Source organism: Streptomyces sp. NPDC059850, assembly GCF_042731515.1.
Lineage (GTDB): Bacteria > Actinomycetota > Actinomycetes > Streptomycetales > Streptomycetaceae > Streptomyces.
Genome location: NZ_JBHWJI010000070.1, coordinates 1 through 45,778, shown reverse-complemented (window position 1 = coordinate 45,778; position 45,778 = coordinate 1). Strand labels below are relative to the sequence as shown.

45 protein-coding genes, 2 pseudogenes and 1 riboswitch are annotated in these 45,778 nt (G+C 71.7%); of the genes and pseudogenes, 19 read left to right on the top strand and 28 right to left on the bottom strand.

The window, feature by feature from the left end:
* Positions 1-106: 106 nt before the first annotated feature.
* Together ACFV9T_RS37395 and ACFV9T_RS37390 are read right to left on the bottom strand one after the other, a co-directional pair.
* Positions 107-766 (bottom strand): response regulator, encoded by a 660-nt coding sequence (locus ACFV9T_RS37395; protein ID WP_385446993.1) that lies wholly within the window; start codon positions 764-766, stop codon positions 107-109.
* Positions 767-768: 2 nt separating this feature from the next.
* A complete protein-coding gene (locus ACFV9T_RS37390) occupies positions 769-1,716 on the bottom strand; it encodes a HAMP domain-containing sensor histidine kinase (protein ID WP_385446992.1) in 948 nt (315 codons plus the stop codon).
* Between the two features lie 280 nt (positions 1,717-1,996).
* Between ACFV9T_RS37390 and ACFV9T_RS37385 the strand changes: the two genes are divergently transcribed.
* The 4 genes from ACFV9T_RS37385 (at position 1,997) to cobF (ending at position 4,988) form a co-directional block, all read left to right on the top strand.
* On the top strand, positions 1,997-2,428 hold the full coding sequence (locus ACFV9T_RS37385; protein WP_385446991.1) for a hypothetical protein: 432 nt from the start codon (positions 1,997-1,999) through the stop codon (positions 2,426-2,428).
* On the top strand, positions 2,415-3,647 hold the full coding sequence (locus tag ACFV9T_RS37380) for a cation:proton antiporter (RefSeq protein ID WP_385446990.1): 1,233 nt from the start codon (positions 2,415-2,417) through the stop codon (positions 3,645-3,647). The genes ACFV9T_RS37385 and ACFV9T_RS37380 overlap by 14 nt, the downstream gene beginning before the upstream one ends.
* Positions 3,648-3,727: 80 nt before the next feature.
* Positions 3,728-4,165, top strand: coding sequence for an FAD-dependent monooxygenase (locus tag ACFV9T_RS37375; protein ID WP_385447003.1), 438 nt, complete (start codon positions 3,728-3,730; stop codon positions 4,163-4,165).
* A 22-nt stretch (positions 4,166-4,187) separates the two neighbouring features.
* Complete coding sequence (gene cobF / locus ACFV9T_RS37370) at positions 4,188-4,988, top strand: precorrin-6A synthase (deacetylating) (RefSeq protein WP_385447001.1); 801 nt, start codon at positions 4,188-4,190, stop codon at positions 4,986-4,988.
* 58 nt (positions 4,989-5,046) lie between these two features.
* On the opposite strand, the gene ACFV9T_RS37365 is transcribed toward cobF, so the two are convergent.
* Complete coding sequence (locus tag ACFV9T_RS37365) at positions 5,047-5,847, bottom strand: inositol monophosphatase family protein (RefSeq protein ID WP_385446999.1); 801 nt, start codon at positions 5,845-5,847, stop codon at positions 5,047-5,049.
* Positions 5,848-5,874: 27 nt separating this feature from the next.
* Positions 5,875-6,543, bottom strand: coding sequence for a TetR/AcrR family transcriptional regulator (locus ACFV9T_RS37360; protein WP_385446989.1), 669 nt, complete (start codon positions 6,541-6,543; stop codon positions 5,875-5,877).
* A gap of 114 nt (positions 6,544-6,657) precedes the next feature.
* Here ACFV9T_RS37360 and ACFV9T_RS37355 point away from each other — a divergent pair, with 114 nt between their 5' ends.
* Together ACFV9T_RS37355 and ACFV9T_RS37350 are read left to right on the top strand one after the other, a co-directional pair.
* Positions 6,658-7,866, top strand: coding sequence for an FAD-dependent monooxygenase (locus tag ACFV9T_RS37355; RefSeq protein ID WP_385446988.1), 1,209 nt, complete (start codon positions 6,658-6,660; stop codon positions 7,864-7,866).
* 121 nt (positions 7,867-7,987) lie between these two features.
* Positions 7,988-8,425 (top strand): lipocalin-like domain-containing protein, encoded by a 438-nt coding sequence (locus tag ACFV9T_RS37350; protein WP_385446998.1) that lies wholly within the window; start codon positions 7,988-7,990, stop codon positions 8,423-8,425.
* Here ACFV9T_RS37350 and ACFV9T_RS37345 read toward each other — a convergent pair.
* Entirely contained in the window at positions 8,367-9,281 is a 915-nt protein-coding gene (locus ACFV9T_RS37345; protein ID WP_385446987.1) for a helix-turn-helix transcriptional regulator, read from the bottom strand. The two genes, ACFV9T_RS37350 and ACFV9T_RS37345, sit on opposite strands and share 59 nt — an antisense overlap.
* A 119-nt stretch (positions 9,282-9,400) precedes the next feature.
* Here ACFV9T_RS37345 and ACFV9T_RS37340 point away from each other — a divergent pair, with 119 nt between their 5' ends.
* The 3 genes from ACFV9T_RS37340 to ACFV9T_RS37330 all read left to right on the top strand — a co-directional run bounded on the left by ACFV9T_RS37340 (position 9,401) and on the right by ACFV9T_RS37330 (position 12,127).
* Positions 9,401-10,162, top strand: a complete 762-nt coding sequence (locus ACFV9T_RS37340; protein ID WP_385446986.1) for a nuclear transport factor 2 family protein — start codon at positions 9,401-9,403, stop codon at positions 10,160-10,162.
* Between the two features lie 142 nt (positions 10,163-10,304).
* Positions 10,305-11,240 (top strand): protein-ADP-ribose hydrolase, encoded by a 936-nt coding sequence (locus ACFV9T_RS37335; protein ID WP_385446985.1) that lies wholly within the window; start codon positions 10,305-10,307, stop codon positions 11,238-11,240.
* Positions 11,237-12,127 (top strand): NAD-dependent protein deacetylase of SIR2 family, encoded by an 891-nt coding sequence (locus ACFV9T_RS37330; protein WP_385446984.1) that lies wholly within the window; start codon positions 11,237-11,239, stop codon positions 12,125-12,127. The genes ACFV9T_RS37335 and ACFV9T_RS37330 overlap by 4 nt, the downstream gene beginning before the upstream one ends.
* Positions 12,128-12,233: 106 nt before the next feature.
* Here ACFV9T_RS37330 and ACFV9T_RS37325 read toward each other — a convergent pair whose 3' ends face one another.
* Genes ACFV9T_RS37325 through ACFV9T_RS37310 form a run of 4 tightly spaced genes read right to left on the bottom strand, consistent with a single transcriptional unit; the run spans position 12,234 to position 15,455 of the window.
* Positions 12,234-13,322, bottom strand: coding sequence for an ABC transporter ATP-binding protein (locus tag ACFV9T_RS37325; RefSeq protein WP_385446983.1), 1,089 nt, complete (start codon positions 13,320-13,322; stop codon positions 12,234-12,236).
* Positions 13,319-14,209: a molybdate ABC transporter permease subunit gene (gene modB, locus ACFV9T_RS37320; RefSeq protein WP_385446982.1), complete on the bottom strand. Its 891-nt coding sequence runs from the start codon at positions 14,207-14,209 to the stop codon at positions 13,319-13,321. Before modB ends, ACFV9T_RS37325 begins: the two co-directional genes overlap by 4 nt.
* Positions 14,206-15,033 carry a molybdate ABC transporter substrate-binding protein gene (gene modA, locus ACFV9T_RS37315; protein ID WP_385446981.1) on the bottom strand — a complete coding sequence of 276 codons (828 nt, stop codon included), beginning with the start codon at positions 15,031-15,033 and terminating at the stop codon, positions 14,206-14,208. Before modA ends, modB begins: the two co-directional genes overlap by 4 nt.
* 35 nt (positions 15,034-15,068) lie before the next feature.
* On the bottom strand, positions 15,069-15,455 hold the full coding sequence (locus ACFV9T_RS37310; protein ID WP_385446980.1) for a molybdopterin-binding protein: 387 nt from the start codon (positions 15,453-15,455) through the stop codon (positions 15,069-15,071).
* Positions 15,456-15,594: 139 nt separating this feature from the next.
* Here ACFV9T_RS37310 and ACFV9T_RS37305 point away from each other — a divergent pair, with 139 nt between their 5' ends.
* Genes ACFV9T_RS37305 through ACFV9T_RS37295 form a run of 3 tightly spaced genes read left to right on the top strand, consistent with a single transcriptional unit; the run spans position 15,595 to position 17,871 of the window.
* Positions 15,595-16,077 (top strand): molybdopterin-dependent oxidoreductase, encoded by a 483-nt coding sequence (locus ACFV9T_RS37305; protein ID WP_385446979.1) that lies wholly within the window; start codon positions 15,595-15,597, stop codon positions 16,075-16,077.
* A gap of 13 nt (positions 16,078-16,090) precedes the next feature.
* Positions 16,091-17,314 (top strand): methyltransferase domain-containing protein, encoded by a 1,224-nt coding sequence (locus ACFV9T_RS37300; RefSeq protein WP_385446978.1) that lies wholly within the window; start codon positions 16,091-16,093, stop codon positions 17,312-17,314.
* Positions 17,311-17,871, top strand: coding sequence for a TetR/AcrR family transcriptional regulator (locus ACFV9T_RS37295; protein ID WP_385446977.1), 561 nt, complete (start codon positions 17,311-17,313; stop codon positions 17,869-17,871). The genes ACFV9T_RS37300 and ACFV9T_RS37295 overlap by 4 nt, the downstream gene beginning before the upstream one ends.
* Before the next feature lie 195 nt (positions 17,872-18,066).
* Here the strand turns inward: ACFV9T_RS37295 and ACFV9T_RS37290 are convergent, their stop codons facing one another.
* From ACFV9T_RS37290 to ACFV9T_RS37215, 16 genes and pseudogenes are all read right to left on the bottom strand, one after another.
* Entirely contained in the window at positions 18,067-18,744 is a 678-nt protein-coding gene (locus ACFV9T_RS37290) for a pyridoxal 5'-phosphate synthase (protein ID WP_385446976.1), read from the bottom strand.
* A gap of 124 nt (positions 18,745-18,868) precedes the next feature.
* Positions 18,869-20,182: a tRNA uracil 4-sulfurtransferase ThiI gene (gene thiI, locus ACFV9T_RS37285; RefSeq protein ID WP_385446975.1), complete on the bottom strand. Its 1,314-nt coding sequence runs from the start codon at positions 20,180-20,182 to the stop codon at positions 18,869-18,871.
* 101 nt (positions 20,183-20,283) lie between these two features.
* Positions 20,284-20,934: pseudogene (locus tag ACFV9T_RS37280) on the bottom strand (ABC transporter ATP-binding protein); the annotation flags it as partial.
* On the bottom strand, positions 20,927-21,928 hold the full coding sequence (locus ACFV9T_RS37275) for an ABC transporter ATP-binding protein (RefSeq protein ID WP_385446974.1): 1,002 nt from the start codon (positions 21,926-21,928) through the stop codon (positions 20,927-20,929). The pseudogene ACFV9T_RS37280 and the gene ACFV9T_RS37275, both read right to left, overlap by 8 nt.
* Positions 21,925-22,806: an ABC transporter permease gene (locus ACFV9T_RS37270; protein WP_385446973.1), complete on the bottom strand. Its 882-nt coding sequence runs from the start codon at positions 22,804-22,806 to the stop codon at positions 21,925-21,927. Before ACFV9T_RS37270 ends, ACFV9T_RS37275 begins: the two co-directional genes overlap by 4 nt.
* Positions 22,796-23,764, bottom strand: a complete 969-nt coding sequence (locus ACFV9T_RS37265) for an ABC transporter permease (RefSeq protein ID WP_385446997.1) — start codon at positions 23,762-23,764, stop codon at positions 22,796-22,798. The genes ACFV9T_RS37270 and ACFV9T_RS37265 overlap by 11 nt, the downstream gene beginning before the upstream one ends.
* A gap of 20 nt (positions 23,765-23,784) precedes the next feature.
* Positions 23,785-25,371: an ABC transporter substrate-binding protein gene (locus tag ACFV9T_RS37260; RefSeq protein ID WP_385446972.1), complete on the bottom strand. Its 1,587-nt coding sequence runs from the start codon at positions 25,369-25,371 to the stop codon at positions 23,785-23,787.
* Between the two features lie 211 nt (positions 25,372-25,582).
* On the bottom strand, positions 25,583-26,059 hold the full coding sequence (locus tag ACFV9T_RS37255; RefSeq protein ID WP_385446996.1) for a GNAT family N-acetyltransferase: 477 nt from the start codon (positions 26,057-26,059) through the stop codon (positions 25,583-25,585).
* 119 nt (positions 26,060-26,178) lie between these two features.
* The gene (locus tag ACFV9T_RS37250; protein ID WP_385446971.1) at positions 26,179-27,399 is read right to left on the bottom strand and encodes a GTP-binding protein; all 1,221 of its coding nucleotides are present in this window, start codon (positions 27,397-27,399) and stop codon (positions 26,179-26,181) included.
* Positions 27,400-27,406: 7 nt separating this feature from the next.
* Complete coding sequence (gene rpmF / locus ACFV9T_RS37245; RefSeq protein ID WP_385446970.1) at positions 27,407-27,577, bottom strand: 50S ribosomal protein L32; 171 nt, start codon at positions 27,575-27,577, stop codon at positions 27,407-27,409.
* A gap of 71 nt (positions 27,578-27,648) precedes the next feature.
* Positions 27,649-28,351, bottom strand: a pseudogene (locus ACFV9T_RS37240) (ABC transporter ATP-binding protein).
* Positions 28,270-29,403, bottom strand: a complete 1,134-nt coding sequence (locus ACFV9T_RS37235) for a FecCD family ABC transporter permease (RefSeq protein ID WP_385446969.1) — start codon at positions 29,401-29,403, stop codon at positions 28,270-28,272. The pseudogene ACFV9T_RS37240 and the gene ACFV9T_RS37235 overlap by 82 nt, the downstream one beginning before the upstream one ends.
* 20 nt (positions 29,404-29,423) lie before the next feature.
* Positions 29,424-30,413, bottom strand: coding sequence for an ABC transporter substrate-binding protein (locus tag ACFV9T_RS37230; protein WP_385446995.1), 990 nt, complete (start codon positions 30,411-30,413; stop codon positions 29,424-29,426).
* Positions 30,390-30,583: riboswitch (cobalamin riboswitch) on the bottom strand. It overlaps the preceding gene by 24 nt.
* A gap of 59 nt (positions 30,584-30,642) precedes the next feature.
* Positions 30,643-31,161 (bottom strand): copper chaperone PCu(A)C, encoded by a 519-nt coding sequence (locus tag ACFV9T_RS37225; RefSeq protein ID WP_385446968.1) that lies wholly within the window; start codon positions 31,159-31,161, stop codon positions 30,643-30,645.
* On the bottom strand, positions 31,142-33,544 hold the full coding sequence (locus tag ACFV9T_RS37220) for a heavy metal translocating P-type ATPase (protein ID WP_385446967.1): 2,403 nt from the start codon (positions 33,542-33,544) through the stop codon (positions 31,142-31,144). Before ACFV9T_RS37220 ends, ACFV9T_RS37225 begins: the two co-directional genes overlap by 20 nt.
* Positions 33,541-33,816: a hypothetical protein gene (locus ACFV9T_RS37215; RefSeq protein ID WP_385446966.1), complete on the bottom strand. Its 276-nt coding sequence runs from the start codon at positions 33,814-33,816 to the stop codon at positions 33,541-33,543. Before ACFV9T_RS37215 ends, ACFV9T_RS37220 begins: the two co-directional genes overlap by 4 nt.
* A 262-nt stretch (positions 33,817-34,078) precedes the next feature.
* On the opposite strand from ACFV9T_RS37215, the gene ACFV9T_RS37210 reads away from it, so the two are divergent.
* The 3 genes from ACFV9T_RS37210 (at position 34,079) to ACFV9T_RS37200 (ending at position 38,251) form a co-directional block, all read left to right on the top strand.
* Positions 34,079-34,294, top strand: a complete 216-nt coding sequence (locus ACFV9T_RS37210; RefSeq protein WP_385446965.1) for a heavy-metal-associated domain-containing protein — start codon at positions 34,079-34,081, stop codon at positions 34,292-34,294.
* A 259-nt stretch (positions 34,295-34,553) separates the two neighbouring features.
* On the top strand, positions 34,554-35,249 hold the full coding sequence (locus ACFV9T_RS37205) for a DUF5134 domain-containing protein (protein ID WP_385446964.1): 696 nt from the start codon (positions 34,554-34,556) through the stop codon (positions 35,247-35,249).
* Positions 35,250-35,380: 131 nt separating this feature from the next.
* Positions 35,381-38,251 carry a tetratricopeptide repeat protein gene (locus ACFV9T_RS37200; RefSeq protein ID WP_385446963.1) on the top strand — a complete coding sequence of 957 codons (2,871 nt, stop codon included), beginning with the start codon at positions 35,381-35,383 and terminating at the stop codon, positions 38,249-38,251.
* Between the two features lie 20 nt (positions 38,252-38,271).
* Here ACFV9T_RS37200 and ACFV9T_RS37195 read toward each other — a convergent pair whose 3' ends face one another.
* Entirely contained in the window at positions 38,272-39,015 is a 744-nt protein-coding gene (locus ACFV9T_RS37195) for an SDR family oxidoreductase (protein WP_385446962.1), read from the bottom strand.
* A 95-nt stretch (positions 39,016-39,110) separates the two neighbouring features.
* Between ACFV9T_RS37195 and ACFV9T_RS37190 the strand changes: the two genes are divergently transcribed.
* The 4 genes from ACFV9T_RS37190 to ACFV9T_RS37175 all read left to right on the top strand — a co-directional run bounded on the left by ACFV9T_RS37190 (position 39,111) and on the right by ACFV9T_RS37175 (position 43,815).
* A complete protein-coding gene (locus ACFV9T_RS37190) occupies positions 39,111-39,674 on the top strand; it encodes a TetR/AcrR family transcriptional regulator (protein WP_385446961.1) in 564 nt (187 codons plus the stop codon).
* Positions 39,675-39,754: 80 nt separating this feature from the next.
* On the top strand, positions 39,755-41,206 hold the full coding sequence (locus tag ACFV9T_RS37185) for an amidase (RefSeq protein WP_385446960.1): 1,452 nt from the start codon (positions 39,755-39,757) through the stop codon (positions 41,204-41,206).
* A 223-nt stretch (positions 41,207-41,429) separates the two neighbouring features.
* On the top strand, positions 41,430-42,611 hold the full coding sequence (locus tag ACFV9T_RS37180) for a sensor histidine kinase (RefSeq protein WP_385446959.1): 1,182 nt from the start codon (positions 41,430-41,432) through the stop codon (positions 42,609-42,611).
* Positions 42,604-43,815 carry a hypothetical protein gene (locus tag ACFV9T_RS37175; protein WP_385446958.1) on the top strand — a complete coding sequence of 404 codons (1,212 nt, stop codon included), beginning with the start codon at positions 42,604-42,606 and terminating at the stop codon, positions 43,813-43,815. The genes ACFV9T_RS37180 and ACFV9T_RS37175 overlap by 8 nt, the downstream gene beginning before the upstream one ends.
* A 51-nt stretch (positions 43,816-43,866) precedes the next feature.
* Here ACFV9T_RS37175 and ACFV9T_RS37170 read toward each other — a convergent pair whose 3' ends face one another.
* Both ACFV9T_RS37170 and ACFV9T_RS37165 read right to left on the bottom strand, forming a co-directional pair.
* Positions 43,867-45,018 (bottom strand): acyl-CoA dehydrogenase family protein, encoded by a 1,152-nt coding sequence (locus ACFV9T_RS37170; RefSeq protein ID WP_385446994.1) that lies wholly within the window; start codon positions 45,016-45,018, stop codon positions 43,867-43,869.
* Entirely contained in the window at positions 45,015-45,689 is a 675-nt protein-coding gene (locus ACFV9T_RS37165) for an LLM class flavin-dependent oxidoreductase (protein WP_385446957.1), read from the bottom strand. Before ACFV9T_RS37165 ends, ACFV9T_RS37170 begins: the two co-directional genes overlap by 4 nt.
* Between the last annotated feature and the right edge of the window lie 89 nt (positions 45,690-45,778).

Sequence of the window (45,778 nt, the reverse complement as noted above, 5' to 3'; positions counted from 1 at the left end):
GGCACCTTTCGTCGGGCTAGTTCCTGTAGCTTGGCCCCCCCCACTTGGGACGTACACCCGTCCCAAGTGGTCGTCGCCGTCCGCAGGTCCGCCGTTCGGGAAGCGGCTACGGTTCGATGAGCCCGGCACGGATGGCGTAGCGGGTGAGTTCGAGACGGTCTTTGAGGCCGAGTTTCTGCAGCAGGTTGGCGCGGTGGCGTTCGACGGTCTTGACGCTGATGACGAGCATGTCGGCGATCTGCTGGGAGGTGTGGCCTTCGGCGACGAGTTTGAGGATCTCTTCCTCGCGGTCGGTGATGGCCCGCTCGGGCACCGGCTCGCCCTGCCGGGCCCGGTCGAGGTGGTTGCGGATCAGGGCGTTGACGGCGCCTGGGTAGAGGAAGGGCTCGCCGCGCATGGTGGCGCGGCAGGCTTCGACGAGGTCGCGGTCGGCGACGGATTTCAGGACGTAGCCGGAGGCACCGGCGGCGAGGGCTTCGAAGAAGTACTGCTCGTTGTCGTACATCGTCAGCATCAGGATGCGGATGCCGGGCTGGGTGCGGTCGAGTTCGCGGGCGGCCTGGAGGCCGGTCATGCGAGGCATGGCGATGTCGAGGATGGCCAGGTCGGGGTGGTGGGCACGGGCCGCTTCGAGGGCTTCGGCGCCGTTGCCGGCTTCGGCGACCACGGTCAGGTCGGGCTCGGCGTCGAGGATGAGGCGTACTCCGCGGCGGACCAGCTGGTGGTCGTCGGCGAGCAGGATGCGCGTTTCGGCTGCCTCGGGCATGGTCAGTGGCTTTCGTGGTGGAGGGGCACGACGAGACGTACCTCGGTGCCGCTGTCGGGGCGGGGACTCAGGGTGAGGTCGGCGCCGATGAGAAGGGCGCGTTCGCGCATGCCGCTGATGCCCGCCCCTTCGGCGGCGCCCTGGATTCCGTGGCCGTCGTCGCGGACGCTCAGCTCCATCCCCGTGGGGGTGCGCTTGAGGGTGAGGTCGACGCGGCGGGCGCCCGAGTGGCGGGCGGCGTTGGTCAGGCCTTCCTGAGCGACGCGGTAGAGGACGAGTTCCGTGTCGCGGCTCAGGGGCGGCAGGTCGGCGTCGACGTGGTGGCGTACGGCCAGGGTGGGGCCGGTGAACTCGCTGGTGAGGGCTTTGAGGGCGCTGGCCAGTCCGAGTTCTTCCAGGACGCCGGGGCGCAGTCGGCGGGCGATGCGGCGGATCTCGTCGAGGCTGGCGCGGGTGGTCTCCTGGACCTGGTGGAGTTCCTCGCGTACGGCGGATGGCGCGTGGTCGGCGACGCTTTTCAGCTCGAGCAGGACGGCGGTGAGGGTCTGGCCGATCTCGTCGTGGAGTTCCTGGGCGATGCGGTGGCGTTCGGCCTCTTGTGCGGACAGGGCGCGGACGGCGCTGGTGGCGCGTTCGGCCTCCAGCCGGTCGAGCATGGTGTTGAAGGTCGTGATCAGTTCGGCGACCTCGCCGTGGCCGCCGACGGCCGGACGCGTTCCCGGTCTCAGCAGGTCGGTGGTGGTCATGGCACGCGTGAGGCGTTGCAGCGGGGCGAGCCCGACACGTAGCAGCACGCCGTTGGCGATGAGCATCGCGGCCAGTCCGGCGGTCAGGACGGCGGCCTCGGTGAGCAGGACGGGGGTGGAGACGGTGACCGGTCCCAGCAGCAGGGTGGTCGCCGCGATCAGCACCACGGCGTTGAGCAGGAAGATCCGCCAGAAGAGGGACATCGATACCGCCTCCTCCCGTCGCCGCGCCGACGGCTGCGACCGGTCCGGTTCCGCACACCGACGCGGGTGCCCCGGCTGCCGTCGAGGGGGCTTCGGCCCTTATAGCCAGACTGCCGGGTGCGGTGTGGCGGCGTCCATCGGTGCCGGTGCCCACATGACGGCCGGTCGTGGGGGTCGGGCCCCCGAGGAAATGGGTGCCGCACCCGATGGTGAGGCCGCGAGGCCGCGTGTGACGGTGGCATGGAACCCGCCTTTTGCCGGTCCCCGGAGGGAGAAAGCCATGGCGCGGCCCGGCACCCAGCCCTCGCACGACGTCCAGGCGCGGACGCGGCGAAGCGCCCCTCCCGGCGCCCACGGTCCGGGGACAGGGCACCCGCGCCGGGCGCACGCGGACCGTCGACGGCGCGGCCCGGCCCGGGTGCTGCTGGCCCTCTCCGTGGTGATGCTGGTCATGGGCATGGTGCTGCCGCAGGGCCCGCTCCTCGCGGCCGGTCTGGTCACCGCGGGGGCGGCGCATCTGCTCGCGCCGCCACCCGACCGGGGCCGTCCCTTACGCGCGGCGCCGCGCCCCACTCCGGCGGGGGACCATCAGAGCCTGCCAGCCCCGGAACACCTGCCAGCCCGGAACGAAGGAGGACGTATCCACTCCCGCCAGCCGCGACACACCACGCCCACCACACTGCGGAAGGTCGTGACCCGTGGGACACGCTGACACCCTGCTCGCCATGGGCGGCGCCTTCCTGGCCGCCGCCGTCTTCGCCCGTCTCGGCAGACGGATCGGGCTGCCGACGATCCCGCTGTTCATCCTCGCCGGGATCCTGCTCGGCCCCCACACCCCGGGCCCGGTCCTGGTGGAGAACCCGCACGACTTCGAGATGCTCTCCGCGCTCGGGCTGGTCCTCCTGTTGTTCTACCTGGGGCTGGAGTTCCACCTCGACGATCTCAAAAGCGGTGGCAGGCGCCTGCTGGCCGCCGGTGGCACCTACCTGCTGCTGAACGTCGGCGCGGGGCTGGGATTCGGGTTCGCCCTGGGATGGGGAGCACGCGAAGCCCTGGTCCTCTCCGGCGTTCTGGGCATCTCCTCCTCCGCGATCGTCACCAAGATCCTCATTGACCTCGGTCGCCTCGCCCGCCCCGAGACCCGCCTGATCCTGGGCGTCACCGTCGTCGAGGACGTCTTCCTCGCCCTGTACCTGGCCGCGCTCCAGCCCGTCATCAGCGGCGCCCAGGGCGTTACGGAAACCCTCCTTCAGGCGGCCAAGGCGTTCGGTTTCCTGATGGTGCTGGCCATCGCGGCCCGCTACGGCACCCGCCTGATCGGGCGTCTGGTCGCGGTGCGCGACAACGAACTGCTGGTCACCACTTTCCTCGGCGCCGCCATACTCATCGCGGGCGTTTCCGAGGTCCTCGGGGTGGTCGACGCCATCGGCGCCTTCATGGTCGGCCTGATCCTCGCCGGAACTCCCTCCGGGCCGCGGATCCGCGAACTGGTGCATCCGCTGCGCGACGCCTTCGCCGCCATCTTCTTCTTCGCCTTCGGCTTGGCCGTCAACCCCGTGGACCTCGCCTCCGTCGCCGTACCGGTCGCCGCCGCGACCGCACTGACCATCGCCATGAACGTGGTCGCGGGACTGTTCGCGGCACGCCTGTACCGCTACGGCCCCCAGCAGGCTGTGAACATCGCCACCACGCTCCTGGGACGTGGCGAGTTCGCGCTGATCCTGGCCGCCATGGCCGCTGGCGCGGGACTCGACGGCCGCCTCGCCCCGTTCATCGCGGGCTACGTCCTCGTCCTCGCCGTCCTCAGCCCCATCGTCGCCGGGCGCTCGCACCTGCTCGCCCGCGCCCTGCGCGCCGCGCCCTTCCCGCTGCCCGGCGACCGCGCCCGCCCGCCCACGCCCGCCGCCCCACAGGCCGACCCGGCGCGGTGAGCACCGATCCCGCAGCGGGACGGACGGGCGTTCCCGGGCACGCGTAGGAACTCGGAGGGCATGTCGAGTTCCACAGCGAACTGACCGCCCTCGCCCAGGACACGCACGCCGTCACCGCGACCGTGCGGCACTCCGACGGCGGCGAGGACGTGATCCGGGCCCGTTACCTCGTGGCAGCCGACGTGGGCCATGCTGGTCCACTTCACCGCTCCCGGCGCGCAGCCGGACGTCGGCCGGGGCACCGCACCGCAGGTGCTGCAGCGGTTGCTCCGGCACCGCACGGGACACGACCTCACGGTCCGCGAGGTCCGCTGGGTGTCCGCTCTCCGGATCCGGGCGGCGATGGCCGACCGCTCCGTATCGACCGCGTGTTCCTCGCGGGAGACGCGGCGCACACCCGAGGAAGCGGTGCGGGTCTGCCGGATCGGCAAACCCGGACCGGACCGGCGGGGCACCGACCTCACCGGCCCAACCGACCTCACCGACATCGCGGGGCACGAACCGCCGTGGCGGCGTAGCCGACCTGGGAGACTGCCCTCCATGACCACGCAGCAACGCCGGATTCTCGTCATCGGTATCGGAGCGGGCGACCCCGACCACCTGACGCTCGGGGCGGTGAAGGCGATGCGCCGCGCCGACGTGTTCTTCATCGTCGGCAAGGGGGACGCCAAGTCCTCCCTCACGGATCTGCGCCACCGCATGCTGGAGGAGCACGCGCGGGGGCCCTGCCGGGTCGTGGAGGTGGACGACCCGAGCAGGGACCGGCGTCCGATGGACCGGGGCGACTACACCTCGGCCGTCCAGGACTGGCGCACCCGCCGCGCGGACCTCTTCGAGGACATGCTGCGCGAGGAGATGACGGCCGACGAGACGGGCGCGTTCCTCGTGTGGGGCGATCCGTCGCTGTACGACAGCACCCTCGGCATCCTCGCCGACATCGAGCAACGCGGCGCCGTCTCGCCGGACATCGAGGTCATCCCCGGCATCAGCAGTGTCTCCTCGCTCGCCGCACGCCACCGCATCCCCCTGAACCAGGTGGGACGGCCGGTGCACATCACCCCGGCCCGACGGCTCTCCGACGTGGGCCGGAACGACGACGGCGACATCGTCGTGATGCTCGACGCCCACGAGTCGTTCACGCGCGTCGAAGGAGACGATGTCTGGATCTACTGGGGCGCCTACCTCGGCACACCGGACGAGCTGCTGGTGGCGGGACCCCTGCGGGAGGTGTCCGACCGCATCCGGCGGGTGCGGGCCGAGGCGCGTGAGCGGCATGGGTGGATCATGGACACGTATCTGCTGCGCCTGAGGGAGCAGCCGACCGCGCCTGAGGGACCGTAACCGCCTCTCCGCTGGGTCGGCGACGACACCCCGTGGGGTGTCAACCGGCGCCACGAAGTCATGAGCCTCGACCGCGGATCATCGACAACAGCAGCCCGTGAGTCTCGGCGTCCGAGGCCACGACGAGCCCTCGGGCTGCCTGCCCGATCGGCGTGCCATCGACTCCGGTGACGACGCAGCCAGCGGCCCGGCACAGAGCGATACCGGCGGCGAAGTGCACGCTCTCGGCGAGGTCACCGCCATCGGTGACGTATGCGGCGCGCTTTCCGGCCGCGACCCAGGCCAGCGCCAGCGTCGTGGACACGACCCGCGGCCGGAACCGTTCGACGAATCCGGGGTGGGCGAGCACGTCCACAGCCCTGAATCCAGGCGCGCTCGGAAAGGGCGGATCCAGGTTCACGTCCACCAACTGGGTGGCAGCCGTCGGCGCCAGTCGCGTGTCGCCTCCGTCGCGCCGAACCCAAGCGGTCGCGCCGTCGGTGAAGAAGACCTCGCCGCTGAACGGATCGGCCACCGCGGCCGGGCCGTTGCGCAGTGCCACGTTGACGGCCACCAACATGCTGCCGACGGCATAGTTGAGCGTGCCGCACAACGGGTCCACCAACCACTGGCGCACCGCGCCCGCCGCACCCTGCTGCCCGCCCTCCTCGCCGTGCACCGCGTCCTCGGGCCGCGCGGCACGGATGACGCCGAGGATCGCCTCCTCGGCCGCCACATCGGCGTCAGTGGCGAAGTCCCCGGCACCTTTGTCGATGCGGGTGAGCCGCTGCCCATACCTGGCGCATACGGCCTCCGCACCGGCACGCGCCGCGGCTATCGCGATCTCAGCATCGTCAAGACCTGCAGCTAAGTTGACCACGGCGTGCAGAATATCGGGGCGACGCACTCACATCATGGCCTGGTGGACTTCGTCCGGGGCGAGTGCGCGGTGGGGCAGGGGGGACGGGCCGCTCCGGTCGCGGCGCATGCCGTCCAGGATGAGGGTGAAGTAGCGCTTCCACAGGTCCGGTGCGACGGCTCTGCCGTTCTGGGTGACGGCTCCGAGCATGATGTGGATGAAGGGGAAGTCCGTCGCCTCGATGTCGTCGCGGAGCGGGCCGTGCTGCTGGGCCCGCGCGAAGACATCGCCGATCAGGGGGTGGAGATGCTCCCGGACGGCATCCACCCGGGGCCTGCTGTGCGCGCCGCCCAGCAGGACCTCTCTCAGCCCGCGGCTTTCGGCGAAGCGCTGGGCGGTGGCCTGGAGGAACTCCACGAGACCCTCCCAGGGATCGTCCCGCGTGAGGACCTGCTCCGCATGCGCGACCACCTGCCGCACCGCGTCTTCGAAGACGGCCTCGATGAGTTCCTCGCGGCCCGAGAAGCGGCGGTAGACGGTACCGACACCGACCCCCGCGTGATGGGCGATGTCATCGAGGGTGACGTCCAGCCCTCGTTCGGCGAAGACCTCCTGAGCAGCGGCGATGATGCGCTGCCGATTGCGTTCGGCGTCCGCCCGCAGAGGGCGCGCCGGAGTGTTCCCGGAAGGCGGGGTGGAGGCGGATCGGCTGCTCATGAGTCCACTGTACCCCGCAACCGGAGAAGGGCTCTCCGGTTTGGTGCTACAGTGACTCCGTAAACGGAGATGCTATCTCCGCTTAGCGTCCGCTGTGCCGAAGAAAGGACCGACATGAACAAGCCGCGCGCCCTGATCGTGGGCATGGGGATCGGGGGCCTGTCCACAGCCCTGCGCCTGCACGACATCGGCTGGGAGACCCTGATCGTCGAGCGCGCTCCCCAGCGCCGTCCCGCGGGCTACTTCATCGGGCTGTTCGACACCGGCAAGTACGCCGCGCAGCGGATGGGCGTGCTCGACGCCATCGGAAACCGGGCCACCTACGAGAGCACGACGTACGACATCGACCGCAAAGGCCGCCGACGGCCCGGCCTGGGATACGGCGACCTGCCCGGCTCTCCCCGCCTGCTGCTCCGGGGCGACATCGAGGCCGCCTTCTACGACTCCGTCGAGCCCCTCACCGACATCCGCTACGGCACGACACCGGCGGCCATGGACGAGCACCCCGGTGGTGTGGACGTCACGCTGCGCACCACCTCGGGAGCGGCCACCGTCGAGACCACGGAGCGGTTCGACCTCGTGGTGGGGGCCGACGGCCTGCGCTCCACCGTGCGCCCGATGGTCTTCGGCCCCCACGCCGACTACCTGCGCCCGTTCCACCACATCATCGCCGCCACGGTCCTCAAAGAGCCCGTACCCGGCTACGCGCTCACCGACGGCATCATCCTGGCGGAACCGGGCCGTTCCGCCTGGGTCTTCGCCTTCTCCGACCACCGGCCGGGGCTGCTGCTCTCCTACCGCACCGACGACGAGGACGCGGAGTTCCGGCGCCCGCCCATCGAGTCGCTGCGCCGCGCCTTCGGCCCCGAACCCGCCGGACCGGTGCTGGAGAACCTCCTCCAGCAGTTCGAGCAGGCCGACGACTACCTCTTCGACTCCGTCCACCAGGTGGTCATGCCGACCTGGCACACCGACCGCGTCGTCCTCCTCGGCGACGCCGCCTGGTGCCCGACGCTGTACTCCGGCATGGGCGCTTCCAGCGCCATCGTCGGCGCCGACCTCCTCGGCACCATGCTCCAGCGCAACCCGGGCAACCCCTCGCGCGCGCTGCGCGAGTGGGATCAGAAGCTGCGGCCGTTCATCACCACCATGCAAGAACACGGCCGCAAGGAACTGGTGATGTTCGTCCCCCAGACCCGCCGGGACAAGCTCAGCCGCACCCTCATCACCTCGCTGGCGGGCAACCCGGTCGGCAAGCGCGTGATGAAGACCCTCCTCGCGGGCTCGTTCAAGGACAAGTCCATCGACCCCGCCGCTGCCTGATCCGCCGACCTTGACGGCGCCAGCCGTGGGCCCCTCACCACAGTAGACGCGATGAACACGCACCACCCCACACTGATCAACGCCAGCGACGAACTCGCCGCCAAAGGACCCGAGATGATGGATTCCTAGTGGTTCGCGGCCAGGCTCCACGACGAGACCGCCTTCTGGGCGAAGGTCCACGCCCGGCCTGACCACATCGGGCACCATCACCGCCGACGGGGTCACCCGCCGAGTCGCCGGGCGCACCTGGTTCGACCGCCAGTGGGGCACCCCGGGCGACGAGCCCTCCCCGGTCGTGACGCCTCCCTGGAGGTCACCATCGCGAACTCCCCGGCTCCGACGACACCATCTATACCGGCGCCTGCACCGTGACCGGCACCTTCGAGGGGCAGCGCATCACCGGACACGGCTACACGGACATCATCGGGTAACGACGAAGCGACGGGGGTACGGCCTGGCCGCTGCCGCTGTCCACCGGCAGATGCCGGAAGGTCGTCGGTTCAGGACTGCTCGCGGCGTACGGCTGCCCAGCCCCCGCGGACCGTGTCGCGGAAGGTGATCGGGGTGTGGCCGGTGCGGTGGTGGAAGTACTTGCTGAAGTGGGTCGCGCTGGAGAAGCCGAGCCGGTCGGCGATGCGGGCGGCGGCCTGGTCGCTGTGGGCCAGGAGGCGCTTGGCCTCCAGGACGACGCGGCGGTCGATGAACTCCTTGGCGCCGAGGCCAGTGGCGGCGAGCGTGGCGCGGGAGAGGGTGCGGACCGAGTAGCCGAGCGTTTCGGCGTAGTCCTCCACCCGGCGGGTGCGCGCGAAGTCCCGTTCCACGGCATCGCGGAAGCGCAGGTAGGTGGCGTCCGGTTCGGGGGCGGGGCTGCCGGCGGGTGCGGTGAGGTGGGCCAGCCGCAGGACGAGGACCGCGAGCAGGTGGCGGAGGGCCGCGGTGTGGACCTCAAGGGGCAGGTGTCCGAGGGCGTGGAACTCGGTGGTGAGGTGGTCGGCGGCCAGCCGCAGGGCCGCTTCGTCGTCGGGGAGGGGGCGGCGCAGGATCGGGGCGTGCGGGTCTTCTGTGCTCGCGCCGTGTGTGGTGGCCGGGTCGAGGAAGTCCTGGCCGAAGAGGACCAGGGTGCCGTCGGCGTGGGTGAGGTCGCCCCACTGCTGGACCTGCCCGGGGCGTACCCAGAGCCAGGAGCCGGGTTCGAGGGCGTAGGCGGTGAAGTCGACCGTGTGCCACAGGGTCCCGCCGGTGAGGGTGATCAGGTGGTGGAAGCCCGGGCGCTGGGGGACCACGAGCCGCTCTGCGGGGACCCGGTGGCGCAGGTCTGCGAGGGACAGCACTTCTACGCCGGCGGGGGTGCCGGCGGGCGCGGCGAAGGAGATCTCCGGGATACCGCGATCGGCATCGTGTCGTTTTTTGACCATGGTGAGTCGTCAGCGTATCCGATTCGGCCTGTTCAGCGCCCATAACGTGAAGGTGTCAGCTCGTCCGGAGCCGAGCCGATGTCGGAAAGAAGTAACCTGCCCTTGCAAGGAGAACCGTCATGAGCAATGCCAAGAACACCGTCCTGACCGCAGCCGGTGAGCTGTTCGGAAAGAAGGACCCGAGCGCGGCGGACCGCTGGGCCGCCGCCGACTACCGCCAGCACAGCGCCCTGGCCGCCGACGGCCCCGAGGCGCTGCGCCAGCTGGTCGCCGGGCTGCCGGAGGGCTTCCGGTACGAGGGCGCCCGGGTGATCGCCGACGGCGACCTGGTCGTTCTGCACGGCACGTACCACGGCTTCGGCCCCGTCCCGCTGGTTGCCTTCGACATCTTCCGTGTCGACGCCGACGGCAAGCTCGCCGAGCACTGGGACGCCCTGACCCCGCTTGTCGAGGACACCGCCTCCGGCCGCTCCCAGACCGACGGCCCCACCGAGCCGGGCGACCAGGACAAGACCGAGGCGAACCGCGCCTTGGTGGGGGAGTTCGCCGAGAAGGTCCTCAAGGGCGCCGACTACTCGGTCCTGACCGACTACGTCTCGACCGAGACCTACCACCAGCACAACCCGGAAGCGGCCGACGGCCTCGACGGCTTCGGCGCCGCCGTCGCGAAGTGGGCCGAGCAGGGCAAGAACCTCGTCTACAAGACCGTCCACAAGGTCATCGCCGACGGTGACTTCGTCCTGGTCCAGTCCGAGGGCGAGTTCGGCGTCCCCGCCGCGTACTACGACCTCTTCCGCGTCCAGGACGGCAAGATCGTCGAGCACTGGGACGTCGTCGTCCCCGTGCCCGCCGAACTCCCGCACTCCAACGGCCTGTTCTGACACCGGACCGGCACCCCCGCCGAGGTGGCCCCCGGGCCCGACCACGCCGCAGTGCCCCACCAGCGAACGGGTGAGGGCACTACGGCGTGCCGTGCGCCAGACCCTACGACCCGTCACGTGCCCCACTGCCCGGAGGACAACCGTGTACGCGACCGCACTGCCGATCGCCGCCTACCGCGCCGCCGTCGCCCTGGACGAGCCGTTCCGGCCCGCCATCGGCCATGAACCGGATCAGCGGTCCGATGGCCTGGTTCGCGAGGCGCTCGGCCTGCTGGGCGACGACCCGGCGGCAGTGCGGGCCGGGCTGCGCCCCGGCGCGGCGGACCGGCTCGACGATGCCGCCGCCCGGCGACTCCTGCGCGCTGTGCTGACCGTCCGGGAGGCAGCCCCTCTGCCCAGCGGGACCGCCCGTGTGCTGGACGCGCTCCTGTCCGGCGAACGCCTGGCGCGCGGCACCACCGACGCCGCCTCGCTGCCCACCATCCGCACCACACTTCCCCACACCACATACCGGGCCGCCGACCGTACGGCGCTCTGGCAGGGCGACATCACCACCCTTGGCGCCGATGCCGTCGTGAACGCCGCCAACAGCGCCCTGCTCGGCTGCTTCGCCCCGATGCACCCGTGTATCGACAACGCCATCCACGCCGCGGCCGGCCCCCGCCTGCGCGCCGACTGCCACACGATCATGACCCGGCAGGGCCACCCGGAACCGACCGGAACCGCCAAGATCACCCGCGGTTACCAGCTGCCCGCCCGTTACGTCCTGCACACCGTCGGCCCCATCGTCGACGGCCCTCCGCGCCCGGTGCACGAACAGGCGCTGGCGGCCTCGTACCGTGCTTGTCTCGACCTCGCCGCCGAGGTCGACGGACTGCGCACCGTCGCGTTCTGCGGCATCAGCACCGGCGTCTTCGGCTACCCCCGGAAGCCCGCTGCCCGCACCGCGCTGGACACCGTGGCCGACTGGCTCGCGACCCACCCCGGACGCCTCGACCGCGTGATCTTCAACGTGTACGCGGACGACGACCACGCCGCCTACACCCACGCACTGACCGAAGGGACCCCGTCCCGATGAACCAGCCCGTCTTCGACCTGGCAGCCGCCGTCGGCACGATACGCACCTGGCTCACGGAGGCCGACCGCGTCCTGATCACCGCCGGTGCCGGTCTGAGCGCCGCCGCCGGGTACGACTACGGCGACGCGGAACGCTTTCAGCAGCTTTTCCCCGCCCTGCACCGCCGTGGCCTGCGCTCCCGCTACATGGTCGGCGTGCCCCTGCCGCCCGCCCTGCTGTGGGGCTACTGGGCCGTCCATATCGACGACGTTCGCTTCTCCACCGCCCCCAACCCCCTTTACCAGCGGCTGCGCGCGCTGGTCGATGGCACGGACCACTGGGTGATGACGTCCAACGTGGACGGTCTCTTCGCCCGGGGTGGCTTCGCGCCCGACCGGATCTTCACCCCGCAGGGCGACTACGGCCGTTACCAGTGCGGCACCCCCTGCACTCCCGCCACGTGGGACAGCCGCCCTCTCGTCGGGCAGCTCCTCGCCGCCTACGACCCGGCCACCGGCGCCGTCACCGACCCCGCTGCCCTGCCCCGATGCCCGAACTGCGGAGGCGAGGTCGAGATCAACGTCCGCGTCGGCCCCCAGTTCGTCGACACCCCGTACCTCCCCGCGGGCCACCGCCTCCAGGAGTGGCTGGGCACGGCGCCCGCCGATACCCGCCTGCTGATCCTGGAGTTCGGCGCCGGATTCAACACCCCCGGCGTGATCCGACGGCCTGGCGAACACCTCGCCCGCCACTTCCCCGCCGCACGCCTCGTCCGCGTCAACCCCGACCATCCCGAAACCCCCGCCGACCTCGCCGATCGGGCCCTGCCGGTCCCCGTCGGCGCGGACCACCTGCTGGACGTACTCACCGCGCCGCACCCGGCGCCCGACCCTACGGTGACACCATGAGCGACCCGGAAAAGAACAAGGCCGCGGCCAAAGCGTTCTACCACTCCGGGCTTTGGGCGACGATGCGCAGGTGGGGTTGGCCGGGGGCGATGGGTCCGGCCGGGAATCAGGCGGGGTAGGCGTGCGTCTGGGCCGCCTTGACCGCCGCCCACACCGTGGCGCCCGGGTGGAGTTCGAGTTCGGTCGCGGCGACCGTGGTGAGGTCCGCGGCGAGGCGGAGTTCGCCGGTGAGGTCGGCGCGTACCTGGTCGCCGTTGGTCTCCAGGCCGGTGACCTCGCAGTGCCACAGGTTGCGGGCGCTGGAGCCGGTGGGACGGTCGCGGTACAGGGTGACCGCGCTCGGCGGGAACGCGACGAAGACCGGGCCCGTCAGATCGTCCGTGGTCGTGACCTCGGGCCCGCCGTCGACGCGCACCGTGTGGCCCTCGGCCTCGCCCCGGTAGAGGTTGAGGCCGACCAGGTGCGCGATGTAGTCCGTGCGCGGGCGGCGGGCGATATCGGGCGGGGCGCCTTCCTGGACGATGCGGCCGTCCTCGATGACGACGAGGTGGTCGGCCAGGACCATGGCGTCGAGCGGGTCGTGGGTGACCAGCACGGCGACCGCCTCGAACTCGGCCAGGTGGCGGCGGAGCCGGGCGCGGACGTCGAGGCGGGTGCGGGCGTCGAGGGCGGCGAGGGGCTCATCGAGGAGCAGCAGCCGGGGGCGGGTGGCCAGGGCGCGGGCGAGGGCGACGCGCTGGGCCTGGCCGCCGGAGAGGCGGCGGGGTTTGGCTCCGGCGTGGTCGGCGAGGCCCATGTGGTCCAGCCACTCGGTGGCCTCCGCGCGGGCCTCCGCCTTGGTGGCGCCGTGGCAGCGGAGGCCGAAGGCCACGTTGTCGAGCGCGGAGAGGTGGGGGAAGAGCAGGTAGTCCTGGAAGACCACGCCGACCGGGCGGGACTCCGGGGGCGTGCGGTCCAACTCGGCGCCGTCGAGCCTAAGATGGCCGCCGGTGAGCGGGGTGAGTCCGGCGAGCGCGCGCAGGGCGGTGGTCTTGCCCGCGCCGTTGGGGCCGAGGAGCGCGACGACGTCACCGGGCGTCGCGGTCAGCGCCACGTCGAGGCGGAAGGAACCGCGCTCGACCACGAGCCGGGCGTCGAGCCCCGCACCGCCCCGGGCGCCCGTCGTGCGGTGCGTCGTCTTCTCGGTGTGGGTCATGAGGCGGTCATCCAGCGGTCACGGAGCCCGGCCAGTACCGCGATGGACACGGCCAGCAGGACCAGGCTGAGGGCGATGGCCGCGTCCGGGTCGTTCTGGAGGGCGAGGTAGACGGCGAGCGGCATGGTCTGGGTGCGGCCGGGGAAGTTGCCCGCGAACGTGATCGTCGCGCCGAACTCACCCAGCGCGCGGGCCCACGCGAGCACGGCGCCCGCCGCGATGCCGGGGGCGATGAGGGGGAGCGTGACCCGGCGGAAGGCCGTGAAGCGGGAGGCGCCCAGGGTGGTGGCGGCCTCCTCGTGGCGGGGGTCGGCGGCGCGCAGGGTGCCCTCGACGCTGATGACGAGGAACGGCATCGCCACGAACGCCTCGGCCACGACAACACCCGTGGTGGTGAACGGCAGCGTGATCCCGAACCAGGAGTCCAGCCACTGCCCGACGACCCCGTTGCGCCCGAGCGCCATCAGCAGCGCCACACCGCCCACCACCGGCGGCAGGACGAGCGGCAGGGTCACCAGCGCCCGTACGAGGCCACGCCCGGGGAACTCGACCCGGGCCAGCAGCCAGGCGAGCGGGACACCGACGACCAGGCTCACCGCGGTCGCGGCCGTGGCGCATACCAGGGAGAGCTGGAGCGCCTGCCAGACCTCGGTGCTGGTCAGCAGGTCGGGCAGGCTCCGCCAGGGGGCCCGGACCAGCAGGGCGACGAGCGGGACGAGCAGAAACGCCAGGCCGATCAGCGCGGGCAGGAGCAGCGGCAGCGGGGCGCCCTTGCGGACCCGGACCCGGCCACGGCCACGGATCCGGCCACGGACCCGGCCGCGCCGCGGAGCGCCCTCCAAGGTCTCCGCGGCGTCTGCCTTGTCCTGCGAGGCCTGCGAGGTCACGGCTTGAGGAACCCGGCCTTGCCGAGCACCTTCTGGCCCTCGGCGGACTGCACCAGCTGGATGAACGCCTTGGCCGCGGGGGCGTTGGGGGCGTTCTTCAGCGAGGCGATCGGGTAGTCGTTGATGGCCTTGGTCGACTCGGGGAACTCCACGCCCTGCACCTTGTCGCCCGCCGCCTTCACATCGGTCTTGTAGACGACGGCCGCGTCGGCCTCCTTCAGCTGCACCTTGTTCAGGGCGCTCTTGACGTCCTGCTCGTAGGAGACCGGGGTGAGCTTGAGCTTGCTGGCGTCGAGGGCCTTCTGCGCGGCGGCCCCGCATGGGACCGTCTTGTCGCACAGGACGACCTTCAGCCCGGACTTGGTGAGGCTCTTCAGGGAAGAGATCTTGTCGGGGTTGCCCGGCAGAGTGGCGATCTCCAACTGATTGCGCACGAAGGTGGCGGGCTTGCCGGACGCGTCCCCCTTGTCCGTGACGGTCTTCATCGTCTTGGGGCTTGCGGCGGCGAACACGTCGGCCGGGGCGCCACCGGTGATGCTCGCGGCGAGGGCGTCGCTGCCACCGAAGCTGAAGGTCACCTTCGCGCCGGGGTGCTCCTTCTCGAAGGTCTTCTTCAGCTCGGTGAAGCTCTCCTTCAGCGAGGCGGCCGCGAAGACGGTCACCGTGCCGGACACCTTGTCCGAGGCGGAGCCGGAATCGGAGGAGTCCGACTTCTTCGACGAGGAATCGCCGGACGACGAGCAGGCGCTGAGGGCCAGCAGGGCTGCGGCGCCAGCAGCAGCCACCTGCGACGTCCGGCGGGTCCGGCGCGCGGAACGGGTCATCACGGGTCCACTCCCTTTGGTCCTGACGGACACATTTACGGTCTCTCGACAACCACGTTGGTCGACTTGATCACGGCATCCGCCGGAACGCCAGGCTCCAGCTTCAGCTCCTCAGCCGATTCGCGGCTGACCATCGCCACCACCCGGAACGGTCCGGCCTGGATCTCCACCTGCGCCGACACATCACCGAGGATCACATCGGTGACGATGCCGGAGAAGCGGTTGCGCGCCGAGGAACTGGCGGACTCCCGCTCCATGCGGTGGACCTCCCGGGCGTAGGCCGCGAGGGTCGGCCCGGGGATGATCCGGCGGCCCAGTTCGTCCCGTTCGGCGGTCAGTTTCCCGCCATCGACCAAACGCCTCACGGTGTCGGTGCTGACACCGAGCAAGGCGGCCGCGTCCCCGATCCGGTAGGTGTGCATACGTGGATCATACTGCCGCAGATGCCAGGGCATAGACCCCTGTCCCTTCGCATGAGCCGGACTCTTGATCTGAGAGCATGGCATGTGCGTTTGTACGGGATAGGTGTTCGGGTACGGGTCAGCCAGGAGGTGGTAGCCCGTGAGTCAGTCCCTCGCTCCTGCGAGTACGACCACCGGCCCGGTGGCCGAACTCGTTCTCACCGGCGATCTGACCCGTCCGGCCCGGCTGACGGTGTCCGACCTGCTGGCCTGGCCCCAGCACCGGGCACAGGTCAGTTTCGAGTGCGCCACCAGCGGCATACAGCACCACCGCTTCACCGGGCCGCTCCTGCACGACGTCCTCGTGGACGCCGGTCCCGGTTTCGACCCCGCCAAGCGCAAGGACCGCCTGCGCTTCCTGATCGCCGTACACGGCGCGGACGGCCACCGCGCGATGCTGACGTGGGCGGAGATCGACCCGGACTTCGGGCGCGCTCCCGTCCTGCTCGCGGTCACCATCGACGACGCCCCGCTCGACCGGGCGGGCCCTCAGCTCGCGCTGCCTCAGGACCGTTGCGGAGCCCGGCACATCAGCGGCATCGACGCGGTGCGCGTGGACGGCGGTTACCCCACGTGGACGTGAGGAGAGCGAGCGAGTGAGCCTGGCTGCCACCGCGGATGTGCTGATCGTGGAGCACGCGCCGCAGGAAGGTCCGTACGCCATGGGGACGGCGCTGGAGGCGGCCGGACTGCCGATTCGGGCCTGCCGGACCTGGGCGGGGGATCCGGTGCCCGACTCGCTGGGCGGCGCCGCGGCGCTGGTGGTGATGGGCGGTCCGGCGGCGGCGTACGACGATTTTCCGGGCCGTACGGAGGAGCTGGCGCTGCTGCGGACGGCGCTGGAAGCCGAGGTTCCGGTGCTCGGGATCTGTCTCGGCGCGCAGCTCCTCGCGGAGGCGGCGGGCGGCCGGGCCCGCGCCGGTTCGGGGCCGCAGATCGGCTGGGGCGAGGTACGAACCGCACCGGCCGCGCACACCGATCCGCTGTTCGCCGACGCCCCGGGGCAGCTGACCGTCCTGCACTGGCACGGCGACACCATGGACCTGCCCACCGGGGCGACACTGCTGGCCTCCTGCGACCGATACCCGGTTCAGGCGTTCCGGATCGGCGGCTCGGCGTGGGGCGTGCAGTTCCATCTGGAGGTCGACAAGGCGGCCGTGGACGCCTTCGCCCGCTTCGCCGCGCTCGTGGCGGGTCGCGCCGCGCGGAGCGCGACCCGGACCTTCTTCACCCCGATGGCGGCGGCGTGGGAGGAGCGCTTCGCCGACGACACCCCTAGGTACGCGGCGGCGGTCGCCCGCATGGGCCTGCGGCCAGGCCAGCGCGCCCTGGACGTGGGCTGCGGCAGCGGACGGGCGCTGCCCGCGCTGCGCGCGGAAGTCGGCGACGAGGGCGTGGTCCTCGGTGTGGAACTCACCCCGGCGATGCTCACCGCCACCGCCGCCGTGGAGGGCCGCGCGAGCCTCGCCCGGCTGCTCATGGCCGACGCCTGCCGACTGCCGCTGGCGGCCGGGGCGGTGGACGGCATCTTCAGCGCGGGCCTGATCAACCATGTGCCCGACCCCGCGGTGGCGCTGTGCGAGTGGGCCAGGGTGGCCGCCCCGGGCGGTGTGCTGCTGCTCTACCACCCTTCCGGCCGCGCCGAGCGGGCCGCCCGCCACGGCCGTCCACTCGACCCGGACGACCCGCTGGCCGAGGAGAACCTGCGGCCCGCGCTGCACACCGCCGGATGGGCCCTGGCCCGCTACGAGGACGCCGCTCGCCACTTCCTGGCCCGCGCCGTCCGCGTCCGCCGATGTCGCGGACGAAGAGGCCTATGAACGCGCCAGCTCGCCGTATGGACGCGGTGCGGAACCGGACCCGCATCGTGGAGGCCGCCCGTGCCGCCCTCGCCGAGTCCAGCGACGTACGCCTCAACGAGATCGCGAAGCGCGCCGGGGTGGGGCAGGGGACGCTCTACCGGAACTTTCCCAACCGCGAAGCGCTCCTCGCCGAGGTCTACCGGCGCGACGTCGACGACCTCGTGACCGCCGCCTCCGCCCTGCTGGCGGAACACGAACCCGTGGAAGCCCTGCGCCACTGGCTCGACCGAGTCATCGACTACGCCGAGATCAAGCGCGGGGTCCTGGCGGCGCTCGAACCGGTGGCGTGGCAGGACCTTGTCGCCCACAGCCACAACCCCATCGAAGGCGCCCTCGCCCACCTGCTGGACGCCGGGAAAGCGGCCGGTTCCCTCCGCACCGACGTGGACGCCCACGGGGTCCTCCTGCTCATCGCCTGTCTCGGCCGACTGGACCGGGACGCGTGGGAACCAACGGCACGTCCCCTGATGAACGTCATCCTCGACGGCCTGCGCCGACAGAACGCGAACCGGTGAGCGGACCGGTCTCCTCCGGCAATGTGACTGGTCGTCAGGGGTAAACGGGCGACACCCTTCCGGTACGACGGCGGCGGTCACCGGCCCGCGTTCCTCCAGGGCGCCGTGCTGGCCGACGCGCTCGCCGCCGTACCGCCGGAGTGGCAGCCGGGCGAGGCCGTGCCGCTGCTCCTGCTCTCCTGAACTCCCGCTACGTCACGGCCACAGCAATTCGTGGCGCCAGGGAGCACGGACGGTGTCCCTGCGGTACACCACCCGGTGGTGGACCCGGTCGACGCTCGCTGCCCAGAACTCCACCTCGGTAGGGGTGATGGCATAGAGGGTCCAGGCCGGAGGGCACGGCACCTCGCCCGGGTAGCGGGAGCCGAGGCGTTCGTACTCGGCCAGCGCCGTGTGCCGGTCGGGGAGCGGGCCGGGTCGGTGGAGGTGGGCGGCGAGCCGGGAGCCGCGTCCCCGCTCGGCGAAGTCCGCCTCGGAGGCGGCGCGGCCCTGATCGGCCGCGGTCCCCACGATCCGTACCTGCTGCCCGGTGACCGGCCAGTGGAAGTGGGCCGCCACCTGCGGATTCGCTGCGATGTCGAGGCCCTTGCGGCTGTCGGAGGGGGTCGCGAAGAACAGTCGGTCGTCGTCGATGTCCTTGACGATCAGAACCCGGCTCGACGGAACCCCCGACGCGTCCACCGTGCACAGGCTCATGGCATGCGGTTCCTGCTGGCCCGCGGCACCCGCCGCGAGGATCCACGCGCCGATCGCGGGCACGGGGTTCTCCGGCAGGCCGCGCTCCTCGATGTGCGCGCCACCCACGTCCGCGAAGACCGGGATCGATCTGAGCCTGTCGCGCATCGTCTCGTGCATGTTGTGCATGCTGTGCATGTGCCGGATGCCACCTCTCCACACGGACCAATTCGATGTGCCGCAGCAGGATAGGCAACCGGACGTTCGCCACCATGGCGGATGACGAACGAACACGCGCGGCCCGGCTGGCGGCATGGGTGGATCATGGACACGTATCTGCCGCGCATGACGGAGCAGCCGCAGGGGCCGACCGCGACTGCGGAACGGTAACCGCCTCTCCGCTCACCTGCGCGCCGGGCGCGGCGTCGGCGTCGCTGTGCCCGTCCCCGTCCGCTCCGGGCAGCATCACCTGGACGCTGTCCAGCAGGGCCTCCGTCACCTCGTCGAGGTCGAGCCGCTTCTCGACGGCCCGCAGCTGAGGCACACCGGCCCGGGTGGTGACCCGCGGGGGTGTCAGGAGCTGGCAGCAGTCCTCATCGGGCAGCACCGAGATGTCGGCCGTGCCGATGGACCTCGCCTCGTCGATGATCTCCTGCTTCTCCCAGCCGATCAGCGGACGCAGCACCGGCAGCGCCGCGGCCTCGTCCACCGCCACCAGGTTGGCCAGTGTCTGGCTCGCCACCTGCCCCAGGCTGTCGCCCGTCACCAGGGCCTGTGCGCCGGTGCGGGCGGCCAGCTCGGAGGCGGTCCGTACCATCAGCCGCCGCTGGGCGACGACCTGGAGCCTGCCCGCACCGGCCACCGCCAGCTGCTTCTGGGCCTTGCCCAGCGCGACGACATGCAACCGGCCGGGCGGCTGGTAGCGGTTCAGCTCGCGGGCCAGGGCGTACGCCTTGTAGACCGACGACGGGTTGGTGTACGGGGCGCCGCTGAAGTGCACGAAGTCGCAGGACAGGCCACGGCGCATGGCCCGGTGAGCGGCCACGGGGGAGTCGTAGCCGCCGGAGAGCAGCACGAGGGCGCGTCCGCTGGACCCGACGGGCAGACCGGTCACACCGGGGTGGCGGGTCCAGGAGAGGTATGTCTCCTTGCGGTCGATCGTCACCGTCAGCACGACGTCGGGCCGGGTGAGGTCGACGCGCACACCGTCGACCTCCTCCAGGACCCGCGCCCCCACATGCCGCTCCATCCGGGACGACGTCAGCGGGAACGTCTTGTCCCGCCGCCTCGCCCGTACGGCGAAACCGCACCCCGGCCGCTCGGTGGCGACCGAGCGCAGCGCGTCGACGGCGGCCCGGTCTATCTCCTCCAGGGTGCTGGGCACCCGCACGGCGGGCTCGACGGCGTTGAAGCCGATGACCCGCCGGGCCCGCTCCACCAGCGCCTCCTGCGGGACCCCCTGACCGCCGAGCACGGTGACGTTCTGGGCGGTCTTGATCCAGGTCGAGCCGCCGATCCCGAGCAGAGCCACCCGTAGATTGTCGTGGAGCCGCTCGGTGAAGCGCTGGCGGTTGTGCCCCTTGAGGAAGACCTCGCCGTGCTTCAGCAGCACGCAGGGATTGCCGGTGGCGGACATGTGAGCCTTTCAGAAGTCCCGGTCGTCGTCGGCGGTGTCTTCCGCCTCGCCCATAACGTAGGACGATCCGGGGCGTGGTGCGGCATCGTCTCGGCGGGAGGAGCCAGGCTGTCCCAATGGACGCTGCGGTCGCACCAGCGGTGCAGGAGCACCGCGTCGTGCCCGACCGCGAGCAGGCCCGCGCCGGTGGTGGCGCGGTAGTCCTCGACGACCGCGACCAGCGCGGCGGTGGTGGAGGCGTCGAGCATCGCGGTCATCTCGTCGCAGATCAGCCAGCGGGGACGCAGCACGAGGGCGCGGGCGAGGCAGGCGCGCTGGAGCTGGCCGTCGCTGACCTCGTGGGGGCGGCGGCCCAGGAGGTCCGGCGTCAGGCCGACCGCCGCGGCCAGCTCGCCGACACGTTCCGGGATGTCCTCGCGGCGGCCGGTGGAGCGCAGCGGTTCGGCGATCACGTCGGTGAGCCGCAGCCGGGGATCCGCGGCGAGTCTGGGTTGCTGGAGGACGACACCGAAGGCGGTGCGCTGATCGCGCGGGGCGCGGTGGCGCCACCGTCGTACGGGCTCGCCGTCGAGCAGCAGGGTGCCGGAGTCGGGGCGGTGCAGCAGGGCCGCGACGCGGGCGAGGGTGGACTTGCCGCAGCCGCTGGGGCCGAGCAGGCCGACGGCTTCGCCGGGCGCGACGGCCAGGTGGGCGTTTCGCACCACCGGGTTTTTTCTGCTGTATCCGGCGGTGATGGCACACAGTTCAAGCACGGAGGTCCTCCGGGGCAGGGGCCGACGCGGCGGGACGGGGGTGATGGCAGGCGAGTCCGCCGGTCGTCGGGGGAGGCGCGGCGCAGGCCGGGGAAACCTGTCCGCAGCGCGGAGCGAAGGCACAGCCGCCGGGGAGGTCGCCGAGTTCGGGCGGCATGCCGGGGATGGGGGTGAAAAAGCGGTCCGGGAGGGCTTGGAGGAGGCCGTGGCTGTACGGGTGGCGGGGGCCCGTGGGGCCGAAGAACGTGTCCGCGTCGGTCAGTTCGACGATCCGGCCCGCGTACATGACGGCGACCCGGTCGGCGATGCGTTCGGCCGCGGCGAGGTCGTGGGTGATCATCAGCAGGGCCCGCCCGGTTCCGCCCGTGCGGCCGGGCTCGTCGACGTGGCGGCGTAGCTCGTCGACCGTACGGTTCACCAGGTCGCGGTCGAGCCCGGTGGTCGGCTCGTCGGCGAGTACCAGGGGTGCGTCGCCGACGAGGGCGAGGGCGGTCGCGGCGCGCTGGGCCAGTCCGCCGGAGAGCTGGTGCGGGTGGCGGTCGAGGTGGTCGGCGGGGAACGCGGCGCGTTCGGCGGCGGCCAGGGCGGCGGCCCGTACGGCGGCGCGGCCACGGACCCCGGTCAGTGCGGCGACCGTCTCCTCCAGGTGGGAGCGGACGGTGCGCACGGGGGTGAGATGGGCGGCGGGGCTCTGCGGTACGAGTCCGATCAGGCGGCCCCGTACCCTGCGGGCGAGGGTCCGCTCGTCGGCGGAGAGCAGGTCGAGGTCGCCGAGGCGGGCCTGCCCCGCGGCCTGGGCGTTGGCGGGGAGCAGCCCGAGGAGGGCGGAGGCGAGGACGGATTTGCCGCAGCCGCTCTCGCCGATCAGGGCCAGGCACTCTCCGGCCGCCACGTCGAAATGCGCGTCGGTGACGGCGGCGATGCGGCGACCGCCCGGCATGAGGAAGCGCACCGACAGCCCGCGCACCGACAGGACGGGGTGTGGCTCGGTCACAGCATCAGCTCCGATCGGCGGCGGGGGCTGACCCGCTCCCGCCAGGCCCCGGCGAGACCGGCGATGGCGAGGGTGGGGACGATGATGAACAGACCGGGGAAGAGGGTGGGCCACCACTGCCCGGCGAGCAGTGAGCCCCGTGCGCTGTTGATGAGGGTGCCCAGACTCGCCGTATGCGTGGGCAGCCCGAGTCCGAGGAACGACAGGGCCGACTCGTGCCACATCGCGTGCGGCACCATCAGCACGGCGGCCAGCGCGGCCTGGGGCAGGACGGCGGGGAGCAGATGCCGCACCGCCACCCGCCACCGGGACGCGCCACCGGAGACGGCGGCGTCGATGTACGGGCGCGAGCGCAGCGAGAGGACCTCGGCGCGGACGATCCGGGCGGTCGACAGCCAGTGGGTGAGCCCGACCGAGACGACCACCGGCCAGACGCCCGGCCGGAACATGGCGACGATGAAGATGCCGAGCAGCAGATGGGGTACGGACGAGAAGGTGTCGACCACCCGCATGACACCCCGGTCGACCCAGCCGCCCAGCGCCCCGGCGGTGGCCCCGACGGCGGTGCCGATCACGGTGGCGGTGACAGCGGCCGCCACGCCGACGAGCAGGGAGACCCGCAGCCCGTAGACGCAGCGCAGCAGCAGGTCCCGCCCGAGGTCGTCGGTGCCCAGGGGGTGTGCCCGGCTCGGCGGCAGCAGCTTGGCGGCCAGCTCGACGGCCTGCTCGTCGAGCTGGACCAGCGGCGGCAGGACGAGGACGGCGAGGACGGTCGCGATGAGCAGCGTGGCCGAGGTACGCACCCGCACCGTCCGGGTGGAGCGGCGGTTCGCACCGTACGACCGCCAGGCAGTCTCGGCAGGAGCGTCACATGTCACTGAACTTCACCCTCGGGTCGAACAGTCCGTAGAGCAGGTCCGCGAGCAGGTTTCCGGCGAGGACGGCGGCGGTGGCGAGGGTGGTCAGGGCGGCGAGCAGCGGGAAGTCGACGGACGTGGCCGCTTCCACGGTGGCCGCCGCGATGCCCGGCCAGCTGAAGACGCTCTCCACGAGCAGTGCGCCGGTGATGAGTTCGGGGACGCGGGAGCCGACCAGCGTGAGGACGGGCAGCAGGCCGGAGCGCAGTGCGTGGCCGAGCAGAACGGTGCGTTCGTCCAAGCCTCGTGCACGGGCACCGCGTACGGGGTCCTCCGCCAGCGCGTCGCCGACCCCTTGGCGTACGTAGAGGGTGAACCACGGCAACTGGGAGACGGCCAGGACACCGGCGGGCAGCACGAGGTGGCTCGCGACCTGCCCCGGCGCGACCTGCTCGCTGCCGGTGTCGGTGAGGCCCCCGGCCGGGAGGACGCCCAGCTGGAGGGCGAAGAACCAGATGGCGAGCAGGGCGATCCAGAAGACGGGCGCGGCCTCCAGCGTGTAGGAGAGCGAGGCGACGACCCGGTCGAGCACGGATCCGGGGCGCCGGGCGGCGAGGACTCCGAGCAGGGTGCCGACCAGGACGGCCGCGATGAACGCGACCGCGCACAGCAGCGTGGACCAGACGAGGCGTTCACCGATGACCTCGGCGACCGGTTGCCGCATCACACTGGACTGGCCGAAATCGCCGGAGAGCGCCGAGGTCAGCCAGTGCCACCAGCGGGTGGCGAACGGCTGGTCCACTCCGAGGTTGGCCCGCAGCCGGTCCAGGGTCTGCTCGTCGGCGCCGAGGGCGGCGGTGCCCGCGTACGCCTTGACGGGGTCGAAGGGGGAGGCGGCGGCGATCGCGAAGACACCGAAGGTGACGACGAGGAGGACAGGGACGGCGAACAGCAGCCGCCGTCCCGCCAGGCGCGCCATCGCTCCCCAGGGCAGGGGCGTCATGTCTTCGGCTGCCAGTCCTCGAGGTTCCACCAGGGGCCGCTGGCGAAGCCGTGTTCGTGCGGTTCGAGCTGTGTGGTCAGCCCGTTCCAGCGGTCGGCGAGCACGTAGATGTGGTCGATGTGGGTGAGGAAGGTGTAGCCGGGGTTCTTGACGAGTGCGCGCTGCACGGTGTCGTAGGCGGTCTTGCGCGCCTGCGGATCCCGGTTGTGGCGGCCGGCGTCGAGCGCTTCGTCCACCGCCGGGTTGTCGTAGCGGCCCATGTTGTTGAAGCCGTCACCGGCGAGGGAGGAGTGCAGCAGAGTGTAGAGGCCGAAGTCGGCGTCACCGGTACTGCCGGAGCCCGCGAGGACCGCGTCCTTCTTCATCCGCGGTTCGATGACCTCCCACGTGGCGCTCTCCACCTTCACCTCGATTCCGGCCTTCTTGGCGTCGGACGCGTAGGCCAGGGCGTGGTCCTGGCGGACCTTGTCGCCCGAGGGATAGAGCAGGGTGAACGTGGCTCGTCGGCCGTCCTTGGCGCGTACGCCGCCCTGGCCGGTCTTCCAGCCCGCCTGGTCGAGGATCCGCTTGGCCTTGCCGAGGTTCCGCGAGCGTTCGATGCCCTTGGCGAACCACGGATCACCGCCGGGCAGCGGCCCGTACGCCGGACGTCCCGCCCCGTCGAGAATCTTGTCCACCATGGCCCGGCGGTCCACGGCGGCGTCGAGGGCTTGTCGGACGGCGGGGTCCCCGGCGACCGCGTTGCCGGTGGGCAGCGTGACGGCGCGGAAGTCGTAGGACTTCGCGTCGTAGACCCGCTTGTCCCCGTCCTTCCTGAAGGTGGCGGCGAGGTTGGGCGGCAGGACCGCGCCCTGGAGATCGCCGGAGCGCAGCCGGGTGGCGCGCACGTCGTCGTCCTCGACGATCGCCATGGTCACCTTCTTCACCTTCGGCGCGCCGCCCCAGTAGTCGGGGTTGGCCTTGAAGGTGAGCTTCTCGCCCTTGCGCCAGGCGGCGAGGACGTACGGACCGGTGCCGACCGGGCGGGTGTTGAAGGAGCCGGTGTTGGGGTCCTGCTTCCCGGCGATGTGCTCGGGGACGATGGGCAGTACCGTGCGCCCGGCGAAGGGCGTGTACGGGTACTTGAGGGTGAAGACGACCTTGTTCCCGCCGTCCGCCCGGACCTCCTTGATGGCGTCCAGTTCGCTTCTGGCCGTGTTGTTCGTCTTCTTGTCGAGGACGGTTCGGTAGGTGAAGACCACATCCGCGGGGGTCAGCGGTTTCCCGTCGCTGAACTTCACTCCGTCGCGCAGGGGGTAGGTGTACGTGCGGCCGTCATCGCTCACCTCGGGCAGCGCCGTCGCCAGTGCGGGTCTCAGCTTCAGGTCGGCGTCCCGGGTGAGCAGACCGTCGAAGATCTTGGAGTTCCCGTCCTTGCCGTAGCCGAGGAGCGGGCTGAGGGTGTCGGGTTCGGAGGCGACCCCGATCACGACGGAGTCGGCGGACTTCCCGCTGCCCTGGCTGCCGCCGGGTGCAGAGCAGGCGGCCATCCCGGTGATCAGCACCGCTGCGGCAGCGGCTCTCGGTATTCGTCGAACCGTCATGGACCTCACGCCCTTATTGCGATGGAGATGTTGTTGCACATCAATTGCGAATAAGGGCTACCCGGGGTGCTCCGGCGTCAGTCCTCCGATGATCCACGGGAGTTGGAGCCGGCGTAAGACGGTGGAGCCGATTCAGATGGTGAGGCGCTCGCCCAGCCGCCGGCGTACGACGGACAGCAGTCGGCGAGCCCGCACCGGGCGGGTCAGCTCCTCAGCGTGGCATCGGGATCTCGAAGTGCACCGTAGCGAATCCCGGGCCGTGCTCTCCCGTGGTCCGGGCGTCGAAGATTTCTTTCGCCACGCTGTGCCAGAACGGGAGGGCGCCCGCGATGTCGGCGTTGGTGTGCAGGTAGATGCTCTCGTAGCCGTCGGTCGCGGCGGCGAACTCGCACGCCTGGCGCACCATCGTCCGCGCCAGGCCGTGCCGTCGGTGCTCCGGTCGCACGTATACGCGGAGCAGCTGCGCGGTGGTTCCGGACGGGTAGCGCTCGGCGAGCCACCGCGGATGCGGCGGGTGGGCAGGCCCCGCCGAGCGCACGCAGGTCGTTCCCACGACCTCGTCGCCGTGCACGGCCACCAGCAGCAGGTGCCGGGGGTCTTCGAGGTAGGTCCCCGCGATGTCCACCACGTCGCGGTGCCACGCGGGGACGTAGCCGTAGCCGAACTCCCGGTAGAACGTGTCGAGCATGACGCGGCGCGCTCCGTCGGCGTCGGTGGTGGTGGCGGGGCGCACGGCGTAGGCGTGACGTGCGGAATCGGTCACGTGGGTCTCCTGCGGGGATGGTGGACACAGCGGCGTGGTGAGCTTCAGCGCACCGGTAGGGGTTCGGCCTCGTACGGACCATGCTCGTGGTCGCACGTCTCGTCGAGGCCGTAGGTCTCCCAGGCGGGGAAGGGGTCGTCCCAGGCCGACCAGTCCCGGGCGCCCAGCGCATGCTCCTCGTCGGTGAGAAGGCACGCGGACAGGGTGTGGTGCAGGGCGGAGGGACGCAGTCCGGTGCCGATGAAGACGAGTTCCTGGCCGTGCTCGGCGGTTTCACCGGTGTCGCTGTGGCCGTTCCGTGCTCCGGAGGGTTCGAACCGGGCGACGGCGCCTGCCTGCGACCACAGCCCGGTCACCCGGGGGCGGGTGGCCAGCCAGAAGAAGCCTTTGGAGCGCAGGATGCTGCCGTAGGCCCCGGTGTCCAGGTCGGTGGCGACGAAGTCCCACAGCCGGGTGGGGTGGAACGGCTTGGTGGCGCGGAAGACGGTGCTGGAGATGCCGTACTCCTCGGTCTCCGGCACATGGTCGCCGTTGAGCTCCCTCACCCAGCCGGGCGCCTGCTGGGCGCGTTCGAGGTCGAAGCGGCCGGTGCCGAGCAGGTCCGTGGGGGCGACCCGGCCGTGTACGGCGGGTACGAGACGGGCGGCCGGGTTGAGCCGCGACAGCGCCGCCGCCAGCCGTTCGGCCGTGTCCGGGGTGACCAGGTCGAGCTTGTTCAGGACGATGACATCGGCGAACTCGACCTGGTCCATGAGGAGATCGCTGACGGTGCGCTCGTCGTCCTCGTACTGGTCCAGTCCTCGTGCGGCCAGCTCGTCGCCGCCGTCCAGCTCCGGCAGGAAGTTCGCGGCGTCGACGACCGTGACCATGGTGTCGAGGCGCGCGACCTCGTCCAGCGTGGCGCCGTCGTCGCGGGGGAAGGCGAAGGTGGCGGCGACGGGCATGGGCTCGGAGATGCCGCTGGACTCGATGAGGAGATAGTCGAACCGTCCCTCTCCCGCGAGCCGGTCCACCTCCTCCAGCAAGTCGTCGCGCAGGGTGCAGCAGATGCAGCCGTTGGTCATCTCGACGAGGCGCTCTTCGGTGCGGGAGAGAGCCGCGTCGCCGTCGCGGACGAGTGCGGCGTCGATGTTCACCTCGCTCATGTCGTTGACGACGACGGCGACCCGCAGCCCGTCGCGGTTGGTGAGGAGGTGATTGAGGAGGGTGGTCTTGCCGGACCCCAGGAATCCCGACAAGACCGTCACCGGAAGCTGGCCCGCCATGGCGCGCTCAGCCCTCGGGGCGCAGCAGACCACGCCGGTAGGCGGGGGCGAGCCGTCGCGGCACCTGGTGTTCGCGGCCGTCGATGGTGATCGTCACCAGCTCCGGCGCGCTGGCCTTCCACTGCGCGCGGCGGTGGCGGGTGTTGCTCCGGGACATCTTCCGCTTGGGCACGGCCATGACGTAGGGGTCCTCTCCTGCTCGGCGTTGTCCCCGTAACCGTACATGAAAATGGGTACCGTTTTCATGTGTCAGGCCACTCGGCCCGATCGTCGGCTGCTTTCCGCCGGCAGGAAGGTCACCTGGGGTGCGCCGGTGCGCGGATGGACGGTGACCTCGCCCACCACGCCGTACACCTCGGACAGCAGCTTCGGGGTGAGTACCTCAACGGGCGTACCGGAGGCCGTGACCTCGCCGTCCCGCAGAACGTAGAGGCGGTCGCAGTAGTAGGCGGCGAGGTTGAGGTCGTGGAGGGCCACCAGCACCGTGGCGGGCAGCCGCCGCCAGCGTGGCCGCGTCCACCGACTCCAGGGCCGACTCGATCAGCCGGGCGTCCTCGGCGGTGTCGCCTTCGAGTAGCCGTTTGTGCGGGGTGCGGCCCATCGCCACCACCTCCCGCACCGTGAGGTCGAAGTCCGCCGCCGTCTCCTGGACCACGGCGGCCAGGGTTCGCGCCAGCCGCCGCACAGGCAGTGACCAGGCGTCGGCTCCGTCGACGCGGACGCACCCGGCGTCGGGGCGCAGGACGCGGTAGACGGCACGCAGCAGGCTGGACTTGCCGCTGCCGTTGGGACCGACCAGACCGATCACCTCACCGGGCCGGGCGGTCAGGGAGATGTCCCGTACCAGGTGGTGCGCACCGGCGGTGAGCGTCAGCCCCTCGACGGTGAGTTCGGCCCCGGTCGTCCCGCCCCCCGTTCGGTGTTCCGCCGGGCGTCCCGGCGCATCAGCCACAGGAAGAACGGTCCGCCGCACAGAGCCGTCAGGACGCCGACGGGGATTTCCATGGGCGCGGCGACCGTGCGGGCGGCGACGTCGGCCCAGACCAGGAACACCGCTCCGGCCAGCGCGGCCGTCGGCAGCAGCCGCCGGTGGTCGCCGCCGACGAAGACGCGCACGATGTGCGGCAGCATCAGCCCGACGAAGCCGATCGGCCCGGTTGCCGCCACCAGAACGCCCGTCACCAGGGACAGCAGGACGAACATCCGGGCGCGGAACCGCGCCACGTCCAGCCCCATCGTCGTAGCGGACTCCTCGCCCGCCAGCAGCAGGTTCAGCGACCGGGCCTGTACCAGCAGCGCGGCGATGCCCACGAGCAGCGCCGTGGTGGGCAGCCACAGCATGTCCCACCGGACGCCGCCCAGCCCGCCGAGCGTCCAGGTCAGCACTTCCCGTGCCTCGTTGCCCCGGTCCGCGGTGAGCAGCAGCAGATCCATCACCGCGGTGAGCACCGACGCGACCGCCACTCCCGACAGCACCAGCCGCACCGAGGTGATCCGCCCGCCCGCGCGGGCCGCGGTGTACACGAGCAGCAGGGTGAGCAGGGCCCCGGCGAACGCGGAGACCGACAGGGACACGGTGCCGAAGAGGCCGACACCGGAGACGATCACGACGACCGCGCCCAGGGACGCCCCGGAGGACACGCCCAGCAAATACGGCTCCGCGAGCGGGTTGCGCACCAGCGCCCGCATGGCGGTGCCCACCACCGCGAGCCCGGCGCCGGTCACCGCCCCGAGCAGCACCCGAGGGGCCCGTACGTCCAGCACGATCGTCTCGCGCGCCCGGGACCAGACCGGCTCCGACCAGTCGGCACCGAGACCGTGTCCCAGGATGCCCCACACCTCGGCGGGCGGCACCCGCACCGAACCGATCGCCAGCCCTGCGGTGAGGGACACCAGGAGCAGGACGACGAGGATCGCCAGGGCCAGCGGGTAGGCCGCCCGGCCCTGCGGATGGTGTCCTCGCTCGGTGGGCGGCGCGGGCGCGTCCTTGACCGGGGTCGTCACCGAGGACTTCACCGGGGCCGTCACCGGAACCGCTCGGGGTGCAGCCGTCGGGCGAGGTCCTCCACCGCGTACGGCGGGCGGACGCCGACCAGAGTGGCGGTCAGCGGCAGCACCACGAACCGCTTGTTCTTGATGGCGGGCACGTCGGCGAGGGCGGGCTGGGAGAGGAGGAACTTCTTCTTCTCCGCCACGCTGCCCGCGCCGCGATAGTCGTAGAGCGCGATGACCTCGGGCTTGCGGGCCACCACCTGTTCCCAGGACGCGTCCCCGAAGACCTCGTTCAGGTCGGCGAACACATTGCGTCCGCGCGCCAGCCGGATGATCTCGGTGCCCAGGCTCTTGCCACCGGCGGTGAACGCCGCCTTGTCGCCGCTGTCGTACACGAACACCGGCACTGGCGGTGCGTCCTTCACCGCCTCGGTGGTCCTGCCGATGCGTCCCTGGAGATCGGCCACCAGCCGGTCGGCCCGCTCCGATACGCCGAAGATGGTGCCGATGGCGCGGATCTCGTCGTAGGTGTCCCGCATCGACACCCGCTTCATGCCGCAGTACTCGCGGTTGAGGTAGGTGTCGATGCCCGCGTCGGCGAACGCCTCGCGGGACCGGCCCGCGTTCTTGGCGAAGGCGCTGCCGCAGCCGCCGTAGACGAAGTCCGGCTCGGCCTCCAGGACATTCTCGAAGGACGGCTCCTTCGCGGCCCGCTCCGGTATGGACGCGAAGTCCTTCTCGTACCGGGGCAGGACGGCCGAGTCGGGGAAGGCGGTGCCGACCATCCGGTCCTTCAGTCCGAGGGCCAGCATCAGTTCGGCCGGGTGCTGGTGGATGGTGACGGCGCGGGACGGCGGCTTGTCGTGGACAGGGCGAGGGCCAGGACCGCACCGCGCCCGGTACGGCGGGGCGGCCGGGCCGGGGGAGAGGCCGGAGGAGAGAAGGAAGACGCAGCGTGCCGTCGTACACGTAAAGCCTCCTGGGGAGTCCGCGCTCCTCGGAACGGGCCCGCGACAGGCCAGTGTCCTGACTCCCGGATCGACGTTCCCCCGGCCTTCCCGCGCTCGTGCGCAGTGGCCTCTTCGAAGGGTTCCACTCCCCGGTCACAGTGGCGGGACCGTGCCGGATTCGCACCGGCTTCCTGTATCCCGTCGCGGTGATGACCGGGCGATCCTACTTTTCCTTGAGTGACGGATAAAGGGCGCACGTCCAGATCTCCCGCGGCTCCACGGCGCTGCGGACGAACCACACTCACGGCTCGATGAGATGAGAGCGCATCGCCTCGGCCCCCACTCGGCCGCGGCCGGTGAACCACAGGTTGAAGGACACCCTCTCGCCCGGCTTCATCATCGGCGGGTCGAGGACCGCGACATGGACGCCTCCCCGTTTCATCCGCAGTGTGCTGTGCGCGGGGATGGCCACCTTCTTCGCCCACCGGACGGCGCCCGGCCGCCTCTTGTCGGGCTCGCGCAGCATGGAGACGCCCAGCTCCGGGGAGTCGGCGAAGACCAGGGTGTCGTCCCGGTCCCCGACGTTGCGGATCTCGAAGTACGCGGCGGCCACGTGCCCGGGGGACTGGATGATCCGGCCGGCGCTGACCTCGATCCGCGGGACGGGCACTCCCGCCGCCCCGGTCGCCGTGTAGCCGGTGAGCAGGGCCAGGGCCAGCGCGCAGCCGCCCACCGGAACCAGGGCCGCCCGCGCTCCCCGGGCCACCGCGTCTCTCAGACGGCGCAGCGGCGGGGTGCGGTCATCGGTCGCTGAGGACATCGTTCTTCCTTCTCGTACGGCCGTGCTCGGTGTCCGCCGAGTCATGGGGCGCGAGGGGAGCGGGCGGTGTGCCGGTCCGCCGCCCGCCCGGGGCGTAGGCCCGCAGCCGCAGGCTGTTGGTGACGACCAGGACCGAACTCGCGGACATGGCCGCGGCCGCGACCATGGGGTTGAGCCAGCCGGTCGCGGCCAGCGGGACGGTGACCACGTTGTAGCCGAAAGCCCAGACGAGGTTGGCGCGGATGGTGCTCAGGGTGCGCCGGGTGAGCCGGATGGCGTCGACGACGGCCAGCATGTCCTCCCGTACGAGGGTGATGTCGGCGGCGCCGATCGCGGCGTCGGTGCCACCGCCCATGGCCATGCCGAGATCGGCGGTGGCGAGCGCGGCGGCGTCGTTGACTCCGTCGCCGATCACCGCGACGCACCGGCCCTCGGCGCGCAGCGCGGCGACGATCCGCTCCTTGCCCTCCGGAGTCACTCCGGAGTGGACCTTCCCGATGCCCGCTTGCTCGGCCATCGCCTGGGCGGGGGCCGCCCCGTCACCGGTCACCAACACCGGCTCGATGCCCAGCGCGCGCATCGCCGCCACCGCCTCGCGGCTGGTGGGCCGCAAGGTGTCACCGACGGCGAGCAGCCCGACCGGGCGGTCGTCGATCTCCACGATGACGGCGGTGTGCGCGGCGCGTTCGGCGGCATCCCGTGCCTCGCGCAGTGCGTCCGGCAGAGGCTCCGACGGACGCGGGCGGCGTACGCGCACACGGCGGCCCTCGACGTGGCCGGACACGCCCTCTCCGGGCTGGGCCCGGAACTCCGTCACCTCCGGCAGACCGGTGTCATCGGCCGCGTCGCGGCGGGCCGCCGCCACCACCGCGCGGCCGATGGGGTGTTCGGAGCCCTGCTCCACGGCCGCGGCCAGCCGGAGCAGATCCTTCTCCTCCGGCCCGTCCTCCGCCACCGCCACGTCGGCCAGGGACATGCGGCCGGTGGTGAGCGTGCCGGTCTTGTCGAGTACGGCGGTGTCCACGCGGCGCAGTCGCTCCAGCGCCTCCGGGCCGCGGACGAGGACGCCGAGCTGCGCTCCTCGCCCGCTGGCCACCAGGAACGCGGTCGGTGTGGCCAGTCCCAGTGCGCAGGGGCAGGCCACGACGAGGACGGCCACGGACGCGGTGACGGCCGACTCACCTGCCGCACCCGCGCCGAGCCAGAAGCTCAGCACCGTGGCGGCGATGGCCACGATCACCGGTACGAAGACGCCCGCCACCCGGTCGGCGAGCCGCTGCATCCGGGCCTTGCCCGCCTGCGCCTCGGTCACCAGCCGTGTGATGCGGGCGAGCTGGGTGTCGGCACCGACCGCCGTGGCCCGTACGACCAGCAGACCGCCGGAGTTGACGGCCCCGCCGACGACGGCCGTGCCGGGGGTCACCTCGACCGGCACGCTCTCGCCGGTGACCAGGGACAGGTCCAGCGCCGATCCGCCCTCGACGACCACCCCGTCCGTGGCCACCTTCTCGCCGGGGCGCACCACGAACTCCTGCCCCGTGGTGAGCGCGGACACCGGGATGCGGCGATTGCCGCCGGATTCCCGCAACTCCACGTCCTTGGCACCCAGTTCGGCGAGCGCCCGCAGCGCCGAACCGCTCCGGTGCCGGGCCCGCGCCTCCAGATGCCGTCCGAGGAGGACGAACAGCGGGACGGCGACCGCCGCCTCCAGATAGATGTGAGGCACACCGTCGTCGGCCGAGGGCAGCAGGCTGAACGGCATCCGCATGCCCGGCACGCCAGCGCCACCCCAGAGCAGCGCGTACGCGGACCACGCGTAGGAGGCCAGGACACCGAGGGACACCAGGGTGTCCATGGTGGCCGCCGCGTGCCGCAGGCCGCGCAACGCCCGCTGGTGGAAGGGCCACGCGCCCCAGGTCGCGACCGGAGTGGCAAGGATGAAACACACCTGCTGCCACCGGTCGAACTGCCAGGCGGGAACCATCGAGAGCACCATCACCGGCACTGCCAGCACCGCGGTGAAGATGAGCCGTTCGACGTCACCGGCGGCTTCGCGGTCCTGCCCATCGGACCCGTCCGTGGAATCCACGGAAAGATCCCCGTCGGTGGTTCCGGGGGCGGGGGCCGGGAGCTCGGCCGTGTATCCGGCCCGTTCGACGGTGGCGATCAGCTCATCCGAGGTCACGGTCTCCGGGTGAGAGACCCGCGCCGTACCGGTGGCCAGGTTCACGGAGGCGCTCACGCCCTCGACGCGGGCCAGCTTCTTCTCCACCCGGTTCACGCAGGCCGCGCACGTCATGCCGCCGATCAGCAGGTCGGTGGTGTGGGTGGGCGCGTCGGAGGTGTCGGCCGGAGGGGACGTGGCGTCCGGGCGCTCGCTCATCGCTCCTCCGTCCACGCGCCGTGGCTCAGCGGTCCCATGCCGTGGGTGCCCATGCCGCCGCCCCCGTCGTCCTGCGGCACGCTCCGGTGGATGCCGGGATCCACCGGACCGGCGGCGCGCCCCACGGCGTAGGAGGCGGTCATCAACACCACCAGGAGGACGAGGAATCCGGCCAGCGCGGGAGGCGGCAGCGCGCGGCGCACCCGGGCGCCGAACGGCTCCGCCTCGTCGGGCGCCGGTCGCGGCGGCGCGGCGGTATCGGTCAGCGGCATCTTCGGCACTCCCTGTGCTGGCTTCCGGAAACGGCTGGGGTCCGCTCACCATTACGGGCCGGGGCGGCAGGGCGCTCACCAAGCGGAGGCTCTGTCATACAAGGAGAAGACCGTCCCCGCCGGGAACTGCCCGGCCCTGTCATCCGACATGTGGAGCGCGAGGTTTCTCCGCCCCGCCGGAGCCCGACGTGAACACCAGCGCCCATATGCGCGTATTCCCCATCGAAAGCATCACCCTCCCCGTACACCAGGAGCGATGACCATGACTGAGATCCGTTACATCGTCACCGGCATGACCTGCGGACACTGTGTCGCCAGCATCACCGAGGAGGTCTCCGAGGTGTCCGGGGTCAGCGAGGTCAGCGTGGACCTTCCGTCGAACGAGGTCACGGTACGCGGTACCACGCTCGACGACGAGCAAGTCCGCGCCGCGATCACCGAAGCGGGATACGGCGTCGCGGGCCTCGCAACCGCCTGACCCCACAGCGGACGGCCCGGCGGGGCCGCGGTATCCCGCGGTCCCTGCCGCGACCGACCGGCCCCGCTCATCACTGTCCGTGCCGCCGCCTGAGAGAAGGCCCAGCGATGCCCGACAAACAGACCACGCCGACCGCGACCGCGACCGCACATGCGCGGACGCGGCCGAACGGCCCTGAGGACCACGACTCCATACCCCGGAGCAGCGAATTGCCCGAGCCCCACCGGCCCGAACCCGTGACGACGCAGGGAGTGGCCCGATGATCGCCTCGACGGGTCTGCGCTGGATCCTGACCCTGCTGTTCGTCGTGCCCGCCCTCGCCGCGATGTGGCGGACCGGCGCGCCCGGACGCGCCGGAGGCGGCCCGGGCGCGGTCGAGAGGGTCGCACACCTGCTGCACGCGGTGATGGCCCTCGCCATGGCGGCGATGGTGTGGCCCTGGGGAATGAACCTCCCCGCCGGACCGCAGGTCGCGCTGTTCACGCTGGGCGCCATGTGGTTCGCGGGAGTGGCGCTGGCGCGGCCCGCTTCCGCTTCCCGTACACGGGCCTTACGGGGCGCCCTCCCACATGTCGTCATGATGGGCGCGATGGCCTGGATGGCCGCCGCGATGGTCTCGTCAGGCTCGATGGCGGGACACGGCTCCAGTGCGATGGCGGGCCACGGCGGTTCCCACGACATGGCGCACATGCCGGGGATGGACATGTCCGGTGGATCCGGCACCGTGACCATGGCTCTCACCGACACCGCCCCGAGGCTGACCGCCGGGCTGCTGGCCGCGGTGCTGCTCGTGCTGGGCGTGTGGTGGCTGGCGCGGAGCTTCGACGCCGCCCGGCTCGTCTACGCCACCGGTACGCGGCGCCCAGCGGCCCCGGTCGAGCGCGACGCGTTCGGTCTCGCCTGCCACAGTGCCATGGCGCTGGGGATGGCGGTCACGTTCGTGGTGCTCGTCTGAGGAGGGAGGAGGGCCGTACCGGCGCACATTGGGGGCGCTCAAGTACTTTTCCAGCGTTTGTGTACTTGTCCGGTGGTTCACTTGGGTCAGGCGTGCTCACGGGGGGCACAGGCCGAGGGGGGACACCGGATATGGCCACGCCCATCGTCACCGCACTGGCGGTCTATGAGGCCGGGAAGAAGGCGTACGAGGCGTACCAGGGCATCGTCGCCTTCGTCAGCCTCGGCAGCCACACCCCTACTCCCGAAGAGGAGATCCTGGCCAGACTGGAGGTGCTGCACCAGGACTTCGTCGCGCTGCAGGGGCGGTTCGACGAGGTGCTGGAGGCCGTGAAACAGGCCGTCAGAGTCGAGCAGCAGGCGTACGTCCTCAATCTGCGGCGCGATCTGGACGGTCTGCGCGGCCGGGCCCGCACCGCCATGGACGAGCTGAACGCCTGGGTCGCGGGCGGCCGCACGGACCCGCTGCTGCGGTCCAACGCCGACAACAACGCGCGGCTGGCGGCGAATACGCTGCTGGAGGGCGACTCCTACTTCTACCGGCCGGATCCGAACTCACCGGAGAGCGTCTTCGACCACCGGCTGGCGTATATCGCCTATGTCTACGTGCTGACCGTCCGGTTCGGCGTGATCGCCGGGCTCAACCCGCAGTATCGCGAGGACCGGCTGGCCCGTGAGGAGCTGACCCGGCACGCGGCGCGGCTCGACTGGGTGTTCCAGCACGCCGACCAGGCCATCGAACCGCATACCGGCGGCGGTCCTGACAACCGCGGAAGCTACTTCCTGGCCCACCAGTGCGTGGACCACATCACCGGCTACGACACGGGACACACCGAAGTCGGCTGGCGCCCCGGAGGACAGGCCGAATACGACGACGCCCGGTCCTACTACGCCGATCAGCTGCGCGCCGATATGCGGGTCCGCACGGGTCTGGCCAAACTCATCGGCTTCCACGACACCGTGGCCTACTGGGCCAAGGACCCGCGCACACCCGGATGGTCCCCCTGGACCCTGGTGGGGGTGCCGGACAGCATCGTGTCCCTGGCCGCGGTGTCGGACCGGCCGGGCCGCACCGTGCTGGTGTGGCGGGACCCGGACAAGGCACAGCTGCGCACCACCTCCTACGACTCCACGGCGACCGCACCGGCCTGGAAGCCCTCGGTGGCCATCAGCGCGGAGAAGACGGTGCGGGAGGAACCCACGCCCCGCGTCCTGTCGTCGGGGCCAGGCCTGGTCACGGTCGTGATGCGGGGCAAGGACGGCGGCGTCTACGCCACCCGCACCGACCCCACCCGGCCGACCGGCTGGCTGGACGCTCCGGTGAAGGTGAGCGGCGACACGATCGATGTCTCGTATGCAGAGGCGGCCGCGGCACCGGGCTTTGTCGTCGCGGTGTGGCGGGACAATGCCACCGGCATGCTGATGGCCGCCTTCCAGGACGCCAAGGGGGCGTGGGGCCCACCCCAGGCGGTGACCCCGGCGGACGCCACGTCGCTGAACTCGGACCTCACGGTGACCTGTCCATCGCCCGGGTCGGTGCTGGTGGTGTGGACCATGAACTACCGCACGGTGCACAGCGTCACCTACGATTCCCGCGCGGCCGCCCCCGCGTGGAGCGCGCCCGCGCAGATCGCCGAATTCCCCGGGGGTGACTTCCCCTCGTCCATCCAGGCCATGGGCAGCGGCGACGGCAAGGCCGATGTGGTCTGGCAGGGCAAGTTCGGGTCCATGTGGAACATCCACTACGACGGCGGCTGGAGCGCCCCGGCCGAGATCACCCCGCAGCACCTCACCAAATGGGGCGTGCCCTACACGACCGTCCCGGCGGTGACCGGGTCCCGGCGGGCTCACTGGTTCTGGCAGGGCCGGGACAGCCGCGTTCAGACCATCTACCGGGATCCCCAGCAGTCCCAGTGGTCGGCGCCGCTGTGGCTCGGCCAGCCCTGGTGGTCGTATTCCGAGCTGGCCGCGGTGTCGATGGGGGCGGGGAGCGTATCGCTCTACCGGGTCGACTTCGGCAGCGAGATCGGTGAGGTGCCGCAGTTCCTGACGTGTTCCTACGACACGGCCACGCCGGCCCCGTCGGCCCGGATCGCTGATGCGCGGGCCCTGGTGACGAGGGCCCAGACCCTGTGGAACCTGCCGGGCCCGGCGCGCGAGGAGGCCAACGCCCGGGCGGCCGACGCCATCGCGGTGGCCCGCGAGGTCGTGGCCCTGGACCCCGGCTACCGTGCGACGCTCGCGCAGTGGCTGGTGTTCCCGGCGGGCACGTATCTGATGTCCAGCGGCCACCATGACGACGCCATCGCCCGCATGCGGGAGGCACTCGCCCTCTACGAAGACCTCATCCGCGAACAGCCCGGATCCGACGACCTCGCCTACCGAAAGGCCTGGACGCTGGTCAACCTCGCCCAGGCCCTGTGGGGTAAGCCCGACCACGCCCAGGGCGTCCAACGTGCCATCGAGGCCACCGATCTGCTCCGCCAGCTCGCCACCAAGAAGCCCTCCTACCTGCCCGGGCTCGCGCAGTGGCTGGTGTTCCCGGTGGGCGCGTATCTGATGGGCAGCGGCCGCCACGATGAAGCCATCGCCCGTATGCGGGAAGCGCTCGCCCTCTACGACAAGCTGATCCGCGAACAGCCCGGATCCGACGACCTCCGCTACCGAAAGGCCTGGGCGCTGGTCAACCTGGCCCAGGCCCTGTGGGGCAAGCCCGACCACGCCCAGGGCACGCAGCGCGCCATCGAGGCCACCGACCTGCTCCGCCAACTCGCCACCGAGGACCCCGGGAGGTATCGCGGAGGCCTGGGCGACTGGCTGATGTTTCCGACGATCCCCTACCTGCGGCAGTCCGGCCGGAGGGACGACGCCCTCACCCGGGCGCGGGAAGCCGTGGAGATCTTCACCGCGCTCAACGCCACGGATCCCGCTGTCTATGGGCCGAAGCTGGCGGCGGCCAAGAAGCTCGTGGCCGACCTCCAGGCCGAAACGCAGTCCGGCTGAGGTGCGGGGCAGGCGGTGTGTCAGGCCTGCACGGTGGGGCGGACGTTGATCTCGCCGATCTCGACGTCGTCGGGCTGCTCGACGGCGAAGGCCACCGCGCGGGCAACCGCCGACGGAGGGATGCCCACCGCGTCCATGTTCTTGCGCGTCTGCTCGCGGAGGTGCGGGTCCGCCATCGAGTCGGCGAGGTTGGTGCGCACGTATCCCGGTGAAATGGCCGTCGTGCGCAGCACCCCGTCGGTGGACTCCGCGCGCAGCCCCTCGTGGAGGGTGCGCACCGCGTTCTTGGTCGCGGCGTAGACGGCCATCGAGGGGGACACGGACCCCAGACCGGCCACGGAGACGATGCTCACCAGGTGGCCCGACCCCTGTTCGCGGAAGGCGGGCAGCGCGGCGGCGACACCGTTGAGCATGCCGCGAAGGTTGACATCGATCATGGCCGACCAGTTGTCGGTGTCGAGGTCGGCCAGCGGACTGATCGGGGCGATGCCCGCGTTGTTCACCAGCACATCGATCCGGCCGTACTGGTCGGTGGTGCTGGAGACCAGGTGCCGCAGGTCCTCGGCCTGGGTGACGTCCACGACGCACGTGGCAGCGCGGCCTCCCTCGTCCCGGATGTCCTGCGCTATGGCGTCGATGTGCTCGCTGCGGCGCGCCGCGAGGACGACCGTGGCGCCGCGCTGGGCGAGCAGACGGGCCGTGGCTTCGCCGATGCCGCCACTCGCGCCGGTGATAGCGACGATCTTGTCGTGAAGAGAGAGCACAGCTGCCTCCAAGTAAAGTGGACACGTGTCCGCTGTGTGGCTCACCCTACCGGACACGTGTCCACTTGTCAGAGGCGGAACATCAGGAGAGGCCCATGAACGCGCCAGCACGCCGTCCGGATGCGGTGCGGAACCGGACCCGCATCGTGGAGGCCGCCCGCGCGGCCCTCGCTGAGTCCAGCCACGTCCACCTCAACGAGATCGCGAAGCGCGCCGGGGTGGGGCAGGGGACGCTCTACCGGAACTTTCCCAACCGCGAAGCGCTTCTCGCCGAGGTGTACCGGCGCGACGTCGAAGAACTCGTGACCGCCGCCTCCGCTCTGCTGGCGGAACACGAGCCGGTGGAAGCGTTGCGCCACTGGCTCGACCGAGTCATCGACTACGCCGAGATCAAGCGCGGGGTCCTGGCGGCGCTCGAACCGGCGGCCTGGCAGGACCTCGTCGCCCACAGCCACAACCCCATCGAAGGCGCCCTCGCCCACCTGCTGGACGCCGGGAAAGCGGCCGGTTCCCTCCGCACCGACGTGGACGCTCCCGGCGTCCTCCTGCTCATCTCCTACCTCGGCCGACTGGAACGGGACGCGTGGGAATCAACGGCACGTCCCCTGATGAACGTCATCCTCGACGGCCTCCGCCGACAGGACGCGGACCCGGCCTGATTCCGCTCGCTGCCCGGCGCATTCCCGTTGCGCGAAGCGGTATTTCATGCCCTGCTAAAGAGGCCGGTAGCGTCGAATTCATGGAGTGGAGCTTTCAGACGGCCGAAGATATGGCGGCCGCGTTGCGTGCCGGTGAAGTGACCTCGGCGGAACTGACCGATGAGGCGATTTCCCGTATCGAGCGCGACGACAAGGTGATCAACGCGATCTGTGTGCCGGACTTCGACCGTGCGCGGGCCGCTGCGCGCGGTGCCGACCAGGCGCGCGCCCGCGGCGAGGTCCGGCCGCTGCTCGGAATTCCGGTGACGGTCAAAGAGTCCTACAACATGGCTGGGCTGCCCACGACCTGGGGCATGCCGCAACACCGGGACTATGTGCCTGACGAGGACGCGGTACAAGTGTCGCGGCTCAAGGCCGCGGGCGCGGTGGTGCTGGGTAAGACCAATGTGCCCTTGGGGCTGCAAGATATCCAGAGCTTCAATGAGATCTACGGCACCACTAAAAATCCGTGGGATCACGATCGCACACCGGGCGGATCCTCCGGCGGATCAGCGGCGGCCCTGGCGTCCGGATTCTGCGCGCTGTCCATCGGCTCCGACCTCGCCGGTTCGCTGCGCACCCCCGCGCATTTCTGCGGCATCTATGCGCACAAGCCGACACTCGGACTGGCGGCAACCCGCGGCATGGTCGCGCCGCCGGAACTGCCCTTGCCAGTCGACCTCGACCTCGCCGTCGTCGGTCCGATGGCGCGCACTGCCCGCGACCTCACGCTCCTGCTCGACGTCATGGCCGGACCGGACCCCCTGACGTTCGGCAAGGCGCACGACGTGACGCTGCCGCCCGCGCGCCACGAGCGGCTCGGCGACTTCCGGGTCCTGGTCGTCGACGAGCATCCGCTCATTCCGACCGGGTCCGCTGTGCGGGCGGGTGTGAACCGGGTGGCCGAGGCCCTCGCCGACGGCGGCGCCCGCGTCGAACGGCACACTCCGCTGCTGCCCGATCTGGCCGAAGCCGCGACGCTCTACACGCAGTTGCTGTTCTCGGGCTCCGTCGCGCGTTTTCCCATCGAAGCCTACGAGCAGCTGCGGACCCGCGCCGCCGGACTGAGCGCGGACGACCGGAGCCTCGACGCGGCGCGGCTGCGTGCCATGGTGTTCAGCCACCGCGACTGGATGGAGGCGAACAACCAGCGCGAACTCCACCGACACGGCTGGCGGCAGTTCTTCGCCGAGTTCGATGCCGTGGTGTGTCCGATCACGCCCACTCCCGCGTTCCCGCACGACCACAACCCCAATCCGCTGGAACGCCGGATCGACATCGACGGCGTCGAGTGCCCGTACTTCGACCAGCTCGTCTGGGCCGGTCTGCCCACGATGCCCGGCCTCCCCGCCACCGCCATCCCGGCGGGCCGGTCCCCCGAGGGTCTGCCGGTGGGAGTGCAGCTCATCGGTCCGATGTTCGAGGACCGCACCCCGCTGCGGCTGGCCGAACTGCTCGAGCAGAAGATCGGCGGCTTCCAGGCACCGAGGTAGGGCGTACTACCGGGTGAGAGCTATGTCCGCGCTGGCGGTCGGGCGGGGCGCGCACCCCGCGGCCCCCGTACGCGGGGTGGCGCCCGGGCCGCGTGCGAAACCCTGCCGCGCAGGCGGGAGGGTTTCGCACACTGACCGGTCAGACGCTATCCCGGAGGGCGCGGGACGTGTGACGGTCATTCGACCGACACGTCGCGGTGGACGTCTGACAGGGGAGAGCGCGATGGCACGTGAGGGGCACGATGAGAGAACAGGGGCCCCACCGGGGGCGGCGGCCGTACCCGGGCCCGCCGAGCGGGAGTTCGTACGCTTCGCCCACCGCTACGCCCACCGGATCCGCGCCGTGGTGGTCATCTCCTGCGCGCTGCTCGCCGTGCCCGCGGTGCCGCCCGCACAGATGCCGACAACGGCGGCCATCGCCGGGGCCGTGCTCGTCTGGAGCGTGGTGTACTACCGGTTCGGGGTCTCGGGCCGACGCCCGCACCTGGTGCTCGCCGTCGACGTGGTCGTGCTCACGGGCCTGTGCCTCAGCCAGCGGCTGACCGTCCCGGACTCCCAGATGATCCACGGCAGTACGTGGGTGCTGGTGGCCATCAGCATCGTGGCGGTCGCCCACCAGATGATCCATCCGGCGCCCCTCGCGGCCGCGCTGGTGCTCCAGCTCTTCGCCCTGGACCTGCTCGGCGCGGTGCTGGACCGCTCCGACGGCTGGACCTACGTGCTGCCTAACGCGAGCTGGCTCCTGGTGCAGGCCGCGCTCGCCCAGGGGCTGTACCGGCTGGTGTTGCGCAGGAGCCGGGCCGCGGACACGGCCGCCGCGCAGACCGCCGCCGTCCGGCGTCGGCACCAGGTGGCGCAGGCCCAGCGCACCGCCGAGCGCGAGTACCTGGCGACCCTGCACGACACGGCCTGCGCCACGCTGCTGATGGTCTCGGCGCAGGGCCAGTCCATCCGGCCCGAGGTGGTGCGCGTGCAGGCCGCCAAGGACCTGCGGCGGCTGGCGGCGGAGCGGGTGCTGACGGGGGAGGCGGATCTGGCCCGGGAGTTGCTCGCGGAACTCGCGGACCAGCCGCTGCGGGTGCGGACCGCGTTCGACGGCCCCCTGGGCAGTGTCTGGCATCCGGCCGCCGCGGCGCTGTGCGGCAGCATGGGGGAGGCGCTGCGCAACGTGGCCCGCCACGCGGGCGTGGACACCGCGACCGTACGCGCCGGTCGGCGGGGTGACCGTGTCATCGTGACCGTCGGCGACAGCGGAGCAGGCTTCGACGTCACCCGCGTGCCCGACCACCGCTACGGGCTGGCGCGCTCGGTCGTGGACCGGATGGCGGCGGTCGGCGGCCGGGCGACCGTCGACTCCCGGCCTGGCCACGGCACGGAGGTACGGCTGGAGTGGCCCCATGTCTGAGAGGGCTGAGGTGTCCGGGACGCCGAGTGTGGCCGAGGCGCCCGACCCGTCCGAGGCACTCGACCCATCCGAGGCGCTGGACGAGCGCATCGCCGACGATCTGCGCGGCGGGCTGCGGGTCGGTGGTTTCGTCATCCTCGCCGCCGTGCACTTCGGGCTGGCGCTGCCCGCCCTGCTCACCCAGCTGGACCGCTACCGGCACCCCTGGATGCAGCTCGCCGCGTTCGGGCTGCTCACGTTGATCATGGTGGTGGACGCGCTGCCGGTCCGGCCGGGCCGCCGCCGTAGTCCCCGCTGGGTGGCGGCCGGGCTGGCGGGCTCGCTGCTGGCGGCGGCTGTCGCCACCAGCCAGCTGCCGAGCGCCCACTTCCTCGCCACCCCGCACTGGACGTTCCTGGAGATCGGCTGGTTCGGGGTGCTCCTGCTATTCGGCAGGCTGGGCGCGACGCTGCTCTTCATCGCCTGCCATGTGGTCCTCACCCTGGGGCAGTTGCTGCTCAGCGGACTCCCCACGCGGCAGGCCGCGGCGGGCATGGCAGTCAGCGCCCTCGCCATCTGCGCGTTCCAGGTCGCCGCCGCCGTCATGGCCAGGCTGCTGCGGGACTGCGCGGCGACGGCCGGTGCCACCGCGCGCGAACAGGAACGGGTCCACACCGAGGCCGCGATATCCGCCCGGATCCACGCGGATCAGCGCGCTCGCTACGAGGACCTCCACCACTCGGTGCTGCCGCTGCTCGCCGGGCTGGCCGACGGTTCGCTGGACCTGGCCGACGCGCGGGTGCGGCGCCGCTGCGCCTTCGAGACCGCGCGGCTGCGGCGGCTGTTCGCGGAGCGGGACCACGCGGCCGACCCGCTGGTCCATGAGCTGCGGGCCGCCATCGGGGTCGCCGAGCGCAAGGGCGTCGAAGTGCGGCTCGCGGTACGTGGCGCCGCCGCCGAGGTGCCCCGGCACCTGCGCCGCGCCCTGACCGAGCCGGTCTTCGCCGCCCTGACCACGGCCGAACACAGCGCGCGCGCCACAGTGGTGCGCGGCGGCGGGCTGGTGCGGGTCAGCGTCGTCACCGACGTGCCGGGCGCGGACATCCCCGAGCCCACCGATCCCGGCGTCCAGCTGCGTACGGTGCGCAGTGAGGAACGGCTGTGGGTGGAGGCGGCGTACGTGGTGCGCGCTCAGAGTCCGCCGAGGCGGACCCAGGCATCGTGAACGGTCCTGGCCACGAGGCCCGGCCCTGGTGGGCGCGGCCTGCCCCGCCGCTCAGAAGAAGCCGGTCAGGGGCGGGGCTTCGGCGTTGAGGAGGAAGTCGCCCACCACGCGCGCCTTGTGGGCGATCGGATTGTGGCTGACGAGCGTCCGCGCGTTGCGCCAGTGGCGGTCGAAGTTGAACTCCCGCCGGGTGGCGGAGGCGCCGCCCACGTCGTACAGCCGCTCCGCCGCCCGCAGCGCAGCCTGGGCGGCGACCACCTGGGCCTGTGCCACCTCGGTGGCCGCCTCCGCGAGCGCCGGTTCGGCGCCCGCGACGCCGTCCTCGCCAGGGGATTCGGCGAGCGCCCGGTCGATGGCGGCGGCCGCGCGGAGCACCGTGGCCTCGGCCCCGTACCCGAGCGCCGCGATCTCGCCCACGGTGTGCTGCACGAACGGATCCTGGACCGCCTGCTCGACGCCGCTGTGCCGGACCGCGCGGGCGCGGTCACGGGCGTAGCCGATGGCGTCGCGCGCCGCGTTCTTGGCGATGCCGGTCTCGACGGCGGCGAGGAAGAGCTGGTGGTACGCGCCGAGATGGGTCCGGCGCACACCGACGGCCTCGTCCACGACGACTTCCTGCGGGTGCACCAGGACGTCGTCCAGCTCCGTGGTGCCGCTGGCCGTCATGCGCTGGCCCATGCCGTCCCAGTCGTCGACCAGCCGCAGACCGGGGCGGCCGCGCGGCACGATGGCGCGCACCCGCCGGTCCCGGTGGTCCTTCGCGGCGACCACCACCCAGTCGGCGAACAGCGCGCCGGTGCTGTAGTACTTCGTACCGTTCAGCCGGTAGTGGTCACCGTCGGGTGCCAGCGCCGCGTGGATGTCGCCGGGGTGTTTGGCCGCGGTCTCCTCGGTGGCGTTGCCGAACAGCTCGCCCGCGAGGGCCGCCGCGAACCACCGCTCGCGCTCCGCCTCCGTACCGTCGCTGATGAGCTTCTCGACGAATCCGAAGTGCGGACGGAGCGCCTGCGCCACGTTGGAGTCCGCTTCCGCGAGGTCGATGACGACCTGGAAGAGGTCCACCAGACCCGCCCCCGGGCCGCCGTACGCCGCCGGGACCCGCAGGCCCCCGACGCCGCTGGTCCGCACCGCGTCCAGGGACGCGTACGGCAGCTCCCGCGCGGCCTCGCGGCGCGCCGTGTCGACGGCGAGGGAGGCGGTCAGCTCCGGTACGCGGTCGAGGAGTTCGTTGAGGGAAACGGTTCCGGGAAGCCGGTGGGCAGCCGGTCCCGTGGCGGCCCGGCCAACTGGGCGTCGGTCAGCGGCGCTTCGGGGCCGGTGGTGGCCGGGTCCAAGCCAAGCGTACGGGCCACCCGGCCGATGTGCCGCGCGTCCTCCCGTACGCCCGCCTCCAGCGTGGCGAAGCGGCTACGGGCCTCGGCCTCAGTGCTGCCGATGACGGGGGTGAGACCGGGCAGCAACCGGATCCCGGACCCATCCCGCCCGTAGCGGTGCGCCTGTTCGGCGAGCCGGGCGCGGTAGCCGCGGGCCGCCTCCGCGCCGAGCAGCGGTGTGTAGACCGCCTCGGCGAAGCGTCCCGCGAGCGCCAAGTCCTGTGGCGAGGCCCCGGCCTGCAGCGTCACCGCGACGTCGAAGAACTCTCCCCTGTGGTCCGCGGCGTGGATCCGGTCGAGGTCGGCGAAGCGCGCGCCGACCGGGGTCGGCGATGAGGGCGTCATCCTCCCAGGAGTCCCAGAGCCGGTGCACCAGGCCGGTGAACTCCGCCGCCCTGCGGTAGCGGCGGCGAGGTAGGCCAGCAGCATCGACGGTTCGAGCGCCTGCCCGGGGCCGTGGGCGACGCCGTGGTACAGGGCGGGGATGTCGGCGAGGTACACCCCCTCGAGCCCGCCCCGCGCGACGGGGGGTTACACGCGACGCCCACAAAGTGTTAGGGGCCGCTGTAACCGGACGGAGCGCGGCCGGG

Bases quoted from the DNA above. Each gene is read 5' to 3' on its own strand.
- cobF (WP_385447001.1), top strand. From the start codon at position 4,188: ATGACCACGCAGCAACGCCGGATTCTCGTCATCGGTATCGGAGCGGGC.
- ACFV9T_RS37215 (WP_385446966.1), bottom strand. From the start codon at position 33,816: ATGCCGCTGACCGATACCGCCGCGCCGCCGCGACCGGCGCCCGACGAG.
- ACFV9T_RS37325 (WP_385446983.1), bottom strand. From the start codon at position 13,322: ATGACCCACACCGAGAAGACGACGCACCGCACGACGGGCGCCCGGGGC.
- ACFV9T_RS37225 (WP_385446968.1), bottom strand. From the start codon at position 31,161: ATGTCCTCAGCGACCGATGACCGCACCCCGCCGCTGCGCCGTCTGAGA.
- thiI (WP_385446975.1), bottom strand. From the start codon at position 20,182: ATGTCCGCCACCGGCAATCCCTGCGTGCTGCTGAAGCACGGCGAGGTC.
- ACFV9T_RS37175 (WP_385446958.1), top strand. From the start codon at position 42,604: ATGTCTGAGAGGGCTGAGGTGTCCGGGACGCCGAGTGTGGCCGAGGCG.
- ACFV9T_RS37265 (WP_385446997.1), bottom strand. From the start codon at position 23,764: ATGGCGCGCCTGGCGGGACGGCGGCTGCTGTTCGCCGTCCCTGTCCTC.
- ACFV9T_RS37395 (WP_385446993.1), bottom strand. From the start codon at position 766: ATGCCCGAGGCAGCCGAAACGCGCATCCTGCTCGCCGACGACCACCAG.
- ACFV9T_RS37355 (WP_385446988.1), top strand. From the start codon at position 6,658: ATGAACAAGCCGCGCGCCCTGATCGTGGGCATGGGGATCGGGGGCCTG.
- ACFV9T_RS37255 (WP_385446996.1), bottom strand. From the start codon at position 26,059: ATGCTCGACACGTTCTACCGGGAGTTCGGCTACGGCTACGTCCCCGCG.
- ACFV9T_RS37200 (WP_385446963.1), top strand. From the start codon at position 35,381: ATGGCCACGCCCATCGTCACCGCACTGGCGGTCTATGAGGCCGGGAAG.
- ACFV9T_RS37205 (WP_385446964.1), top strand. From the start codon at position 34,554: ATGATCGCCTCGACGGGTCTGCGCTGGATCCTGACCCTGCTGTTCGTC.
- ACFV9T_RS37185 (WP_385446960.1), top strand. From the start codon at position 39,755: ATGGAGTGGAGCTTTCAGACGGCCGAAGATATGGCGGCCGCGTTGCGT.
- ACFV9T_RS37390 (WP_385446992.1), bottom strand. From the start codon at position 1,716: ATGTCCCTCTTCTGGCGGATCTTCCTGCTCAACGCCGTGGTGCTGATC.
- ACFV9T_RS37180 (WP_385446959.1), top strand. From the start codon at position 41,430: ATGGCACGTGAGGGGCACGATGAGAGAACAGGGGCCCCACCGGGGGCG.
- ACFV9T_RS37360 (WP_385446989.1), bottom strand. From the start codon at position 6,543: ATGAGCAGCCGATCCGCCTCCACCCCGCCTTCCGGGAACACTCCGGCG.
- ACFV9T_RS37295 (WP_385446977.1), top strand. From the start codon at position 17,311: ATGAACGCGCCAGCTCGCCGTATGGACGCGGTGCGGAACCGGACCCGC.
- ACFV9T_RS37345 (WP_385446987.1), bottom strand. From the start codon at position 9,281: ATGGTCAAAAAACGACACGATGCCGATCGCGGTATCCCGGAGATCTCC.
- ACFV9T_RS37220 (WP_385446967.1), bottom strand. From the start codon at position 33,544: ATGAGCGAGCGCCCGGACGCCACGTCCCCTCCGGCCGACACCTCCGAC.
- ACFV9T_RS37330 (WP_385446984.1), top strand. From the start codon at position 11,237: ATGAACCAGCCCGTCTTCGACCTGGCAGCCGCCGTCGGCACGATACGC.
- ACFV9T_RS37250 (WP_385446971.1), bottom strand. From the start codon at position 27,399: ATGGCGGGCCAGCTTCCGGTGACGGTCTTGTCGGGATTCCTGGGGTCC.
- ACFV9T_RS37385 (WP_385446991.1), top strand. From the start codon at position 1,997: ATGGCGCGGCCCGGCACCCAGCCCTCGCACGACGTCCAGGCGCGGACG.
- ACFV9T_RS37340 (WP_385446986.1), top strand. From the start codon at position 9,401: ATGAGCAATGCCAAGAACACCGTCCTGACCGCAGCCGGTGAGCTGTTC.
- rpmF (WP_385446970.1), bottom strand. From the start codon at position 27,577: ATGGCCGTGCCCAAGCGGAAGATGTCCCGGAGCAACACCCGCCACCGC.
- modA (WP_385446981.1), bottom strand. From the start codon at position 15,033: ATGACCCGTTCCGCGCGCCGGACCCGCCGGACGTCGCAGGTGGCTGCT.
- ACFV9T_RS37310 (WP_385446980.1), bottom strand. From the start codon at position 15,455: ATGCACACCTACCGGATCGGGGACGCGGCCGCCTTGCTCGGTGTCAGC.
- ACFV9T_RS37190 (WP_385446961.1), top strand. From the start codon at position 39,111: ATGAACGCGCCAGCACGCCGTCCGGATGCGGTGCGGAACCGGACCCGC.
- ACFV9T_RS37260 (WP_385446972.1), bottom strand. From the start codon at position 25,371: ATGACGGTTCGACGAATACCGAGAGCCGCTGCCGCAGCGGTGCTGATC.
- ACFV9T_RS37290 (WP_385446976.1), bottom strand. From the start codon at position 18,744: ATGCACAGCATGCACAACATGCACGAGACGATGCGCGACAGGCTCAGA.
- ACFV9T_RS37210 (WP_385446965.1), top strand. From the start codon at position 34,079: ATGACTGAGATCCGTTACATCGTCACCGGCATGACCTGCGGACACTGT.